At 66.4% G+C, this 56,159-nt stretch carries 56 protein-coding genes and 1 pseudogene (1 of these 57 running past the window's edge); 38 read left to right on the top strand and 19 right to left on the bottom strand.

Translation table 11 applies throughout. The features are described from left to right. Positions 1-136, top strand: the 3' end of a protein-coding gene (locus GO606_RS06265) for a hypothetical protein (RefSeq protein WP_169120181.1). 143 nt of this gene lie to the left of the window's left edge; 136 of the gene's 279 nt are visible here — the last part of the coding sequence; its start codon lies beyond the left edge, outside the window; its stop codon occupies positions 134-136. Positions 137-493: 357 nt separating this feature from the next. Here GO606_RS06265 and copK read toward each other — a convergent pair whose 3' ends face one another. Continuing rightward, on the bottom strand, positions 494-775 hold the full coding sequence (copK, locus tag GO606_RS06260; RefSeq protein WP_169120183.1) for a periplasmic Cu(I)/Cu(II)-binding protein CopK: 282 nt from the start codon (positions 773-775) through the stop codon (positions 494-496). 147 nt (positions 776-922) lie between these two features. Between copK and GO606_RS22080 the strand changes: the two genes are divergently transcribed. The 25 genes and pseudogenes from GO606_RS22080 to GO606_RS06140 all read left to right on the top strand — a co-directional run bounded on the left by GO606_RS22080 (position 923) and on the right by GO606_RS06140 (position 22,064). Beyond that, positions 923-1,237: a DUF2933 domain-containing protein gene (locus GO606_RS22080; RefSeq protein ID WP_425532200.1), complete on the top strand. Its 315-nt coding sequence runs from the start codon at positions 923-925 to the stop codon at positions 1,235-1,237. A gap of 50 nt (positions 1,238-1,287) precedes the next feature. Continuing rightward, positions 1,288-1,566 (top strand): annotated as a pseudogene (gene tnpA / locus GO606_RS06255) (IS200/IS605 family transposase); the annotation flags it as partial. A 368-nt stretch (positions 1,567-1,934) separates the two neighbouring features. Further along, the gene (locus tag GO606_RS06250; RefSeq protein ID WP_169120187.1) at positions 1,935-3,554 is read left to right on the top strand and encodes a S8 family serine peptidase; all 1,620 of its coding nucleotides are present in this window, start codon (positions 1,935-1,937) and stop codon (positions 3,552-3,554) included. A 192-nt stretch (positions 3,555-3,746) separates the two neighbouring features. Beyond that, a complete protein-coding gene (locus GO606_RS06245; protein ID WP_246979407.1) occupies positions 3,747-4,742 on the top strand; it encodes a DUF4351 domain-containing protein in 996 nt (331 codons plus the stop codon). A 59-nt stretch (positions 4,743-4,801) separates the two neighbouring features. Beyond that, positions 4,802-5,041: a DUF4351 domain-containing protein gene (locus tag GO606_RS06240; protein WP_169119186.1), complete on the top strand. Its 240-nt coding sequence runs from the start codon at positions 4,802-4,804 to the stop codon at positions 5,039-5,041. 169 nt (positions 5,042-5,210) lie between these two features. After that, entirely contained in the window at positions 5,211-5,468 is a 258-nt protein-coding gene (locus GO606_RS06235) for a toxin HicA (RefSeq protein ID WP_169119187.1), read from the top strand. Beyond that, positions 5,458-5,781 carry a type II toxin-antitoxin system HicB family antitoxin gene (locus GO606_RS06230; protein ID WP_169119188.1) on the top strand — a complete coding sequence of 108 codons (324 nt, stop codon included), beginning with the start codon at positions 5,458-5,460 and terminating at the stop codon, positions 5,779-5,781. Before GO606_RS06235 ends, GO606_RS06230 begins: the two co-directional genes overlap by 11 nt. Positions 5,782-5,814: 33 nt before the next feature. Next, the gene (locus GO606_RS06225) at positions 5,815-6,714 is read left to right on the top strand and encodes a DUF4351 domain-containing protein (protein WP_169119189.1); all 900 of its coding nucleotides are present in this window, start codon (positions 5,815-5,817) and stop codon (positions 6,712-6,714) included. Positions 6,715-6,991: 277 nt separating this feature from the next. After that, a complete protein-coding gene (locus GO606_RS06220) occupies positions 6,992-7,375 on the top strand; it encodes a response regulator (protein ID WP_169119190.1) in 384 nt (127 codons plus the stop codon). Between the two features lie 258 nt (positions 7,376-7,633). Next, positions 7,634-8,254, top strand: a complete 621-nt coding sequence (locus tag GO606_RS06215; protein ID WP_169119191.1) for a methyltransferase family protein — start codon at positions 7,634-7,636, stop codon at positions 8,252-8,254. A 361-nt stretch (positions 8,255-8,615) separates the two neighbouring features. After that, a complete protein-coding gene (locus GO606_RS06210) occupies positions 8,616-8,807 on the top strand; it encodes a Flp family type IVb pilin (RefSeq protein ID WP_169119192.1) in 192 nt (63 codons plus the stop codon). Between the two features lie 117 nt (positions 8,808-8,924). After that, positions 8,925-9,092, top strand: a complete 168-nt coding sequence (locus GO606_RS06205; protein ID WP_169119193.1) for a Flp family type IVb pilin — start codon at positions 8,925-8,927, stop codon at positions 9,090-9,092. A 103-nt stretch (positions 9,093-9,195) separates the two neighbouring features. Next, positions 9,196-9,759 carry an A24 family peptidase gene (locus GO606_RS06200; protein WP_169119194.1) on the top strand — a complete coding sequence of 188 codons (564 nt, stop codon included), beginning with the start codon at positions 9,196-9,198 and terminating at the stop codon, positions 9,757-9,759. Positions 9,760-9,781: 22 nt separating this feature from the next. Beyond that, positions 9,782-11,089, top strand: a complete 1,308-nt coding sequence (locus GO606_RS06195; RefSeq protein WP_169119195.1) for a P-loop NTPase family protein — start codon at positions 9,782-9,784, stop codon at positions 11,087-11,089. 130 nt (positions 11,090-11,219) lie between these two features. Continuing rightward, on the top strand, positions 11,220-12,065 hold the full coding sequence (cpaB, locus tag GO606_RS06190; protein WP_169119196.1) for a Flp pilus assembly protein CpaB: 846 nt from the start codon (positions 11,220-11,222) through the stop codon (positions 12,063-12,065). A 35-nt stretch (positions 12,066-12,100) separates the two neighbouring features. Next, entirely contained in the window at positions 12,101-13,798 is a 1,698-nt protein-coding gene (locus GO606_RS06185) for a type II and III secretion system protein family protein (RefSeq protein ID WP_169119197.1), read from the top strand. Positions 13,799-13,809: 11 nt separating this feature from the next. Further along, the gene (locus GO606_RS06180; protein ID WP_169119198.1) at positions 13,810-14,094 is read left to right on the top strand and encodes a pilus assembly protein; all 285 of its coding nucleotides are present in this window, start codon (positions 13,810-13,812) and stop codon (positions 14,092-14,094) included. 25 nt (positions 14,095-14,119) lie between these two features. After that, positions 14,120-15,442, top strand: a complete 1,323-nt coding sequence (locus GO606_RS06175; protein ID WP_246979405.1) for a pilus assembly protein TadG-related protein — start codon at positions 14,120-14,122, stop codon at positions 15,440-15,442. 11 nt (positions 15,443-15,453) lie between these two features. Continuing rightward, entirely contained in the window at positions 15,454-15,903 is a 450-nt protein-coding gene (locus GO606_RS06170; protein ID WP_169119200.1) for a TadE/TadG family type IV pilus assembly protein, read from the top strand. Continuing rightward, on the top strand, positions 15,900-16,343 hold the full coding sequence (locus GO606_RS06165; RefSeq protein WP_169119201.1) for a TadE family protein: 444 nt from the start codon (positions 15,900-15,902) through the stop codon (positions 16,341-16,343). The genes GO606_RS06170 and GO606_RS06165 overlap by 4 nt, the downstream gene beginning before the upstream one ends. A gap of 29 nt (positions 16,344-16,372) precedes the next feature. Continuing rightward, positions 16,373-17,527, top strand: a complete 1,155-nt coding sequence (locus GO606_RS06160) for a CpaE/TadZ family protein (RefSeq protein WP_169119202.1) — start codon at positions 16,373-16,375, stop codon at positions 17,525-17,527. 31 nt (positions 17,528-17,558) lie between these two features. Next, a complete protein-coding gene (locus GO606_RS06155) occupies positions 17,559-18,911 on the top strand; it encodes a TadA family conjugal transfer-associated ATPase (protein ID WP_169119203.1) in 1,353 nt (450 codons plus the stop codon). A 7-nt stretch (positions 18,912-18,918) separates the two neighbouring features. Continuing rightward, entirely contained in the window at positions 18,919-19,896 is a 978-nt protein-coding gene (locus GO606_RS06150) for a type II secretion system F family protein (protein ID WP_169119204.1), read from the top strand. A 28-nt stretch (positions 19,897-19,924) separates the two neighbouring features. Beyond that, complete coding sequence (locus tag GO606_RS06145) at positions 19,925-20,869, top strand: type II secretion system F family protein (RefSeq protein WP_169119205.1); 945 nt, start codon at positions 19,925-19,927, stop codon at positions 20,867-20,869. Positions 20,870-20,885: 16 nt separating this feature from the next. Beyond that, on the top strand, positions 20,886-22,064 hold the full coding sequence (locus tag GO606_RS06140) for a LytR C-terminal domain-containing protein (protein ID WP_169119206.1): 1,179 nt from the start codon (positions 20,886-20,888) through the stop codon (positions 22,062-22,064). A gap of 104 nt (positions 22,065-22,168) precedes the next feature. Here the strand turns inward: GO606_RS06140 and GO606_RS06135 are convergent, their stop codons facing one another. Then, positions 22,169-23,848: a cation acetate symporter gene (locus GO606_RS06135; protein ID WP_169119207.1), complete on the bottom strand. Its 1,680-nt coding sequence runs from the start codon at positions 23,846-23,848 to the stop codon at positions 22,169-22,171. Continuing rightward, positions 23,845-24,165 (bottom strand): DUF485 domain-containing protein, encoded by a 321-nt coding sequence (locus tag GO606_RS06130; RefSeq protein ID WP_425532192.1) that lies wholly within the window; start codon positions 24,163-24,165, stop codon positions 23,845-23,847. The genes GO606_RS06135 and GO606_RS06130 overlap by 4 nt, the downstream gene beginning before the upstream one ends. Positions 24,166-24,395: 230 nt before the next feature. Here GO606_RS06130 and GO606_RS06125 point away from each other — a divergent pair, with 230 nt between their 5' ends. Genes GO606_RS06125 through kdpE form a run of 3 tightly spaced genes read left to right on the top strand, consistent with a single transcriptional unit; the run spans position 24,396 to position 27,377 of the window. Then, positions 24,396-25,178 (top strand): enoyl-CoA hydratase/isomerase family protein, encoded by a 783-nt coding sequence (locus GO606_RS06125; RefSeq protein WP_169119208.1) that lies wholly within the window; start codon positions 24,396-24,398, stop codon positions 25,176-25,178. A 37-nt stretch (positions 25,179-25,215) separates the two neighbouring features. Beyond that, complete coding sequence (locus tag GO606_RS06120) at positions 25,216-26,679, top strand: DUF4118 domain-containing protein (protein WP_169119209.1); 1,464 nt, start codon at positions 25,216-25,218, stop codon at positions 26,677-26,679. A gap of 23 nt (positions 26,680-26,702) precedes the next feature. Further along, positions 26,703-27,377: a two-component system response regulator KdpE gene (kdpE, locus tag GO606_RS06115; protein WP_343316182.1), complete on the top strand. Its 675-nt coding sequence runs from the start codon at positions 26,703-26,705 to the stop codon at positions 27,375-27,377. A gap of 12 nt (positions 27,378-27,389) precedes the next feature. Here kdpE and GO606_RS06110 read toward each other — a convergent pair whose 3' ends face one another. Both GO606_RS06110 and GO606_RS06105 read right to left on the bottom strand, forming a co-directional pair. After that, positions 27,390-28,847, bottom strand: coding sequence for a TrkH family potassium uptake protein (locus tag GO606_RS06110; RefSeq protein ID WP_169119218.1), 1,458 nt, complete (start codon positions 28,845-28,847; stop codon positions 27,390-27,392). Positions 28,848-28,960: 113 nt separating this feature from the next. Then, positions 28,961-30,436, bottom strand: coding sequence for a cobyric acid synthase (locus tag GO606_RS06105; protein ID WP_169119211.1), 1,476 nt, complete (start codon positions 30,434-30,436; stop codon positions 28,961-28,963). 109 nt (positions 30,437-30,545) lie between these two features. On the opposite strand from GO606_RS06105, the gene GO606_RS06100 reads away from it, so the two are divergent. Further along, positions 30,546-31,439 carry a cobalamin-binding protein gene (locus tag GO606_RS06100; RefSeq protein WP_169119212.1) on the top strand — a complete coding sequence of 298 codons (894 nt, stop codon included), beginning with the start codon at positions 30,546-30,548 and terminating at the stop codon, positions 31,437-31,439. A gap of 10 nt (positions 31,440-31,449) precedes the next feature. Here the strand turns inward: GO606_RS06100 and GO606_RS06095 are convergent, their stop codons facing one another. Beyond that, complete coding sequence (locus GO606_RS06095) at positions 31,450-32,592, bottom strand: M48 family metallopeptidase (RefSeq protein ID WP_169119213.1); 1,143 nt, start codon at positions 32,590-32,592, stop codon at positions 31,450-31,452. A 275-nt stretch (positions 32,593-32,867) separates the two neighbouring features. Here GO606_RS06095 and GO606_RS06090 point away from each other — a divergent pair, with 275 nt between their 5' ends. Then, on the top strand, positions 32,868-34,454 hold the full coding sequence (locus tag GO606_RS06090; RefSeq protein ID WP_169119214.1) for a DEAD/DEAH box helicase: 1,587 nt from the start codon (positions 32,868-32,870) through the stop codon (positions 34,452-34,454). A 24-nt stretch (positions 34,455-34,478) separates the two neighbouring features. On the opposite strand, the gene rquA is transcribed toward GO606_RS06090, so the two are convergent. Further along, complete coding sequence (rquA, locus tag GO606_RS06085) at positions 34,479-35,207, bottom strand: rhodoquinone biosynthesis methyltransferase RquA (protein WP_246979404.1); 729 nt, start codon at positions 35,205-35,207, stop codon at positions 34,479-34,481. A 237-nt stretch (positions 35,208-35,444) separates the two neighbouring features. On the opposite strand from rquA, the gene GO606_RS06080 reads away from it, so the two are divergent. Beyond that, entirely contained in the window at positions 35,445-35,735 is a 291-nt protein-coding gene (locus tag GO606_RS06080; RefSeq protein ID WP_169119216.1) for a ComEA family DNA-binding protein, read from the top strand. Between the two features lie 88 nt (positions 35,736-35,823). On the opposite strand, the gene GO606_RS06075 is transcribed toward GO606_RS06080, so the two are convergent. Next, positions 35,824-36,441, bottom strand: a complete 618-nt coding sequence (locus GO606_RS06075; RefSeq protein WP_246979403.1) for a hypothetical protein — start codon at positions 36,439-36,441, stop codon at positions 35,824-35,826. Positions 36,442-36,576: 135 nt separating this feature from the next. Here GO606_RS06075 and GO606_RS06070 point away from each other — a divergent pair, with 135 nt between their 5' ends. Together GO606_RS06070 and GO606_RS06065 are read left to right on the top strand one after the other, a co-directional pair. After that, on the top strand, positions 36,577-37,302 hold the full coding sequence (locus tag GO606_RS06070) for a YebC/PmpR family DNA-binding transcriptional regulator (protein WP_169119746.1): 726 nt from the start codon (positions 36,577-36,579) through the stop codon (positions 37,300-37,302). Positions 37,303-37,435: 133 nt separating this feature from the next. Further along, positions 37,436-38,320 carry a DMT family transporter gene (locus GO606_RS06065; protein ID WP_169119745.1) on the top strand — a complete coding sequence of 295 codons (885 nt, stop codon included), beginning with the start codon at positions 37,436-37,438 and terminating at the stop codon, positions 38,318-38,320. A gap of 7 nt (positions 38,321-38,327) precedes the next feature. Here the strand turns inward: GO606_RS06065 and GO606_RS06060 are convergent, their stop codons facing one another. From GO606_RS06060 to GO606_RS06045, 4 genes are read right to left on the bottom strand one after another with little or no spacing between them, the layout of a single operon-like run. Then, positions 38,328-38,978 carry a hypothetical protein gene (locus tag GO606_RS06060; RefSeq protein WP_169119744.1) on the bottom strand — a complete coding sequence of 217 codons (651 nt, stop codon included), beginning with the start codon at positions 38,976-38,978 and terminating at the stop codon, positions 38,328-38,330. Beyond that, complete coding sequence (locus GO606_RS06055) at positions 38,975-39,589, bottom strand: SCO family protein (protein ID WP_169119743.1); 615 nt, start codon at positions 39,587-39,589, stop codon at positions 38,975-38,977. Before GO606_RS06055 ends, GO606_RS06060 begins: the two co-directional genes overlap by 4 nt. Positions 39,590-39,608: 19 nt before the next feature. Next, entirely contained in the window at positions 39,609-41,096 is a 1,488-nt protein-coding gene (locus tag GO606_RS06050) for a cbb3-type cytochrome c oxidase subunit I (protein WP_169119742.1), read from the bottom strand. Positions 41,097-41,110: 14 nt separating this feature from the next. Beyond that, complete coding sequence (locus GO606_RS06045) at positions 41,111-41,641, bottom strand: cupredoxin domain-containing protein (protein WP_169119741.1); 531 nt, start codon at positions 41,639-41,641, stop codon at positions 41,111-41,113. Positions 41,642-41,835: 194 nt separating this feature from the next. Between GO606_RS06045 and GO606_RS06040 the strand changes: the two genes are divergently transcribed. Beyond that, positions 41,836-43,182, top strand: coding sequence for a sigma-54 interaction domain-containing protein (locus GO606_RS06040; RefSeq protein ID WP_169119740.1), 1,347 nt, complete (start codon positions 41,836-41,838; stop codon positions 43,180-43,182). Positions 43,183-43,315: 133 nt separating this feature from the next. Here the strand turns inward: GO606_RS06040 and GO606_RS06035 are convergent, their stop codons facing one another. Continuing rightward, on the bottom strand, positions 43,316-43,492 hold the full coding sequence (locus GO606_RS06035) for a hypothetical protein (RefSeq protein ID WP_169119739.1): 177 nt from the start codon (positions 43,490-43,492) through the stop codon (positions 43,316-43,318). A gap of 124 nt (positions 43,493-43,616) precedes the next feature. After that, positions 43,617-45,479: an autotransporter domain-containing protein gene (locus tag GO606_RS06030; RefSeq protein WP_169119738.1), complete on the bottom strand. Its 1,863-nt coding sequence runs from the start codon at positions 45,477-45,479 to the stop codon at positions 43,617-43,619. 168 nt (positions 45,480-45,647) lie between these two features. On the opposite strand from GO606_RS06030, the gene ruvC reads away from it, so the two are divergent. Next, entirely contained in the window at positions 45,648-46,205 is a 558-nt protein-coding gene (ruvC, locus tag GO606_RS06025) for a crossover junction endodeoxyribonuclease RuvC (protein ID WP_169119737.1), read from the top strand. A gap of 60 nt (positions 46,206-46,265) precedes the next feature. Here the strand turns inward: ruvC and acuI are convergent, their stop codons facing one another. From acuI to GO606_RS06000, 5 genes are all read right to left on the bottom strand, one after another. Then, the gene (gene acuI, locus GO606_RS06020; RefSeq protein ID WP_169119736.1) at positions 46,266-47,258 is read right to left on the bottom strand and encodes an acrylyl-CoA reductase (NADPH); all 993 of its coding nucleotides are present in this window, start codon (positions 47,256-47,258) and stop codon (positions 46,266-46,268) included. A 226-nt stretch (positions 47,259-47,484) separates the two neighbouring features. After that, positions 47,485-48,012 carry a Gx transporter family protein gene (locus GO606_RS06015; protein ID WP_169119735.1) on the bottom strand — a complete coding sequence of 176 codons (528 nt, stop codon included), beginning with the start codon at positions 48,010-48,012 and terminating at the stop codon, positions 47,485-47,487. Positions 48,013-48,367: 355 nt separating this feature from the next. Continuing rightward, the gene (locus GO606_RS06010) at positions 48,368-49,399 is read right to left on the bottom strand and encodes a TRAP transporter substrate-binding protein (protein WP_169119734.1); all 1,032 of its coding nucleotides are present in this window, start codon (positions 49,397-49,399) and stop codon (positions 48,368-48,370) included. Positions 49,400-49,646: 247 nt separating this feature from the next. Next, entirely contained in the window at positions 49,647-51,755 is a 2,109-nt protein-coding gene (locus GO606_RS06005; protein ID WP_246979402.1) for a CoA-binding protein, read from the bottom strand. Between the two features lie 335 nt (positions 51,756-52,090). After that, entirely contained in the window at positions 52,091-52,510 is a 420-nt protein-coding gene (locus tag GO606_RS06000; protein ID WP_169119733.1) for a MarR family winged helix-turn-helix transcriptional regulator, read from the bottom strand. 307 nt (positions 52,511-52,817) lie between these two features. Here GO606_RS06000 and fdhD point away from each other — a divergent pair, with 307 nt between their 5' ends. Continuing rightward, complete coding sequence (gene fdhD, locus GO606_RS05995) at positions 52,818-53,648, top strand: formate dehydrogenase accessory sulfurtransferase FdhD (RefSeq protein ID WP_169119732.1); 831 nt, start codon at positions 52,818-52,820, stop codon at positions 53,646-53,648. A gap of 13 nt (positions 53,649-53,661) precedes the next feature. Further along, positions 53,662-56,159, top strand: a 2,498-nt coding sequence (locus tag GO606_RS05990; RefSeq protein ID WP_246979401.1) for a molybdopterin-dependent oxidoreductase, incomplete at its 3' end; no start/stop codon positions are given.

The raw sequence follows: 56,159 nt of genomic DNA, 5'->3' as shown, positions 1-56,159 counted from the left end.
GGTGAAACCGCGCCACAGCCATGTCGCCGAAAAGCTCGGCGTGCCCGCCAGGCAAGCGGCGCCCTCGGGCGAAAGATCCGTGCACGAGGACAAGACGCCGGACAAGCGGCACGATCACCAGCGCGACATGAAGTAACGCGATGTCCCGCCCTTTCATGCATTTCAAATCCGGGCAGACCCACGGCGAGCGCTGCGTCTGCCACCTTCTCGCAGCCGCCGCGGGCTGTTCCGGGAACGCCGTGAGCTACCGTTATTGCGCCGTCGTGCTGCGCAGGCGCTGGATCGTCGAATGCGATCATGGCTGCATCGGAATGCCCGGGACTGAAAACCGTTCAGGCAAGTGACGCGACATCGGACCGATCCGGTCGCGTCAAACAGAGTCTGATCAGCAACGAATAGGTCCGGCGTACCCACTCACGCGAAAATGGCGATGGCCCCATGTCTGCGGGCAAGGGGGGCCATCCGGAACCTGGCGCGGCCGCGCGCCTTCTCTTCAGTTGCCGCGACGATCGTGATTCAGCGCATCGTCGAGACGCCAGACCTCGTTGCCCTTCATCATGATCTTCTGGCCATCCTTCGTCTCCATCGCGTGGCCCTCCTTCATCGAGACAACCTGGCCGGCCTTGTTTTCCATGGCCATCTTGCCGTCCTTGAACACATACACCGTGGAACCGTCCTTCAGTTCGTAGAACTTGGCGACGTTGACCTTGTCGGCGGCGAAAACCGAGGTGGCGATCAGTACGGACGCGGCGGCGGCGGCGATTTTCATCAACATGATTTACTCCTTGTGAGCTGTGTTACTTCGGATCAAACCGGGCGGGTAACGCCGTGTTCGAATCAGGCGCTCGCGTTCGAGCAACCCTGGACACATGCTAGGCGGACGCCACTGACCACAAGATGACCTGAGCATTACTTTTGGTTCATCTTCCGGTCATCTCCCGGACAGGCGGGGCTCCCGCTGATGCATCTGTTCATGCATGGCGGGCATGGCGGTCACCGCGGCCGGGCACGAGGCAGACTCATCGTCGATGCATCGTCGCTCCACCGCCCGGTTGTTTTGTCCTGCCGAATCCACCGCCCGGTCGTTTTGTCCTGCCGAATCCGGGCATCTCTTACCATAGGCCGCTTACCGCGTTCGCGGTACCTTGCGATCATCCGCGGCCTTTGCCGCATGCGTGGATCACGCCGCCATGCTTATTGTTTCGGCCCCTCCGATCGAAGTCCTGCTCGTCGATGACCAGCGGGCGATCCTGGCCGGCGTGACCGCGCTGATCGAGAGCGAGGCGCCGCGTATGCGCTGACTTCGAGGCGCAACTGATCGAAATGGATGGCGAGGACGATCATGTTCACCTGTGGGTGGAATATCCGCCGAAGGTGGCCGTCTCCCACCTCGTCAACAGCCTCAAGGGCGTGTCCAGCCGCTTGCTGCGCAAGGAGCGGCCCGACATCGAGAAACGCTACTGGAAAGGCGTGCTGTGGTCGCCTTCCTACTTCGCCTCATCCTGCGGCGGGGCGCCGATTTCCATCGTGCGCCAGTACATCGAACAACAGCAGAGCCCACACTGAAACCACCAGGACGGCTACGCCGCCCGCGCTATCCTTCCCCGGCCTGAAGGCCGGGGCTTGCCGCGCACCGGGTCAGACTCGCCTGCGGTTTGTCCATGCCGTGCAACCCACTGCCCCCACGGCGGCCCAGCCCGCTAGTCGAATTGTCATAGGCGCGACGGGCATCTCCTCCCGCGCGCGCAGCGTCCGCCGCGCACTAAAGTGGATGTGTCCGGCGGGTTCGGCAAGCCATTGCGCGAGCTCCTCGGCAGGTCGGGCGACCGGCACGGCGGGCCGCAATCCGCAATCCGCAATCCGCAGGCCGCCGCAGCGTCGTGCCGGGTTTTCCCGTTCCCGAGACGTCAGCCGTTACCCCGGAGGACAAGATCATGCGTCATACCACCTTCGTCGCACCGCTCGTCGGCGCCTTGTTCCTGCTCGCCGCGCCACTCGCCGATGCCGGCGGCCTCCCAGCGGGCGTCACGCCACCGCCGCGCTTCGCGCCGGACCGGGTCCTGGTCGCCTTCCGGCCCGGCACGCCAGGCGCCGACATCGCGCAGGCGCATGCCGCCGCCGGGGCGCAACTGGTGCGGCGCTTCGCGGCGATCGGCGTGCAGGTGCTCGCGGTGCCGCCGGGGACGGTCGAGGACGCGATTGCGCTCTATCAGCGCAATCCCAATGTCCGCTATGCCGAACCGAACCATTACCGGCTGCTGGTCCTGCCCACCGAGGGTGCGGACCCGTCGCCGCCGGTGGGGCTCGGCATCGATTACTTTCCCGAACAGTGGGGGCTCGACAACACCGCCCAGCCGCTGTACGAACCGGATACCGGCGCCAACGTGACGGGCACGCTGAATGCGGATATCGACGCGCCGCAGGCCTGGGATCTCTCGCGTGGCAGCGACACCGTCAGGATCGCGATCCTCGATGCCGGCGTCGAATGTACCCACGTCGATCTGCTCGGCAAATGTGTCGAGCAGAAGAACTTCACGATCAGCAGCACGCCCGGCGACCTGATCGGACACGGCACGCACGTCGCGGGCATTGCCGCCGCCAACACCGACAACGGCAGGGGCACCGCCGGCGTGGGGTGGAGCGCGAAAATCGGCTCGCTGAAAGTGTGCCGCGAATACCCGTCGGAGTCCTTTCCGCTGCTCGGCATGTGCGACGTCGCGGACTCGGTCGAAGGCATCCTCTATGCCGCCGATCAGGGCTACAAGGTCATCAACATGAGCTACGGCAGCGACCCCAATCCCTATTCACCGTCGCAGGCCGAAGCGGATGCGATCACGTACGCCTGGAACAAGGGCGTGGTGCTGGTCGCCGCGGCGGGTAACGACTATGCGGCGACCCGCCACTACCCGGCCGCCTTCCCCGAAGTCATCTCCGTCGCGGCAACCGACCGGCACGACAACCTCGCGTATTTCTCGAGCTTCGGTTCCGCCTGGGTGTCGGTCGCCGCGCCCGGCCACAACATTCTCTCCGCCTATCCGAACGCCGCCTGCGGCTTGCCCGCGAACGACCCCGACGGCTGCTACACCTGGCTGTCGGGCACTTCGATGGCGTCGCCGCACGTCGCCGGCGTCGCCGCGCTGGTCTGGGCGCACTATCCCGGCATCACGAATGCGCAAGTGCGCAGCCACATCGAAGACGGCGCCGACGCACAGGGCGCGCTCGGCCAGAACTTCCGCGCCTGGGTGAAATACGGCCGGGTGAATGCCTACCAGGCCCTGACCGCCGACGATCCCGCCCCGCCCCCCGCCAACATCAGCCTGACCGCCACCGGCTACAAGGTCAAAGGCCTGCAGAAGGCCAATCTGCAATGGACCGGCGCAACATCCACCTTCGTCGACGTCTGGCGCAACGGCAGCGTCGTGTCCACCCCTCCCGAGAGCAACGACGGGGCCTACACCGACCCCATCAACAAGAACGGCGGCGGCGCCTACACCTACAAGCTGTGCGAAGCGGGAACGGCCACCTGCTCGAACGAGGCCGTCGTCGTTTTCTAGCGCTTCGCACATCCGCAGCCTTCGGGCGGGTTAGCCGCAGGCGCGCCCCGCCGCCCACCCGCGCGGCGCGCGCCGCGCATCAGCGCCCTGCCCACCGTGCGAGGCCCGACGCCCGCGCGCGCTGCATGCTGGACGCGTGGAAGCAATGCCAATATCATTACGCGCTTCGTCCTCTGAAAGACGGATCGCGCCATGACATCAACAACGGAAGCGGATCAATACGACAGCCCGTGGAAGGAAGCGCTCGAAGAAGCCTTCCCCGAATTCATCGCCTTCTACTTTCCCGACGCCCATCGCCAGATCGACTGGACGCACGAACATGTCTTTCTCGACCAGGAACTCCGCCAGGTCGTGCGCGATGCCGAGCTCGGCCGGCGCTTCGTCGATAAGCTGGTGCGGGTCACGCGCCTCGGCGGCGGCGAAGGATGGGTGTACGTCCATGTCGAGGTGCAGGGCAGCCGCGAAGCGGACTTTGCCAGGCGCATGTTCGTCTACAACTACCGCCTCTTCGACCGCTACGACCGCCCGGTGGCGAGCCTCGCCGTGCTCGCGGATGAAGAGGCCGGGTGGCGACCCGACCAGTTCCACGTCGAAGCATTCGGCTGCGAGACCGGCATCCGCTTCCCGGTCGCCAAACTGACGGACCACGCCGAGCGGCTCGACGCCCTGCTCGCGGACACGAACCCGTTCGCGCTCATAACCGCGGCCCACCTGCTCACCCGCCAGACCCGCCAGGATCCCGCCACCCGCTTCCAGGCCAAACGCCGGCTCGTTCGCCTGCTCTACGAACGCGACTGGAACAAGCGCCGCATCCTGCGCCTGTTCTCGGTGCTCGACTGGATGATGCAGCTGCCGAAGGCCCTCGAGGCCAAACTGTGGCAGGATATCGAAGACATTGAAGGAGAACGGAAAGTGCGATACGTGACCAGCGTCGAACGGCTCGCGACTGAGCGCGGCATGCAACAGGGCATGGAAAAAGGCATGGAGAAAGGCATGGAGAAAGGCATGGAGAAAGGCCGTATCGAAGGCGAAGGCACCATCCTGCGCCGCCTGCTCACCCGCCGCTTCGGTCCGCTTCCGCAGAACGTCCTCGACCGCCTTGCCCGTGCCGACTCCGAGCAACTGGAAACCTGGGCGGACCGGGTGATCGACGCCGCGAGCCTCGACGAAGTCTTCGCAGAGGACTGACTCGGCCGGCACGTCGTCGGCAAACTGGTGCAGTCGCAGACATTGAAGGAGAACGGAAAGTGCGATACGTGACCAGCGTCGAACGGCTCGCAATCGAGCGCGGCATGGAAAAGGGCCTGGAGCAAGGCATAGTGAAGGGCGAAGGCACCATCCTGCGCCGCCAGCTCACCCGCCGCTTCGGCCCGCTTCCGCAGGACGTGCTCGACCGCCTCGCCCGCGCCGAGTCCGCGCAACTGGAAACCTGGGCCGACCGCGTGATCGACGCCACGAACCTCGACGAAGTCTTCGCCGAGGACTGACCATCGCGAGAGTCCGGCTCGCGGAACTGCCTCGACGACACATTGCAGGAGCGGCTTCAGCCGCGAACCGGCCCATTCGCGGCTGAGCACGGCTACGGCCGGGATTTTTTTGTATCGGAAGTCGCGATCAGCTTGAAAATGTGGTGCCACTATTGATACCATTTTCCACATGGCGGCTTCGAAGAAGATCCTTGATCAGATGCGACATGAACCGGCTAATGTCCGGTTCGGTGACCTCAAGAAAGTCTGCGAGGAATACTTCGGCAAGCCACGCCAGATTGGCACCAGTCACGCGATTTTCAAGACACCTTGGGCTGGCGATCCTCGAATCAACATTCAGGACGACAAGGGAAAAGCCAAGGCATATCAGGTTCGGCAGGTGCTTCTCGCAATCGCGAAGTTGGAGGAAATGCACCGTGAGCGTTGATCACTATACCTACCGCGTTACGTGGTCGCCGGAGGATGGCGAACATGTGGGCCTGTGCGCGGAATTTCCGTCGCTGTCGTGGCTGGCTGAAACGCCGGAAGCGGCCTTGAAAGGCATCCGCCAAGTGGTAGCGGATGTTGTGGCCGAGATGCAGACCGCTGGCGAGAAGATCCCGTCACCGATTGCTGAAAAACACTACAGCGGCGAATTCCGGGTTCGCATTCCGCCTGAGGTCCATCGCGCCTTGGCGATGCAGGCTGCCGAACAAGGAGTCAGCCTGAACCGTCTCGCGAGCGCCAAGCTGGCTGCTTGATCGGCTACGGCCACCACGGATCATCGAGTTTGGTTGCGGCCGCTGCCTTTTCCCGACGCCCATCGCCAGATCGACTGGACGCACGAACACGTCTTTCTCGACCAGGAACTGCGCCAGGTCGTGCGCGACGCCGAGCTCGGCCGGCGCTTTGTCGATAAGCTGGTGCGGGTCACGCGCCTCGGCGGCGGCGAAGGATGGGTGTACGTCCATGTCGAGGTGCAGGGCAGCCGCGAAGCGGACTTCGCCAGGCGCATGTTCGTCTACAACTACCGCCTCTTCGACCGCTACGACCGCCCGGTGGCGAGCCTCGCCGTGCTCGCGGATGAAGAGGCCGGGTGGCGACCCGACCAGTTCCACGTCGAAGCATTCGGCTGCGAGACCGGCATCCGCTTTCCGGTCGCCAAACTGACGGACCACGCCGAGCGGCTCGACGCCCTGCTCGCGGACACGAACCCGTTCGCGCTCATAACCGCGGCCCACCTGCTCACGCGCCAGACCCGCCAGGATCCCGCCACCCGCTTCCAGGCCAAACGCCGGCTCGTTCGCCTGCTCTACGAACGCGACTGGAACAAGCGCCGCATCCTGCGCCTGTTCTCGGTGCTCGACTGGATGATGCAGCTGCCGAAGGCCCTCGAGGCCAAACTGTGGCAGGATATCGAAGACATTGAAGGAGAACGGAAAGTGCGATACGTGACCAGCGTCGAACGGCTCGCAATCGAGCGCGGTATGCAAAAAGGCATGGAAAAAGGCCTGGAGCAAGGCATAGTGAAAGGCGAAGGCACCATCCTGCGCCGCCTGCTCACCCGCCGCTTCGGCCCGCTTCCGCAGAACGTGCTCGACCGCCTTGCCCGTGCCGACTCCGAGCAACTGGAAACCTGGGCCGACCGGGTGATCGACGCCGCGAGCCTCGACGAAGTCTTCGCCGACGACTGATTCGGCCGGCGCGGCAGCCGGCGCATTCCGGCAGGTCGCCTCCTGCTCGACCACATCGCTGCACCCGCTCGCGGGTCGCCGTCAGCCGCACTCCGAACGCAGCCTGCATCCTCACCGCGGCGGCCAGGCACGAGGAAGCCTCATCGTCCATGCATCGTCGCTCCCCCGGTCGTTTTGTCCTGCCGAATCCGGGCATCTCTTACTATGGGCCGCTTACGGTGTTCGCTGTACCTTGCGATCATCCGCGGCCTTCGCCGCATGCGTGGAGCACGCCACCGTGTCGAGCGTTTCCGCCTCGCCGATCGAAGTTCTCCTGGTCGACGACCAGCGGGCGATTCTGGCCGGCGTGACCGCGCTGATCGAAAGCGAGGCGCCGCGTATGCGGGTCGCGGGTCACGCCCGCGGCGGCCGCCAGGCGCTCGAACTCGCCCGCAGCGTCCGGCCCCACGTCATCGTGCTCGATGCCGACCTCGGCGGCGAGGATGGGCTCGACCTCATTCCGCTGCTTCTCGACTGCTGCAGCGCCGCGATCGTCGTCTTCACCTGCCTCGCCGAACCCGGCGTACGCCTGCGGGCGCTACGCCTCGGCGCGGTCGGCTTCATTGCGAAAACCGCACCGGGCGAAGAACTGATCGCGGCGATCCGCAGGGCGACCGGCTGAAGGGAAAGTTGAAGGTGACAATTGTCACGGACCGGACGGGCAAACGAGACCACCCCGGCTAGTCGCATCGGCCGATGCCGAACCGGCGCCGCCGGATCACCATGAAAATCGGAATCCGATAGACCGAATCGTCGCGGGAAAGCAGCACCCGCCGGCAGCGTTCGAGACAAACCCCGCTGGAATGACACGCGCGCCGTCCGAAAAGGTATTGACGGCGGGATTGCTGCCCGGTGGGAACAAAGCGTGGAGATATGTCAAATGGCCCGTACCGCACACATCCTGGGTTCAGCGCAAACACAGTCGCTGACCGGTGCAGCCCTCTCGGTGTTGTGGCTGCTTTTCGCGGTCGCGCATCTTTTCGGCTTCGCGCAAACCGGAAAAACAAGTCTCTTGGTATTCGCCATAGCCGAAACGCTCGTCGCGGTATTTTTCCTGCTGCGCACGCCGCCGAAAACGCTCACGACAAAACCTTCCGAGTGGGTCGTGGCCGTCGCGGGAACGTTTCTTCCGCTGCTTCTCCGCCCCACGGCGGATAGCCCGGTGCCGATCGCCGAATGGGGTCTGATGCTCGGTTCGGCGCTGCAAATCGCCGGCGTGCTGTCGCTGAACCGCAGCTTGGCCATTGTTCCGGCGCTGCGCGAACTCAAGACCCGTGGCATGTATTCGCTCGTCCGACATCCGATCTACACCAGCTATCTGGTCACATTTTCGTTCTACCTCGCGGCCAATTTTTCGACCCGGAATCTGCTGATCGTGACGGCCAGCCTGAGCCTGCTGCTGGCGCGCGTGCATTTCGAGGAAAGACATCTCGGACAGACACCCGAGTACCAGGCCTATCGCAGCCGCGTCAGGTGGCGGCTCATCCCGTTCGTGTTCTGATACGCAAGCCTCGACAAATGCGCCGCGGCCTCCCGCTCAACGGGACGCCGCGGCGCTTTGCGCTTCCTGCCCGCCTATTTTCCCGTCGCCCGTCCACCAACGCGACCTGCGCTGCGTGCGATCGTTTCTGCCGGAGCCGCTGCTGTGTTGCTCAAGCACAAGCGCCCAGGCACAAGCACTCTGCGGCACGAAGCACCCGGATCGCCCCGCGCAGGCCATACGCCGGGTTAATGCCAGCCGTGACAACTGTCACCCATGTCCCTCGTTGCATATGACTAGCCGGATTGGGCGCAATTGCCGATGTCGCGAAAAAGCGGGGAGCCTAATCTGAACTCAAGACGCACAGGACGGGACGACGGAAATGAAGACCGTGCAGATCATGACAATGCTCAACGCATTCCGGGCGGAACAGGACGGCGTCACCGCTATTGAGTACGCACTGCTGGCGGCCCTGATCTTCGGCGTCATTGTTGGTTCGGTCGGCCTGGTCGGGGACAACCTCAAGGTGCTCTATGACGACGTTGCCGCAAAGGTGACGGACGCGGTGTCCTGAAGGGGTAGAGGTTTTACTGCGAGGGGCAAAAGCGACTCGCAGCGGTTTCCCGGAACGGGCCTCCCGCTCCGGTTTGGCAGCCGGAGGTCCGGCGTTTTCTTGATGAAGGAGAGAATCATGTTGGAAATGATGAAGCAGTTCATTCGGGATGAAGAAGGCGTGACGGCGATTGAGTACGGGCTGATTGCGGCGCTGATTGCAGTCGTGATCATCGCAGCTGTAGGTGAGGTCGGGGACAACCTCAAACTTGTCTTCGAAAAAATCCGGGACGAACTGAAACTCTGAGTTGGTCAATTGACGAGAGGTTTCGGATGGGATTGCTGTATCCGGGATCTCTCCTTCAAGTCCCTGTTCCACTCAAATGCTTACAGTAGCGTTGGAGGCAGCTATGACTGCGATCCTCTTGTGCGCGCTTCTTGCGATCGCTGTGGTCACGGATATTCGCCGGCGCCGGATTCCGAACGCCCTTGTCCTGATCGGTTTGGTGCTTGGCTCGCTGCTTCAACTCTTGCCTCCTTCGGGTCTGGGTCCGCTGCATCCAGAGGGTGGCGTCATTGGCTTGTTGTCCGCCCTTCCCGGCGTCGCCGTTGGCTTCGCAGCGCTGTTTCCCCTCTATCTGCTACGCGCGATGGGCGCCGGCGACGTCAAGCTGATGATGATGGTCGGCGCCTTCCTCGGTCCGCTGCAGACTTTCGGCGTGGTCGTGCTGACGTTCCTCGCCGGCGGCGTGCTCGCGCTCGGCATGGCGCTGTGGCAACGCTCGTTCCGGCAACTCGCGGCGAACCTGCGCTTCATGCTGACCACCAGCGCAGTACGCGCCGCGGGCGGCGAAAGCCCGCGCTTCGAACCGCTCGCGCAGACCGCCGGGCGCATGCCTTACGCGGTGGCGATCGCCGCCGGCACCTTGTTGCAACTGATACTGGTCCGCTCCGGCGGCTGGGCACTGAGCTGAACGGATTTTGCGGAGCTTCGCCATGAACGCCTCTTCCAGCGCCCGAGTGATCCCCTTCGACGAACCGTCCGGCTTCCCGCGCGCGCCGCGCACGCTCGAAGAAACCGGGCTGCCGCTGCTGTTCCTCGTCGAACTCGCGGCGAAGCTGCTGTTCGTGCGCGGCCAGCTGCGCCTCACCGAGCTGTCGCAGCAGCTGCGCCTGCCAGCGAACGTGCTCGAAAGCCTGCTCGCGTTCATGCGCGCGGAGCGGATCTGTGAAGTCATGCGCCGCGGCGAGACGGACGGCGACATCCTGTATGAACTCACCGACGCAGGCCGCGCGCGCGCCGCCGAATTCCTCGGCCGCTGCAAATACGCCGGCGCCGCGCCGGTCGGCCTCGCGGCGTATGTCGCCCAGGTCGAGCGCCAGTCGGTGACGAAGATGTGCGTGACCCGCGAGGGCGTGAACGAAGCGTTTCGCGGTCTGATCATCAAGCCGGAAGTGTGCGACCAGCTCGGCGCCGCGATGGGTTCGGGACGTGCGCTGTTCCTCTACGGCCCCGCGGGCGCCGGCAAGACCTACCTCGCCGAACGGCTCGCGCTGCTGCTCGATGGCGACGTCGCAGTGCCGCACGCGATCCTCGTCGACGGCGAGATCATTCAGGTGTTCGACCCGCTGATCCATGCGCCGGTCGAGGACGACCATCGTCCCGCGGTGCTCGACAACCTGCTGCGGCCGGACCTGCGCTGGGTGCGCTGCCGGCGGCCGGTCGCGATCACCGGCGGCGAACTGACGCTGCGCATGCTCGACCTCGACTACGACGCGGGCACCGGCTTCTACCAGGCGCCGCCGCACGTCAAGGCGAATGGCGGGCTGTTCGTCGTCGATGACCTCGGCCGGCAGCTCGTCACGCCGGAGCAGCTGATGAACCGCTGGATCGTGCCGATGGACCGGCGTCACGACTACCTCGCGCTGCACAGCGGCACGAAGTTCACGCTGCCGTTCGACGTCGTGCTGGTGTTCTCGACGAACCTGATGCCGTCCGACGTCGCCGACCCGGCCTTCCTGCGCCGCCTCGGCTACAAGATCCATATCGGGCCGATGGACGAAGACGAATACAGGAACATATTCACGTGCGTTTGCGAAGAAAGCGGCGTACCGTTTGATGACGCCGTGTTTCAGACGCTGCTGAATGACTACCACGCGGTGCATGGGCAGCCGCTGCTGGCGTGCTTCCCGCGCGACATCGTGAACCAGATCGCCGACCTCGCCCGCTACCTCGGCGAACCGGCACAGCTGACGCCCGACGCGCTGCACTGGGCCTGGCACAACTACTTCGCGACCCGCTAGGGCCGCGCATCGAAGGGAGGGGCCGGCGGCGCACCGATGGCCGCCGGCACTGGCACCGGAACGCCCGCCACGGCGGGCATTTGCAGGACCGCGAGGCAGACTCTGACGGTCCGGAAACAAGGGGGCTCACATGAAGGCCAAAGGTCTCGTCTTTCTTCTGGTCGCGATGCTCGCCGGCCTTGCCGCCGTCGCCCTCGGGACACGCTGGCTGCAGGCGAAGACCGGCGGCGACGGCAACCGCATCGCCGTCGCGGCAGTCGAGCTGCAACTCGGCGGCCGAATCGGGCCGGAGGCGATCCGCCTCGTGGAGTGGCCATCCAGCAGCATTCCCAGCGGCGCCTTCACCGATCTCGCCGCGCTCGACGGCCGCGTCGCGATCACCGGCATCCAGCCCGGCGAACCGATCCTTGAATCCCGCCTCGCCCCGGTCGGCACCAAAGGGGGGCTTTCCGCAGTCGTGCCCGACGGCAAGCGCGCGATCACCGTGCGCGTCAATGACGTCGTTGGCGTCGCCGGCTTCACGCTGCCCGGCAACTATGTCGACATCATGGTGAATACCGAGGACGCGGGAGCGAAACAGAACAACGAGGACCGGATGATCTCGAAGATCGTGCTCGAGCGCATCCTCGTGCTCGCCGTCGCGCAGGAAGCGAACCGCGACGAGACGAAGCCCCGCGTCGTCAATGCCGTCACGCTCGAAGTCACCCCCGAGCAGGCCGAGCGGCTCGACCTCGCGCGCAGCGTCGGCAACCTGTCGCTGGTGCTGCGCAACCAGATCGATTCGAGCCCCACCGAGACCGCCGGCATTACCAAGGCGATGCTGCTGCGCACCTCGGTCGAGGTGCCGCCCCCGGCCCCGGTCAAGGTGGCGGCCCCGCGCCGCGCCGCCGCCAAGCCGCGCCCTGCGCCCGCCCCCGGCGCACAGGTCTGCGTCGAGGTGATCCGCGGCGTCAGCAAGGTCAACGAATGCTTCTAGCCAAATCGAACCGATCACGGATCGCAGGGGACATCATGACCACGAACAAGAACAGCAGCAGTCGCAGGCTCGCGGGGGTTGGCACGACAGCGTTCATCGCGCTGATGCTGTCCGGCGCGGCACAGGCGGCCGTCACCGGCACGCCGGCGAAAAAACCCGCCGCCGCCGTCGCTGGCGGCGGCTCGCCCTGCGGGCGTGTCGAAATCGCGCCGATGGTGACGATCCCGGTCGGCAAGTCGTCGGTGATCCGGCCGCAGGTTCCCGTCACGCGCATCCTGCTCGGCAACCCGGAAAACGCCCAGGCCGCGCGCCCGAGCACCGAACCCGCGAAGGACGACAAGGGCGCCCCGCAAACGAAGCAGGCCGACGGCCGCCCCGGCGTCGCCCAGGTCGACGTGCTGCTGCTGAGCCCGAACGAGATCTACCTGCTCGGCAAGACCGTCGGCTCGACGAACGTCGTGCTCGTCGACCGCTCCGGCGGCTGCACCGCGCTCGACGTGGTTGTGGCAATGGACGTGACCTCGGTGCAGGGCGCCCTCGCAACCCTGCTTCCAAACGAGACCGGTATCAAGGTGAGCTCGGCGTACGACTCGCTGGTGCTCACCGGCACCGTCAGCGACGCGACGAAGGTCGATCGCGCCGTCGAGATCGCCTCGGCGTACGTTCGGGACGGCGGCGGAGAGGACGGACGCAACGTGCGGGTGCTGAACATGCTCAACGTCGGGGCGCCGCAACAGGTGATGCTGGAAGTGAAGGTCGCGGAGGTGTCGAAAGCAGTGCTCGACCGCTTCGGCATCGACTTCACCCGCGCCTATGCCGCCGGCGACGGCTCGATGATCCGCTTCCTGTCCGGCGTCTTCGGCGGACGCGGCGCCGTCGGCGGCCAGGTGTCGGGCACGGTCGGCGCCCGCGTCGGCGGCGGCATCGTCGACGCCCTCAGCAACAGCAGCGCGACCAGCGCGATCACCGCGCCGATCGGCGAAGCGACGATCGGCAGCGACGTAACCAAGATCCCGCTGATCTCCGGCAGCAACAGCACGATGCTCAGCGTCGATGCATTGAAGAGCGACGGCCTGATCAAGATCCTCGCCGAGCCGACGGTGATGGCGATCAGCGGCCAGGAAGGCAGCTTCCTCGCCGGCGGCAAGATTTTCATTCCGGTATCGCAGAACGACGGGGGCGGGAGAACGATCACGCTGGAGGAAAAGGAGTTCGGCGTTTCGGTGAAATTCACGCCCACCGTGCTGGAAGGCGGGCGCATCAACCTCGCGGTGCGGCCTGAGGTATCCGAACTGAACCGCGAGGGTGTCGGCCTCACTGCACCGGGCATCAATGGCCTGGCGATCCTGCCATCCTTCACGACGCGCCGGGCCTTCACCACCGTCCAGCTGCACGATGGCCAGAGCTTCGCGATCGGCGGCCTGATCAAGAACAACACGACGACCAACATCAAGGCCTTCCCCTTCCTCGGCGAGATCCCGGTGCTCGGCGCGCTGTTCCGCAGCACCGAATTCCAGACCGACCGCTCCGAGCTGGTGTTCGTCATCACGCCGCGCCTGGTGAAGCCGCTGCCGCCGGACTACGCACTGCCGACCGACAACTACGTCGAGCCGAACCGCGCCGACGTGATTCTGCGCGGCAAGGTCGAAGGCGATGGACCCGCTCCAGCCGACAGGATGGAAACGATGCCCGGCATCACCGAGCCCGCCCGCGGCGGCTTCGAACCCAAGTGAGGAGGCGGATCATGAACAAATTCGCGAACCTGACCGGCGCCCTGGTGATCCTGGGCCTGACCGGCTGCATGTCCACCTCGCCCCACTGGGACGCCCGTTTCGGCGAAGCCGCGCGAACCGTCGCCGCGCAGCAGGTGATCGCCCCCGACGCCTCACACAACGCCGACCCGGTCGCGGGAATCGACGGCAAGGCGGCGCAGGGGGCGATGGGCGAATATGCCAAGAGCTATACGCAACCCCAGCCCCAACCCAACGTGTTCACCATCGGCGTGGGCAGCGGCGGTTCGGGGCGCTGACACCATGCGCGCGAGGAGAGCAGACATGCCAAAGGCTTTCAGCATACGTTCCCGGCAGCGCGGTACGGTCGCGATCATCACCGGGCTGTCGCTGGTGGTGCTGATGGGATTCGCCGGCCTCGCACTCGATGGTGGTCATCTCTATCTGACCAAGACCGAGTTGCAGAACGCGGCCGATGCCTGTGCGCTGGCTGCGTCCTACGAGCTGACCGGCTCGCCGATTCCGGCGGAAAACTTCACGCGGGCCGAAAATGCAGGCAAGACGGTCGGAGCGGAGAACCGCGTCGATTTTCAGGGCGGCGCCATCCAGGTCGCGGACATCGATGTGACGTTCTCGACTTCGCTCGCCGGTTCGTGGCTGTCCGCAGGGGGGGCGACCGGCAACTCGAAGTACGTGCGCTGCACGATTACCGAAAGCGGAATAGCGCCGTGGTTCATGCAGGTCATGGGCTTCGACGATCAAACGGTGAGCGCCCTTGCCACCGCCACCCTATCCCCGTCGCAGAACAACTGCGCGATTCCCATGGGCCTATGCACCACCCCCGGCAGCTCGGCACCGCACTTCGGCTACGTCAAGGGCAACTGGTACTCGATGAACTTCAAGGAAAGCGGCGGCGGTACGATGGAAAACCTGACGGGCGATTTCCGCTGGGTGGACTTCGATCCGAGCACGACTACGCCCAATTGCTCCGGCAAGGGCGCGCAGGAACTCTCCTGCCTGTTCGAGGGAGCGGGACAGTGCAATCTGCCGCCGAACGGCCCGCCCACCTGTCCTACCTCTGGCAATTCGACCCCAACACCGGGCTGTGTCGGCGACGCCGGCCAGAAGACTAGTATCGGCAAGGCGTTCAACACGCGCTTCGGGATCTGTCAGGGGGGAGCGTCGTGTACGGACGACGAACTGAAGAGCGCCCCGCCCGACTTCACCGGCCTCGCCTACAACACGACGAACTGGTCATTGGGCCGTGACGCGTACAAGGGCTCCGTTGTCGAAGGCACGCCGAACTTCGTCGCGGCGCGCACTTCGCACCTCCAGGTACAAAGTTCCGAACTGCCCAACGGAACAACCCGGGCCAGCACTGCGCAGATGATCTCGTTCGGCGCAGACCGACGCCTGGTCACCGTACCCTTCCTGCAGTGCGACTCTTTCGCCGGCGGACAGCACGCACCAATCCGCGGCTATGCCTGCATCCTGATGCTGGAACCATACAAGAAGGCTGGCAGCGACGTCACCGTCAGCGCCGAGTATCTCGGCGCATCGAATGAACCGGGCAGCCCCTGCGCCACCTCGGGCGCGGTCGGCAGCTCAACCTCGGTCGGGCCGCTGGTGCCCGCCCTGGTCCAGTGAGGATTCGAGCCATGCGTCGCCACATGCGCGGTGTCGCCGCCGTCGAATTCGGGATTCTGCTTATCCCGCTGGTGATGCTGGGCTTCGGCATCACCGAGTTCGGCCGCGCGATCTACTCGTACAACACCCTGGGCAAGGCGGTGCGCGACGCCGCCCGCCATCTGACATCGAAAACGCCGGGGGATCCTGTCGAGCACGCGATCGCCAAGTGTCTGGCGGTGCATGGCAGCCCGGATTGCAGCGGCGCGGCGCTGGCGCCAGGCCTGAAAACAGGCATGGTGCAGACCTGTGACACGATCCTCAGCTGCACCGGCGTCGAGAACACCGTGACGACCGGAACCGGGACGATCAACACGGTGACGGTGCGGATCAGCGGCTATCCGTACAACTCCGTCGTCGAGTACGTGATGCCGGACATCACCTTCAACAACATCGCGGTCACGATGAGGTCGCAGCTATGAACTCGCGAATCACAAACGACAGGAAGCGGCAGTGCGGTGTCGCCGCGGTTGAATTCGCGGTGGTCGCAGCGCTGTTCTTCACCTTGCTGATCGGCATCATGGAGTTCGGACGGATGCTGTGGACCTGGAACGCCGCAGCGGAAGCCACCCGGCTCGGCGCGCGCCTTGCGGTCGTCTGCGACAAGGATGCCTCGATCATCGAGACCCGCATGCGACAGATGCTGCCGTCGTTCGCGGCGGCGACGATCACAATCGACTATCTCGATCCCCCCAACGCCTCTTGTGACGTCGCGACCTGCAAGTCGGTGCGGGTACGCCTGTCGAACTACACGCACCAGACGGTGATTCCGTTCGTTCCCCTTGCCGTGCCGCTGCCCGCGTTCCAGACGACGCTGCCGCGCGAAAGCATGAGCAGTTCCGGCAATCCCGTGTGCAGTTGACCGCACCGCTACCGCGTTGAGAGGACGCCATGAAAATCAGAATTCTTTCCGACAGCCATGACAACGCCGAGCGCCTGCGCACAACGCTGGTTCAGGCGGGCCAGGCGATGGACGTCGCAGTCGGACACGCGACGTCGAACGATCCGATCGGCGCCGTCAACGGCACGGTGCCCGATATCGTCGTACTCGATGCCTTCGAGCCGAGCGGCCTCGACGCACTCGAGCGGCTGACGCAGCGCTATCCCACGATCGACCCGATCGTCATCACTGCCGACACCTCGACCGCCTTCCAGCTGCAGGTCTTTCGCGCCGGCGGACGCGAAGTGCTGTCGAGCGCGCCGGGCGTCGAGGCCCTCAAGGCGGCGCTCGCACGCATTGTCCGCAAGCGCGGCGGCGCCGCGGCCGACGGCAAGATCCTCGCGATGACCTCGTGCAAGGGCGGCAGCGGCGCGACCTTTCTCGCGACGAACCTCGCGTGGGTGCTCGCCACCACCCATGCCAAACGGGTCGCGCTGATCGATCTGAACCTGCAGTTCGGCGACGCGGCAATGTTCGTCACCGACCAGAAGCCGGCGAGCAACCTCGCGCTGGTGTGCCAGCAGATCCATCGCCTCGATGCCGCCTTCCTCGCGTCGGCGATGATCGAGGTCGCGCCCGGTTTCCACCTCCTCGCGGCACCGGAGGACCCGGCACACGCGACTGACGTCAAGCCCGAGCACGTCGAGGCGATCCTCAAGGTGGCGCGCGCGAACTACGACTTCGTCATCGTCGATGTCGGCCGCTCGCTCGACGCGGTGAGCCTGCGACCGTTCGACATGGCGGACAGGATCTTTCCGGTGGTGCAGCTCACGTTGCCGTTCATCCGCGAAGCCAAGCGCCTGGTCGAGGTGTTCGTGTCGCTGGGTTACCCGATGTCGAAAGTCGGGCTGATCGTCAATCGCCACCAGAAGAACAGCGACATCGGGCTGCAGGACCTGGAACGCACGGTCAATGCGAAGGTGTTCAAGACGGTGCCGAATTGTTACGAGGCGGTCGCCGCGTCGGTAAATCAGGGCGAGCCGATCGCACGGCTGGCGAAGAGCAGCCCGGTGACGAAGGCCTTGCGCGAGATCGCCGAATCGCTTGCCGCCGAGCCGGAGAAGACTGGCAAGGGCTGGCTCGGGCGCCTGTTCGCGACGCACTGAAGCCGACTGCCAACAACTGAGGGAGCATGAAATGAGTCTGCGCCAGCGTCTCGAATCGGTCTCGCCGGAAAACGCCCTGCGCTCGCAGGCGGCTTCCGACTCCAGCGCGAGCAGGGCCTACCAGAGCCTGAAATTGCACATCCACCAGTTGCTGCTGTCGCGCATCGATCTCGAGGCGATGGAGAACCTCGCCCCCGAGCGGCTGCGGGACGAGCTGCGGCTGATGGTCGAGCGCCTGCTCGCCGAGGAAAACGTCGTCATCAACACGAACGAACGACGCGATTTGGTGCGCGACATCCAGTACGAGATGCTCGGCCTCGGGCCGATCGAGCCGCTGCTCGCCGACCCGACCGTGTCGGACATCCTGATCAACGGCTCGCAGCAGATCTACGTCGAGCGCCACGGCAAGATCGAGCATACGAACATCACGTTCAGCGACGACGCGCACCTGATGAAGATCATCGACAAGATCGTGTCGCGGGTCGGACGGCGTGTCGATGAGTCGAGCCCGATGGTGGATGCGCGCCTGCCGGACGGCTCGCGGGTCAACGCGATCATTCCGCCGCTGGCGCTCGACGGACCGGTCGTGTCGATCCGCCGCTTCGCCGCGATTCCGCTGACGATCGACAAACTGATCGACTTCAAGGCCCTGACGCCGGGGATGGCCGAGCTGCTCGCCGGACTCGTCCGGGCGAAGGTGAACATCCTCATTTCCGGCGGTACCGGCAGCGGCAAGACGACGCTGCTGAACATCCTGTCGCACAACATCCCCGAGGACGAACGCATCGTCACGATCGAGGACGCCGCCGAACTGCAGCTGCAGCAGCCGCACGTGGTGCGGCTCGAAACCCGCCCGCCGAACATCGAGGGCAAGGGCGAGGTGACGCAGCGCGCGCTGGTGAGGAATGCGCTGCGCATGCGCCCCGACCGCATCATCCTCGGCGAGACGCGCGGCGCCGAAGCTTTCGACGTGCTGCAGGCGATGAACACCGGCCACGAAGGTTCGATGACGACGGTGCATGCAAACACGCCGCGCGATGCGCTCGGCCGCATGGAGAACATGATCGGCATGTCCGGCGCGAATCTGCCGCAGAAGGTCGCGCGGGCGCAGATCGCCAGCGCGATCGGCGTCATCGTCCAGGCGAGCCGCCTCACCGACGGCAAGCGCAAGCTGGTGAGCATCCAGGAAATCACCGGCATGGAAGGCGACATGATCACGATGCAGGAGATCTTCACGTTCCGGCAGCAGGGCATCTCGGACAGCGGCGTGGTGCAGGGCCAGTTTGCCGCGACCGGCGTGCGCCCGCATTTCGCCGAGCGCCTGCGCTCCTTCGGCATCCGGCTGCCGGAGGAGATGTTCGACCCGACGCGACGCTTCGAGTGAGGCTGACATGGACATCCTGACGCTGCTGTTTGCACTGGCGACCTTCATCGCCGTGGTGCTGTTTCTCGAGGGCGGCTACCTGTGGTGGGCTTCGACGCGCAGCACGGAAGTGAAACGCCTCAACCGGCGTCTCGAAGAGGTGGCGAGCGGCGTGCAGGGCGCATGGGCAAAATCGTCGCTGTTCAAGGAACAAAGCGCCACGGGCTCGGCTGCAGGCGACCGGCTGCTTGCGGCGATCCCGCACCTGCACGGACTGAACCGGCTGATCGTCCAGTCGCGCCTGAAGCTGACGCTGGCCCAGTTCGTCGGCTGGACGGTGGCGCTCGGCGCGCTCGGCTATGCGGCTCCGGTGCTGCTGAACCGGCCGGTGCTCATCGGCCTGGTCGTCGGCGGCGTGCTGGCCGCGCTGCCGACGCTGTACGTGCTGCGCGCGCGCAACCGGCACATGCAGCGCTTCGAGCAGCAGCTGCCGGAGGCCCTCGACCTGATGAGCCGGGCGCTGCGCGCGGGCCACGCGTTCCCGACCGCGATCAAGATGGTCGGCGAGGAGATGAAGGACCCGGTCGGTGGCGAGTTCCGCATCCTGTTCGACGAGACGAACTACGGCGTGCCGCAACAGACCGCGCTGCTGAACCTCGCGTCACGCACCGACAGCACGGACCTGAACTACTTCGTCATCGCGGTGCTGATCCAGCGCGACTCCGGCGGCAATCTCGCCGAGCTGCTCGACAACATCAGCGCGATCATCCGCGCGCGCCTCAAGCTGTATGGGCAGATCCGCACGCTGTCGGCCGAGGGACGGCTGTCGGCGTGGATTCTCGGCGGCCTGCCGTTCGCGACCGCGGCAATGATCAACCTCGTGAACCCGGGCTTCATGAAGGTGCTGTGGGAGGACCCCGCGGGCATCAATTTCATCTATGGCGCGCTGGTGATGATGGTTCTCGGCGTGGTGTGGATGCGCAAGATCATCCGCATCCGCGTCTAGCCGCGGCGGCAATGGGGAGAAGGCGAACATGAACTATCCGCAAATTGCATTTCTCGGGCTGCTGTTCGTCGCGGTGTCGGCCGGCGCGTTCTTCGTCATCAGCCTGTTTTCGCGCTCGCCGACGGCGGACCGCCTGGACGCACTCGGCGCCGGCAAGGCCTCGTCCGCGCCGGGGGCGGAGGCGTGGATCGAGCGCACCGTCCAATTGACCCGCCCGTTCGCGAAACTGTCGACTCCCGAGGACAGCGAGCACATGTCGGCGCTGCGCACGCGCTTTCTCAATGCCGGCATCCGTCACGCGTCCGCCCCGCTCGCCTACTTCGGCATCAAGACCGTCCTCGCCCTCGGGCTGCCGCTGCTGGTGTATTTCACGGTCCTGATCACGGCGCCGGAACTGCAGTTCCAGGGCACGCTGTTCGTCGTGCTGGTCGCGGCAGCATTCGGCTACTACCTGCCGAACCTCGTGCTGAACCGGCTGATCTTCGTGCGCCAGCGCGAGATCTTCGAGACTTTCCCCGACGCGCTCGACCTGATGACGGTGTGCGTCGAAGCCGGGCTCGGCGTCGAAGCAGCGCTCGTTCGCGTCGCCGACGAGATGCAGCACAAGAGCGAGGCGCTCGCCGAGGAACTCCACCTCGTGACGCTGGAACTGCGCGCCGGGCTCGAACGCGCACGCGCGCTGCGCAACCTCGCCACGCGCACCGGCGTCGACGAGGTCGATGGCTTCGTCGCGATGATCATCCAGGCCGAGCGCTTCGGCACCAGCATCGCCGCGTCGCTGCGCATCCATTCGGACATGCTGCGCACCCGCCGCCGCCAGCGCGCCGAGGAAGCCGCGGCGAAGATCGCGCTGAAGCTGCTGTTCCCGCTGATCTTCTTCATCTTCCCGTCGCTGATGCTGGTGCTGCTTGGGCCGGCGATGATCCAGATCTACCGCATCCTGCTGCCGACGATGGCCGGCACCGGCGGCTGACACGAGGGAGAACGGAATGAACAAGCTCGCGCCCACTTTGACACCCGTGTTCGCCGCGCTCGTGCTCGCTGCCTGCAGCACGAGCCCGACGATGCCGGAAAACGCCTGGAAAGTCGCGCCGGTGCAGACCGTGCGCCATGGGGGCGCAAGCGCCGCCGCGGGTTATTTCGCGCTCGGGCGTTACCGGGAGGGGCGGGGCGCCGATGAAGAAGCGATCGCCGCGTACCGCCAGGCCCTGAACGCCGACCCCGGGCACGCCGCAGCATGGAACGCGCTCGGCTCGCTGCAGGCCGCGCTGGGCAGATTCGATGACGGTGTGCGGGCACTCGAACAGGCGGTGAGTCTCGCCCCGGCGGCGAGCCACCTGTACAACAATCTCGGCTACGCGCTGCTGCTCGCGGGACGGCCTGACGCCGCCGCGACGTCGCTGCGCCGCGCCGTCGAACTCGACGGCAACAACCGCCGCGCGTGGACCAATCTGGCAACGGCTTATCGGCGCCTGGGCGTGCAGGACAAGGCGGAGTTCGCCGCCGCGCCAGGGCGCGCGCCAGCGGTGACCTCGCCGGCCATGGCGGTTGCCGGACCTGCGGTCAGCACCACGCCGAGCGCAAGGCTCGTGAAAGTTGCCGAAAACGTCTTCGAACTGCTCAATGCACCGGTAAGGCGTGATACGGCGGTCGTCGAGGCAGCCGCGATCATCACGGCCGTCGCCCGCCCCTCTGCCCTCGCCCGGCCGGCCGAGGCGTTTGTCGTTCGCGCCGCCACCCCGAGCGTCGCAGAGGGACTGCCTCCGGCTGCTGCGCCCCTTCCGCCAGCGTCCCGGCCGGTGCGCTACGAGATCTCGAACGGTCATGGGGGCGAAGGCCTCGCCCGGCGACTCGCCGGATTGCTCGGACAGCAAGGGGGGGCGCGCCCGCGACTGACGAACAGCCGACCGTTCGACCAGGCCGCCTCCTTCGTCGAATACCGCGACGGCTACCGCGAAGCGGCCACCGCGTTCGCCGCCGGCCTGCCGTTCCGGCCGGCAATCCGGGCCACGGCATCAAACGATCTCGCCGTCGACGTGCGGCTGATGCTGGGGCGCGACCTCACCAGCAGCGACGCCTGCGCCGTATTGGGGCTGTGCGCCCGGATCGCCCGCAGTCCCGCCGGGCAGCTTGCAGCGGTGCACCCCGCTGCCGCTTCCGGCCAGTGAGCGGGCACTGCGCCGCGCACATAAAAACGACCCCCGCCGGACGGTAGCCCTGGCGGGGGTCGTGCCGCCGTGCCGAAGCACGACGGTGTCTCTTGTAGCTGGGCTCAGTGGCTGGAGGCGGTCGCCGCTCCGACGCCGGTCTGCGCGCGCACGTACTGGTCTTCGAAGGCTTCGATCTCGCGCTTGGCCCGCGCGCTCATGTCGAGCTTCGACACGATGATCGTCAGCAGGAACGCGATCGGCATCGAGAACAGCGCCGGCTGCGTGTAGGGGAAGATCGCCGAGGCATTGCCGAGCACGTCCACCCACACCGACTTCGACAGCACGACGAACATCACCGCGCTGACGAGGCCCGAGTAGCCGCCCCACAACGCGCCGCGTGTCGTCAGGCCCCTCCAGTACATCGACAGGATCAGCACCGGGAAGTTGGCCGACGCGGCGACGCCGAAAGCCAGCGCGACCATGAACGCGATGTTCATCTTCTCGAACGCGATGCCGAGCAGCACCGCGACGACGCCGAGGCCGATCGTCGCGAACTTCGACACTTTCAGCTCGGTCGATTCCGAAGCCTTGCCTTTCATGATCACGCGCGAGTAGATGTCGTGCGAGATCGCCGACGCACCGGCCAGCGCGAGGCCGGCGACGACCGCGAGGATCGTCGCGAACGCGACCGCCGACAGGAAGCCGAGCAGCAGGTTGCCCCCGACGGCGCTCGCGAGGTGCATCGCGATCATGTTGCCGCCGCCGATGACTTTGCCGCCGAGCTCGCCGCCTTCGAAGAACGCCGGGTTCGTGCCGACGATCAGGATCGCGCACAGACCCATGATCGCGATGACGTTGAAGAAGTACGCGACGATGCCCGAAGCGTAGAGCACCGACTTGCGCGCTTCCTTGGCGTCGGTGACGGTGAAGAAGCGCATCAGGATGTGCGGCAGGCCGGCCGTGCCGAACATCAGCCCGAGGCCGAGCGAGATCGCGGTGACCGGATCGGCGAGCAGGCTCCCCGGCGCGAGCAGCTTGTCGCCGAGCTTGTGCATTTCCATCGCGCGCGTCGTCAGCTCGTCGAAGCTGAAACCGAACTGGCTGAACGCCAGCAGCATCACCGTCGTGCCGCCGATCAGCAGCATGCAGGCCTTGATGATCTGCACCCAGGTCGTCGCGACCATGCCGCCGAACGTGACGTACACCATCATCAGCGCGCCGACGACGAACAGCGCATAGACGTAGTCGAGGCCGAACAGCAGCTTGATCAGCTGGCCGGCGCCGACCATCTGAGCGACGAGGTAGAAGCACACCACGGTCAGGGAACTGACCGCCGCCATCGTGCGCACCTTGCCCTGGTCGAGGCGGTACGACGTGATGTCGGCGAACGTGAACTTGCCGAGGTTGCGCAGGCGCTCAGCCATCAGGAACAGGATGATCGGCCAGCCGACGAAGAACGCGATCATGTAGATGTACGCATCGACGCCCTGCGTGTACATCATCGCGGTCAGGCCGAGCAGCGTCGCCGCCGACATGTAGTCACCGGCAATCGCCAGCCCGTTCTGCCAGCCGGTGATGCCGCCGCCGGCGGTGTAAAAATCGGCCGTCGACTTGGTGCGGCTCGCCGCCCAGTAGGTGATGCCGAGCGTCATCAGCACGAAGGCGAAGAACATGCCGATCGCGGTGAGATTGACGCCCTGCTTCTCGGTGGCTTCGATCGCGTCACCGCCGAACGCCGAAGCAGCGAATCCCAGCGGCAGCAGGCCGCCCGCGAGGCGCGACAGGAAGGATGATTTCCTCATTTTTCGTCCTTCCATGCGGCACGCACGATTTCATTGTTGATGTCGTCGAACTCGCCGTTGGCGCGGCGCACGTAGACCAGGGTCAGCACCCAGAAGAAGATGAACTGGAACAGGCCGGCGGCGACGCCGAACGTCAGGTTGCTGGTACCGGACAGGCGCGAGCCGATCAGATCGGGCGCGAACGCCACGAGCAGCACGAAGCCGTAGAAAATCGTCAGCACGATGGCCGACAGAATCGTCGCAAAGCGCGTGCGCTTCGAAACGAGTTCCGTAAAACGCGGATTGCGCCTGATATGCGCATACATGGAACTGGACACTTTCACCTCTCCCAAAGTAAGAAAGCAACGAAAACACGGCTGCCCCCGCCTTCCCCTTCATTTTTCCGCCCGACCGTCTGACGCGGTCGTGGCATGGGGCGGATGATATATCATCCAAACCGCTCCATACCGTGGAGTATGGAAGTTTTTTTGTAACGCATAAAAAGAATTTTTATTACATAAAACACAAGCGAAAACAGCATGTTGAAGACTACCCACGGCAACGCTCGATGAAAGGCCGGATCGTTTTTTCGTCCGCTGACGGTGTCGCGACCCTCGTGTTGTCGAACCCCGGCAAGCTCAACGCGATCGACTCGGCGATGTGGATCGCGCTGCACGAAACGTTCGAACGGATCGCGGCCGACAACAACCTGCGCTGCGTGATCCTGCGCGGCGACGGCGACAAGGCCTTCGCGGCGGGCGGCGACATCGAGGAATTCCTTACCGTGCGCGCGACGGTCGAGGACGCTTTGCACTACCACGACGAACTCGTCGCGGCCGCGCTCGACGCGATCCGTGCATGTCCGGTTCCGACCGTTGCCGCGATCCAGGGCGCGTGCATCGGCGGCGGCCTCGAGATCGCGGGCTGCTGCGACCTGCGCATCGCCGGCGAATCGGCGCGCTTCGGCGCACCGATCAACCGCCTCGGCTTCTCGATGTATCCGGGCGAGATGGCCGGACTGCTCGACCTCGTCGGCCCGGCGGTGCTGCTCGAGATCCTGCTCGAAGGCCGCATCCTGAGCGCGCGTGAAGCGCTGCAGAAAGGCCTGCTGACACGCATCGTCGACGACGAGAAAGTGATCGACGAAGCGCAGGCGAGCGCCGCCCGCATCGCCGCGGGGGCGCCGCTCGTCGCGCGCTGGCACAAGCAGTGGGTGCGCCGGCTGATGCGGGACGAACCGCTGAGCGCGGACGAAAAGCGCGCCGCCTTCGCCTTCCTCGACACCGCGGACTACCGCGAAGGGCTCGAAACCTTCTTCGCCAAGCGCCCGCCGCGCTTCACCGGACGATAGCGCGCGGGCCCGCGTGCGGGCAGGTTAGAGTTCACCGATGCCCACGCCGGCCCGCAAACTCTTCGCACCGCTCACCGACCGCCCTGTCGGCTGGCGCGCGTACGCCGTCGCGACGGCGGTCGTATGCAGCCTTGCGGCGACCAGCGCGCTGCTGCTGCGCCATGTCGATCCGGTCAACATCGTCATGCTGTTTCCGCTCGCGGTACTGTTCGCGGCGGTGCGACTGGGACGCGGCCCGGCGGTCCTGGCGGCCTTCCTGTCGGTGGGGCTGTTCGATTTCTTCTTCGTCGCTCCGCACCTGACGCTCGCCGTCAGCGATCTGCAGTATCTCGTGACTTTCGCCGTGATGCTCGCGGTGGCATTGATCACGGCGGAGTTGGCGACAGGCCTGCGTGCGCAACGCGATGCGGCCGAGGAACGCGAAAAGCGGACGCGCGCGCTCTACGAAATGGGGCGCGAACTGTCGGGCGCACTGACGACGGAACAGATCGCCGAAATCACCGAACGCTTCGTGCATGACGGTTTTGGCGCCCATGCCGCATTGCTGCAGGCGGACACCGGCGACGACTCACCCGCGGCGAATGCACACTACCCGGCAAACAATTCGCGCCTGGTGCTCCCCCTGCAGGCGCCCACGCGCGGGCGCGAGACGCTGGCGATCGTTTGTCCCGGCGACAGTCCGGGCTTCACGGCCGAACAGCGCCAGCTGCTGGAAACCTTCGCCACGCTGATTGCGATTGCCCTCGAACGCGTGCATTACGTCGCTGTCGCACACGCGGCCCAGCTCGAAATGGCCTCGGAGCGCTTGCGTAACTCGCTGCTCGGAGCACTCTCGCACGACTTGCGCACGCCGCTCACGGCCCTGGTCGGACTCGCCGACACCCTGCAGCTGAGCACGCCGCCGCTTTCGGCTGAGCAAGCCGATCTGGTGCAGGCGATCCGCGACGATGCCCTGCGTACCAGCGCGCAGGTCAATAACCTGCTCGACATGGCACGCCTGCAGTCCGGTCAGATCCGGTTGCGGCGCGAATGGCAGCCGCTCGAAGAGGTCGTCGGCGCCGCCCTGCAGGCCCGCGCGCGGCAACTTGCACACCACCGCCTGAGCTTCGATCTGCCCGCCGAGTTGCCGCTGATCGAGGTGGACGCGGTGCTGATGGAACGCGCCCTGTGCAACCTGCTGGAAAACGCGGCGAAATACACGCCGCCCGGCAGCACGATCGAGATTGCCGCGCAGGCGCACGACACTCATGTCGACATCATCATCGCCGACGACGGGCCGGGGCTGCCGCCGGGCCGCGAACGCGCGCTGTTCGACAAGTTCAGTCGCGGGCAGGGCGAATCCGGCATCCCCGGTGTCGGCTTGGGATTGTCAATCGTGCAGGCGGTGGCCGAAGCGCACGCGGGCAGCGTACACGCGGAAAATCGCCCGGGCGGCGGCGCTCGCTTCGTCATCGAACTGCCGCGCGGCGAGCCGCCCGCAGTGCCGGAGCGTCACGCATGAAGGACGCAAGAATTCCCGCCCCCGTGGCGGTCATTGTCGAGGATGAACCGCACATCCGCCATTTCCTGCGCCGCGCACTCGAATCCGAGCAGTGGCAGGTCAGCGAGGCGGGCACCGCGGAACGCGGGCTGATCGAGGCGGGCTCGCGCAAACCGGATCTGGTGCTGGTCGATCTCGGCCTGCCCGACGGCGACGGTGTGGAGATGATCGCGCAACTGCGCGGCTGGTCGTCGGTGCCGGTGCTGGTATTGTCGGCCCGCAGCGACGAGGCCGACAAGGTGGCTGCGCTGGATGCCGGCGCCGACGATTACCTGACCAAGCCCTTCGGCGTGGCGGAGTTGCTGGCACGGGTGCGTGCACTGCTGCGGCGGGTGACGCGCCCACAGACGGATGGCTCGTCGCTGGTGCAGTTCGGTGAGGTCGAGGTGGATCTGGCGCATCGCGCCGTCACGCGCAAGGGCGAGCCGGTGCATCTGACGCCGATCGAATACAAACTGCTCGGCCACCTGATCGCCAACGCCGGGCGCGTGCTCACGCATCGGCAGCTTCTGGCGCAGATCTGGGGGCCCAACCATGTCGAACACACGCATTACCTGCGTGTTTACATGGCGGGCCTGCGACGCAAGCTGGAGCCCAATCCCGGTTTCCCCGCGCACATCCTGACCGAATCGGGAATCGGCTACCGGCTGCTGCTGTAGCGCGCCCTGTGTTCAGCGGCGCCAGAACACCGGGGTCATCACCACCAGCAGCGTGAATATCTCGAGGCGACCGAGGATCATCGTGAATGACAGCACCCAGATCTGGAAGTCGTTGAGTCCCTGGTAGTTCGCAGCCGGACCAACCGCACCAAGCCCCGGTCCGGCGTTGTTGAGGCAGGCCACGACCGCCGAAAACGCGCTGATGATATCGAGCCCGCTCGCCGAAAGCACGAGCGTCAGCACCACATTCGTCACCATGTACATGAAGCTGAAGGCAAGCACCGCGTGCAGGACATTGTCCGACACGGGCACATTCCCCAGGCGTACCGGCGCCACCGCGTTCGGGTGCAGTGAGCGGATCACCTCGCGGTAGGTTTGCTTGTACAGGATGATGGCGCGCATCATTTTGATACCACCACCGGTCGAACCCGAGCAGGCCGCGAAGCTGCACAGGAACAGGATCCACAGTTGCGCGAACATCGGCCATGCGGTGTAGTCGTAGGTGGCCAGCCCCAGCGAAGTGGCGAGCGAAATCGCGTGGAAGGCGACGTAGCGCAGCGTCTGGGCGACGTCTTCGTGCGCATTGAACGAAAGCAGGTAGGCCGTCAGGCAGACGATGCTGACTGCCAGCACAGCGAGGAACCACGGGATTTCCGGGTCCTGCGCGTAGGGCACCAGGCTCCGGTGGGCGAAGGCGAGGTAGTGTGTCGCGTAGTTGAAGCCTGCGAGCAGCGCAAACAACATTGTGACCAGTTCCACCGGTACGCTGTCGAAGAAGCCGAGGCTCGCATCCTTGCTCGAAAATCCGCCCAGGCCGGTAATCGAGAAGGCATGGATCAATGCCTCCCAAGGCGGCATCCCGGCAAGGTAAAGACCCAGCCCGCACGCGATGGTCAGCAGCAGGTACACCGTCCATAAGCCCTTCGCGGTTTCCGCGATGCGCGGCGTGAGGCTGGACTCTTTCATCGGCCCGGGCGCCTCGGCCTTGAATATCTGGCGTCCGCCGATACCGAGCAGGGGCAGGATCGCGACCATCAGCACGATGACGCCCATGCCGCCGACCCAGTGCATGAAGGTACGCCACAGATGGATCGAGATCGCCATGCCGTCGAGCCCGGTCAATACCGTCGCGCCGGTCGTGGTGAGTCCTGATGCGGCTTCGAAATAGGCATCGGTGAACGACAGTTGCGGCAGATAGAACATCAGCGGCAGACCGCCGAAAATGGGCACGACCGTCCAGGTCGCAGCCACCATCAGGAAGCCGTCGGGCACGCGCAGGTCGCGCCGCGCGCCGCGGGTGAGCCCCCACAACAGCGCGCCGGGCACGAAGGTCGCGAGGATCGCCATGTCGTAGGCTTCGGTCGCGCCGTCGTCGATGATGAACGACACCGCGAGGGGGAACGCCATCAGCAGGCCGAAGATCATGATGATCAGGCCGAGCGTGTTCAGCACCGGGAAATAGACGCGCAGAGCGCCATTGACCCGCGACAGCCTGACGACGCCGAGGGCGTTTGCGAGAATATTCATAGCGCCCGGATTCTGGCGCCGGGCGGGTTAAGAAATCGTAAAAATTGGACCCGAGTTCAGCCGCCCGCCGCGCCCCAGGCGGCCGGGAACAGCGTTGAGAGATCGAGGTGGCGCTCGATCGCGTCGGCAAGCCGGTCGAGGTCCGCTTCGCGCCGTGCGGCAAGATCGACGCTTTCGACTTCGCCGGCGCCCGCCCAGGCGAGCAGCGCTGATAACGCGGCGGGGGTGTCGAAGAGGCCGTGCAGATACGTGCCGAGGATCTGGCCGTCGCCCGACAGTGCGCCATCGCCGCGCCCATCGGCAAAACGCAGCGCCGGGCGGTCCAGGGCCGGGCCGCGGCTCACGCCCATGTGGATCTCGTAACCGGATACCGCCGCGCCGCCCGGCAACGACAGCGTGCCGCGAGCATTCTCGAGCCGCTTTTCCGCTTCGAGCACGGTATCCATGTCGAGCAGACCGAGGCCCGCGGCCGTCGTCGCCACACCTTCGAGCCCGAGCGGGTCGGCCAGCGTTGCGCCGAGCATCTGGAAACCGCCGCAGATGCCGACCAGCTTGCCGCCATAGCGCAGATGGCGCCGGATCGCCGCGTCCCAGCCCTGCGCGCGCAGCCACGCGAGATCGGCCTGCACGCTCTTCGAACCGGGCAGCACGATCAGATCCGCAGGCGGCATCGCCTGCCCTGGTCCGACCCAGCGGAAATCGACCTGCGGGTGCAGGCGCAGCGCGTCGAGATCGGTGTGGTTCGAGATGCGCGGATAGACTGGCGCGACGACCGTGAGGCGCGTCTCGCCTTTTTCCGCGCGCGCGTCGGCGAGCGCATCCTCGGCGTCGAGAAAGAGCCCGTGCAGGTACGGCAGCACGCCCAGCACCGGGCGGCCGGTGCGCGCTTCGAGCCAGTCGAGCCCCGGCTGCAGCAGCCCGATGTCGCCGCGAAAGCGGTTGATGACGAAGCCCTTGACGCGCGCCTGCTCGGACGGCGACAGCAGTTCGAGCGTGCCGACCAGATGCGCGAACACTCCGCCACGGTCGATGTCCGCGACGAGGATCACCGGCACGTCGGCGGCTTCCGCGAACCCCATGTTCGCGATGTCGCGGTCGCGCAGGTTGATTTCCGCGGGACTGCCCGCCCCTTCGACGAGCACGCACTCGTAGGCCGTGACGAGGCGATCCCACGACGCCATCACTGCCGCCATCGCCGTCGGCTTGTACGCATGGTAGTCGCGCGCCGACAGGCTCAAAGCGACCCGGCCGTGGATGACGACCTGCGCGCCGACGTCGGTCGAGGGCTTCAGCAGCACCGGATTGAAATCGCTATGCGGTTCGAGCCCTGCGGCCAGCGCCTGCAGCGCCTGGGCGCGGCCGATCTCGCCGCCGTCGACAGTCACCGCGGAATTCAACGCCATGTTCTGCGGCTTGAACGGCGCGATGCGCACGCCGCGGCGAAACAGCACCCGGGCGAGACCGGCAACCAGCGTGCTTTTCCCGGCGTCCGACGTCGTCCCCTGAACCATCAGCGCAACGGCATGTGGCATCGCGTAAAATCCCGCTTCGTTCAAAGCGGCGGATTATCGCCGATTAGATAAGCTCCCGCCGACGATTTCCAGGCTGATCGAGCCTGGCGCCGGCTTCACGGTACCTCCGATGACCCCGCTTCGCATCGCCCCGACACTTTGCCTTTGCCTCCTGCTCGCCGCTCCGCTGCGAGCGGAACTCGTCGTGGAGGACGACACCGGACGCCGCGTGCAGCTCGCGCAGCCCGCACGTCGCATCGTCAGCCTCGCGCCGCACGTCACCGAACTGCTGTTCGCGGCGGGCGCCGGGGCGCGGCTCGTCGGCGTGGTCGCGTACAGCGACTTCCCCGAGGCGGCGAAGGCGCTGCCGCGCGTCGGCGGCTACAGCAACGTGGATATGGAGGCGGTCGCGGCGTTGCGGCCGGATCTCGTGATCGCCTGGCGCAGCGGCAATCGCAACGCGCATCTCGACAAGCTCGCCGCGCTCGGGATCCCGGTGTTCCTCAATGAACCGCGCAGCCTCGACGACGTCGCGCGCAGCCTCGAGACCTTTGGCCGCCTCGCCGGCAGCGAACAGGCCGGCCATGCCGCGGCGGAGTCGTTTCGCGCCCGCAGGACGGAGCTTGCGCGGCGTTACGGCAAGCGGCCGCCGGTGCCGATGTTCTACCAGATCTGGGACGATCCGCTGATGACGATCAATGACGAGCACCTGATTTCGGACGTCATACGCCTGTGCGGCGGCAGGAACGTGTTCGGCACGCTGGCGCAGCTTGCGCCGTCGATCGGCGTCGAAAGCGTGCTCGCGGCCGATCCGGAAGTGATCGTCGCCAGCGGCATGGGCGAGGCGCGCCCGGAATGGCTCGATCGATGGAAACGCTGGCCGGGGCTGGCGGCGAGCCGGGCCGGGAACCTCTACTTCGTGCCGCCCGAACTCATCCAGCGCCACACGCCGCGGATTCTCGACGGCGCCGCGCAGCTGTGCGAATTTCTCGACGCGGCGCGCGCGAAGCGCGCCGTGCGCTGATCATCGCAACTCAAACCGGCCGCGACAACTGGTAACAGCCCCGCCACGCGAGGCGCGAGTCCTCCCACCACGCCCGGTCGAAGACCCACGCCAGCGTCGGCAGCAGCGGGGCGAGGCAGGCGTCCGCCACCGACATGCGCTCGCCGTGCGACACCGCGGCGCGCACGCGCAGCGCACGCAAGCGCTCGGCGACCGTCGGGTGAAAGCTGGCGCCCCGAACATACTCTTCGTCACCCGCCATCCAGCGCCTCAGATCGAGCAATCCCGGCATCGGCCGCCTGAAGCCCGCCATCATCCCGAGCCCCATGTCCCGGTACGGGCGAATCGACGGTTCCGGCTGCAGCCGGCTCTGCGCCATGACCTTGCGCCAGTAATCCTTGCTGAGAAAACGCTCCTTCAGCGCCACTTCGACCAGCGCTTCGCCGACCAGCCGTGCGCCGACGACGCGGGCGGCGACGGCATCCGCTTCGAACTCTTCGAGGCGCGACAGGCGCAGCGCGTCGCGCAGATCGCCCGCAAACCCCCGTTCGAGCCCGCGCCCGAGCAGCGGAATGCCGTCGATGCAGCGATCCAGCACGCGGAACCACCACGCGCGCAAGTGCCCCCCCCACGCGCCGAGCCGCTGCCGCTGGCACGCGAGATGGGCGAATTCGTGAGCGAGGATCGCGCAGAACTGGCGCTGCGAGACGCTGTGGGCAAGCGGCAGGCCGATGATCAGATGCGTCTCGATCGGTCCGGCCCAGCCCCAGCGCGGCCGTTGCAGGATCGCCGCGTTCATGTCGCCGCCGATCCATACCGCGTCGACGGGAATCCCGCCGAAGCGCTGGCTCATCTGGTCGATCATCGCATGGAGGGAGCGTGCCGCCTCGCGCGGCAGACGGACACCGCCGGGGCAGGCAGCCGGCGCGATCAGCCACCCGAGGACGCGCCAGGCCAGCGCGAACGCGACCATCGACACGGCTGCGGAAGTCGTTGCCACGGCCACTTTCCCATCGACGAGAAAACTCCAGGTCGCGAACGCGACGCGGCCGGCGATGGCGCCGAACGCGAGGACCATGCAGCCAACCAGCACCAGGCCGGCCAGCGCCTTCAAGCCGAGCCGCCGCGCCAGACGCGACCGGAGGCGTGACAAACGCGGGCAGGAAGCTTGCATCGACCGGCACCTGTAGACCATGGACAGAACGGGGACTATAACCGCCAATCGGCCGCCGAAACATCGTACAGAAGTGGTAGCGTGGCGCATCGTCCACACTTTGCGCAAGAATTTCGCTGCAGTGCCGCAAAAGCCCGTACAATCCATTTCTTAGCGTGCGCCCAGCCAATCGGCGACGCTCTTCCACAACGACCTTTTCCGGTCTCATTCCCCCGCCCGCCTCGATTGGTGTCACTCAGCTTGAGCGACAGGCCGTCGCTGGAGCAATTTTCTCGATGACATCAGAAGTAAACTTTGCCGGTCTCGGACTGGCCGAGCCGCTGCTGCGCGCAATTTCCGAATCCGGCTACACGACGCCAACGCCGATCCAGGCCCAGGCGATCCCGCTCGTGCTCGCCGGCGGCGACCTGCTCGCCGCCGCACAGACTGGCACCGGCAAGACGGCCGGCTTCACGCTGCCGGTGCTGCACCGCCTCTGCGCCGCCCCGGCCGCGAACCCGAAGGCGGGCCGACCGCGTTGCCTGATCCTGACCCCGACGCGCGAACTCGCGGCACAGGTCGAGGAATCCGTCCGGACCTACGGCAAGCACCTGCCGACGACCTCGCTGGTGATGTTCGGCGGAGTCGGCATCAACCCGCAGATCCAGGCGCTGAAAAAACGCGTCGACATCCTCGTAGCGACCCCCGGCCGGCTGCTCGACCACGTCGGCCAGAAGACGCTCGACCTGTCGGGCGTCGAGATCCTGATCCTCGACGAAGCGGATCGCATGCTCGACATGGGCTTCATCCGCGACATCCGCAAGATCCTCGCGCTGCTGCCGAAGCAGCGCCAGAACCTGCTGTTTTCGGCGACCTTCTCGGACGAGATCCGCAGCCTCGCCAACGGCCTGCTGCACAATCCGGGTTGCGTCGAGGTCGCGCGGCGCAACACCGCGTCGGAACTCGTGCAGCAGTCGGTCTATTCCGTGGCGCAGAAGCAGAAGCGCGATCTGCTGGTGCACCTCGTCAAGCAGAACGACTGGCACCAGGTGCTCGTCTTCACGCGCACCAAGCACGGCGCCAACAAGCTCGCGGAATACCTCGCCAAGCACGGCATCCCGTCGGCCGCGATCCACGGCAACAAGAGCCAGTCGGCGCGGACCCGCGCGCTGGCCGAATTCAAGGACGGGTCGCTGCCGGTGCTGGTCGCGACCGACATCGCCGCGCGCGGACTGGACATCGACCAGCTGCCGCACGTCGTGAACTTCGAACTGCCGAACGTTCCCGAAGACTACGTCCACCGCATCGGCCGCACCGGCCGCGCCGGTTCGAGCGGCGCAGCGGTGTCGTTCGTCGACTCGGAAGAGCGCCAGCACCTGACGGCCATCGAGCGGCTGATCAAGCGCACGATCGACCGCGAAGCGCTGCCGGCCTTCGCGATCGCGCCGGTTGACCCGAACGAGAGCGACGCCCGTCCTCCGCGGCCCCAGTCCCGTCAGCCGTCGCGACACAACGACGCGAACGCGCCGCGCCAGGCACGAACGGACCGCCCCGCCGGCCGACAGGCGGCCCACCCGTCGCCGGCCCGTGCTCCCGCCCGGCCGCGCGACGCCGACAATTTCGGCAATCGCGCCCCGCGCAGCGAGATCGAGGCCAACCGCGCACGTCCCGACGCGGACGGCAACCGGGCGCCGCGCAGCGAGATCGAGGCCAACCGCGCACGTCCCGACGCGGACGGCAACCGGGCGCCGCGCAACGCCGGGCCGAACGGCGCGCCACGCGGCGGTGACAGCGCCCGCCCGGCACCACGACCCGACGGCAACCGTCGCCCGCAACCGCGCCCGGCACTCTTCACCGCCAAGACGGGCGACCGCAACCGCTGACGCAATGAGCGCGGCGCCGGCCTTTCAGCCTCGCCGCGTGCCGACCAGCTTTTGATAAAGACCACCGAAGCAGGTGGTCTTTGTCCATTCGAAGCCGGCCGAACGCGCCGAGCGCGACTCGATGGCGGCGCCGAAAAGCGACTGCGCATAAGGCTCGAAGCTGCGGAATACCAACGACATCACCGGGCGCAGCGGGTGCCAGCCGTGCGCCCGGTGGTAATCGACGAACACGATCCTGCCGCCGGGCCGCACGGCCGCGAGCAGGTTGTCGACGATTCGGCAGCGCTCGGCCTCCGGCACCTCGTGCAGCAGGAAGAAACAGCACACCCCGTCGTACCCGTCGTCAACGACGCAGCCGGACACGGAAAGATCCGCCTGCCATACCCTCGCCTGCCGGAAACCCGCGAGCTTGCGGCGTGCGTTCGCGACCTGCAACGCGGCCACGTCGACGACATCGAGCGCGCCGCGTGCACCGACGCGCTGCGCGAGCAGCACCGAAAATCCGCCATACACGCAGGCCGCCTGCAGCACGCGCTGTCCGGGCGCGAACTCGGCGACCGCGTCGCGCATCAGCCGATCCGCGTTCCCCCACAGAATCGCCGAGACGACGCCGGGCCGATCGAGCCAGCGCAGCGTGCGCGGGTCGAGATAAGCCCAGGAGTAGGCATGGCGAAGATAGGCGGGTATCGCAACGTCACGGGCCGCGAGAGGCCCCGGGACGTGCAGCGCGGGGTCGGCGGGATTCGGTTCCATGCCCGCAAGCATAATCGAAGCCTGCCTGTTCACCGTTACCAACCACCCGCCGGCGGATTAAACACCCCGGCCCCCTGGCGCGCCGCCGCCCGGCATGAGCGCACGCTGCTCCATGCAGCAAAACCGCTGCTGCCCGCGAATCGTCAGGGCGGGCCCTGGCAAAATGTCATTGACATCGTCCGCGGCGACTCGTAAATTGCATTTGCCATATGGCATGAACCCGCCTGGAGGTACCACGTGAACAAACTGCTCCGTTCGCTGCTCTTCGCCCTCGCCTTGTCACCGCTGACGGTGTTCGCCGAAGGACCGGTCGACGTCAACACGGCCGATGCCGCCGCTCTCGAGACGGTCAAGGGAATCGGGCCGGCGAGGGCCAAGGCGATCATCGAATACCGCAAGGCGAACGGGGCCTTCGCGAGCGTCGACGATCTGACGAAAGTGCCTGGAATCGGGGATAAATCGATCGCCCAGTTGCGCGACCAGTTCACCGTGGGCAGCGCGAAAAAGCAGGTCGCGAAGTCGAAATAGCCTTTGCGCACCTTCGGCCGGCAGCGTCCGACGCAGCCGGCCGTTCAACTCCGGAGCTGGCGCGCATTGCCTAAAAAACAGGCCCGGCTCACCACAACGAGCGCGTGTCGAGCCACACCACTTGCGCGCCGCGGCGCCTGGCTTCACGGTACAGGTGCGCAGTGCCGCCGGCCCCGTCCGCCCCGCCGCCGTTCCACAGGCACAGGAAGCGCAGCCTCTGCGCCCCCCAATGGAGGGCGATGTCGAGCGACCACAGATTGCAGCGCTCGCAGGGGCCGGCGCCTTCGGGAACCGCGAGGTGAGCAAGCGTTATCGGCCGCGCCGGCATGATCAGCGGCGGCGAAGCGAGGCCGGCCTTCAATGCCTGGTAGCGCTCCCGCCAGCGCTCGCCGTCGATCGACGGCAGGATCTTGCATTCGACGAACTGCGCCTCGTCGAGCGGCAGCAGCATCTGCAGGTGCAGGCCGCGGGCGCGGCACGCTTCGAGAAACAGGATGTCGCCGCCGCTCGCCCCCTGTGCCAGCGCCAGATCGCCCGCGCCGGCCTGCCACGCGTCGAGCGCCTCCGCCATGCATCGTGCCGCAACGGCTTCCTGGCCGGCCGGGAAACGTGGCGTACGCCGGCCGGGCGTGTCGATGCGGTGGCCGCTGAACAGAAAAACCCGGCGCGGCACGAAAGGCAACGCAAGGGGAGAACTGGCCGTCACTTCAATTTCCTCGACGTCGCTGACAGAACGGCGACAATCTACCAGACCTCGCGAACGAGCGCTGCGGGGCACGGCCGGCGTGCGCCTGTATAATGGCCGCCATTTTCAATCGCAATCGGCAGTATCGGGGATTTTATGGCGGGTCATTCCAAGTGGGCCAACATCCAGCACCGCAAGGGTCGTCAGGACGCCAAGCGGGGCAAGGTATTCACCAAGCTGATCAAGGAGATCACCGTCGCCGCGCGCATGGGCGGGGGCGATCCGAACTTCAACCCGCGCCTGCGCCTGGCGGTCGACAAGGCGAAGGCCGAGAACATGCCGGGCGAGAACATCGACCGTGCGATCAAGCGCGGCACCGGCGAGCTCGACGGCGTCAGCTACGAGGAAGCCCGCTACGAGGGCTACGGCATCGCCGGCGCCGCGGTGATGGTCGATTGCCTCACCGACAACAAGACGCGCACCGTCGCCGACGTGCGCCACGCGTTCTCGAAATACGGCGGCAACATGGGCACCGATGGCTGCGTCGCGTTCCAGTTCAAGCACTGCGGCCAGCTGATGTTCGCGCCCGGCACGAACGAGGACGCGCTGATGGAAGCCGCGCTCGAGGCCGGCGCCGAGGACGTCGTCACCAACGACGACGGCTCGATCGAAGTCGTCACGGCGCCGTACGAGTACTCGAACGTCAAGGATGCGCTCGAGAAGGCCGGCTTCAGGGCGGAATTCGGCGAAGTCACGATGAAGCCGCAGAACGAGACCGAACTCTCCGGCGACGATGCCGAGCGGATGCAGAAACTGCTCGATGCGCTGGAATCGCTCGACGACGTCCAGGAAGTGTATACGTCTGCCGTACTGGACGAATAACGCGCCGCACCACCCGCAACAAACCGCCCGCCGGGCGGTTTTTTTCATCAATGTTTGAACTCAAACAAATTGATGAACGGTAAGATTGCGTGCTTCTGCCATTTTCCATCTTGCGCGAGCCGCCTGCTGACCGATGCCGACCCTGCCGCCCTCCCTCACCGCCGCCGCCCCGCTGCTGTTCGTGCTCCTGTGGAGCACCGGCTTCATCGGCGCGAAGTTCGGTCTGCCCTATGCCGAGCCGCTGACCTTTCTTTCCGCCCGCTACGGGCTGGTGATCGCGCTGATGGCGGTGCTGGCACTCGCTACCCGCGCGCGCTGGCCGAGCAACTGGCGCCAGGCGGTGCATATCGGCGTTGCCGGCCTGCTGGTGCATGCCACCTATCTCGGCGGCGTCTTCATGACGCTGCACCGCGGGCTGCCGACCGGGGTCGCGGCGCTCGTCGTCGGCATGCAGCCGCTGCTCACCGCGCTCGGCGCCGGCTGGCTGCTCGGCGAACGCGTCAGCGCCCGGCAATGGGCAGGACTCGCGCTCGGCTTCATCGGCGTCACGCTGGTCGTCAGCAACAAGGTCGCGTTCGGCAACGGGTCGTCCGCAGAGCTCGGCTGGATGCTCGCCCCGGCGCTGGCCGCCCTCGCCGGCATCACCGCCGGCACGCTGTACCAGAAGCGCTTCTGCCCATCCTTCGACCTGCGCACCGGCTCGGTCATCCAGTTCGTGCCGTGCCTGCTCGTCACCGCGTACTTCGCGAGCCGCACCGAGACGATGCAGATCGACTGGAGCGGCGAGTTCGTGTTTGCGATGCTGTGGCTGGTGCTGGTGCTGTCGCTCGGCGCGATCAGCCTGCTGAACCTACTGATCCGCAGCGGCAGCGCGGTCAACGTCGCGAGCCTGTTCTACCTCACGCCGCCGACGACCGCGCTGATGGCCTGGCTGCTGTTCGGCGAGACGCTGACCGGGTTCGCGCTCGCCGGCATGGTGATCGCCGTGTCGGGCGTGTGGCTCGCGCGCAAGGTCTGAACACGGTTCAATCGCGCTCCGGACCGCAGTCGCGGCTCTGCGCCGACCGGGGCGCAACATGCTCCGCGGCGGACAGCGCGGGACTTCCGCCCCCGCCGACGAACAGGCTGCCGAGCCAGCCGGCGAACAGCAGCAGCGCGAGCTTCACCATCAGCCAGCCGGCGCTCTCCTGCTGGTCGACGAGGTAGCTGTTGCACACCCGCAGCGGCGCGGCGATGTACAGCCAGCCGAGCACCGCGAGCATGCTGATGAAGTTGGTCCAGACGAAGCCGCGGCCGATCGGTCCGAGCCGGCGCCACGCAAGCGCGAGCGGCAGCCCGACGAGCGCCGGCAGGCTGACGAACTTCGCCGCCTCGACAGTCGGGCTCACGAGCGCATCGTCGAGCGCACGCGGCAACATCCACCAGGTCGATGCGAAGACCGCCAGCACGACGTACGGCACCGCACCGCCGCCCGCGGCGAGCAGGCGCTCCTGCCGCTGTTCCGGCAGCAGGCGGCAGGCGACGAAGCCGATCGCGGCGAGAAGCGGAATCTGCACCAGCATGTGGCCGCTCATCGTCGCTTCGAGCGATGTCCGCAGCGGCGGCGCCGCGAGCAGCAGGTACAGCGCGCCGAGCACGCGGAGCCCGACTTGCGGACGGGCGAGCGCGGCGATCACAGCGCCTCCGCGAGCTTCTGGGCAAACTGGAGCGGCGCCTCGAGATCGCTGATTTCGACGAGCCGCCCGTCGCGGGCGACGAGGTGGATCGCGGCGTTGTGCTCGAACCCGCCGAAGCGGTCCGCGATCACGACGACGCCGAAGGCCTTCAGCAGCGCCTGCAGCTGCGCTGCATCACGCACTCGCGCGATGCGCCAGTGCTCGCCGTCGGCGCCATGACCGCTGCCGTAGGCTTTGAGGCTCGCCGGATCGTCGCGCTCGGGGTCGAAGCTGATGCTCAGCAGCGCGACCTCACGCCCGAGGGCGTCAGGCGGCACGCGGTCGCGGATCTGTTTGAACGCCATGCCGAGGCTGCGGCAGATCGTCGTGCAGCGCGTGTAGATGAACTCGACCGCGAGCAAGCGCCCGCGGTAATCGTCGAGCCGGAAGACACGGCCGTCCTGGTCTTCGAGGACCGCCGCGGGCAGCGGCCGCGGCGCGCGCAGGATGTCGGCGCGGCGGGCGGTTTCAGCGGTAAAAGCGCTGAAACCGTTGGTCCCCCACCAGAAGGCGCCGGTGCCGAGAACGGTCACCAGCACCGTCAGGACGACGCTGCGCGCGGCCGCACTCATCGACCCGGACTCATGCCACTCATGCCACGGCGCTGCGCGCGACCGGAGCGCGCTGGTAGTCGTGGCGCGCGAGCCCGATGCGGGCGAAGAAACGCCCGATGAACACCAGCGACGAGGCGATCACGAGCACCGCGAACACCGACGCGATGCGGTCGTACGGCACCCATTCGGGCAGGTGGGCAGCGTAGCGGCGCGCGACGCTTTCCTTGCCGGAATACAGGAAGCTCATCGTGAAGCCGAGCACTGACGACGTGAAGAGCCAGAACGCGATGCGGTCGATCAGGTGATCGTCGTGTTCGTGGCTCGGCTTGCCGAGGTAGTACATGAAGCCGAACACCATCGTCACCATGCCGAGCAGCAGGTAGGTGTGGAAGTGGCCGGGCACCCACAGCGTATTGTGCATCACGTAATTGACCGTGATCGTGCCGTCGATGAACGCCGGCATCGCGCCCGCCGCCCAGCCGAACAGCGACAGGAACAGCAGCTTCGACGCCATGTCCCAGCGGATGCCCGAGCGATACACGATCATCAGCGCGCCGTAGCCGGTGACGACGAGGATCGGCACGGTGTTCAGGTAGCCGATGATGTGGCCCATGATCAGCATCCACTTCGGGAACGCGAAGTCCATCAGCAGGTGGTGCGGGAAGATGAACATCACCATCAGCGTCGAGGCCGTCCACGACGCGAGGAACACCTTGTTCGACTTCCACGGCCGCTGCGTGTAGCGCGGCAGGATCTCGTAGACCCCGATCACCGCCATGTAGATGGTCGCGTTGATGAAGATGTGGCCGAAGAAATAGATCATGCCTTTCGCGAGCAACGGATCGATGTCGAACTCGGGCACGTAGAGGTTCACCAGCATCATCGCCAGGATGCTCGCACCGACGACCAGGCCGATGACATTGACAACGGTGACCATCGCGCTCGCGACCACCGTCGGCGGCGGGGCCTTGCCGTCATCCTCGCCGAAGAGCTGCGGCCAGCCGAGCGCACGCGAGAAATTGCCGTAGCGCGCGACGAGCGCACGCGCGATGTCGAGGTGCAGCAGCAGGAAGCCGACGCCGATGACGAGCAGCCCGCCCATGAAGAGCGCTGCCGCGCCGGGGCTCCACAAGCCCATCGACTTGCCGGGCAGCGGGTACAGGAACGTCCACGCGCCGTGGAAATGCCCGAGCAGCACGCTGCCGAGGATCATCACGACGCCGACGAGGAACAGCACGAGGTTCGCGATGAAGATGCGCGACGACAGCTCGACGTACTGGCGCAGGAAGTGCCACATGATCGACGCGCCGGCGATCGCCGCGATGCCGACCATGCCGGCGCCGTGCAAGGTCATCAGTTCGTAAAAGCGGATCGCGCCGATCGAGATCCACTGCGCCTGCTCAAGCCGCATCAGCAGGCCGAAGACCATCATCAGCAGCAGCACGACGGCCGATGTCGCGAGGTAGGCCAGCACGCCGACTTTCGCTCCCTGGTCGGGAATATGTTCGTAAGTGTAGGTCGCCACGTTCGTCTCCTCCGTTACTGAGCGCCGACCCGGATTTCGGTCAACATGTTGTGGTGCGCGAGGCCGCAGTACTCCATGCACAGGATCTTGTACGTCCCCTCCTCGCTGAAAGTGTGGCGCAGCGTGTTGATGTAGCCGGGCATCGCCTGCGTTTGTGCGACCAGGTGCAGGTTCGCATCGTAGATGCCGAAGCCGTGATTGACATCGGCGCTGGTAACGCGGAACTCGACCGGCTGGCCGACGGCGACGCGATCCTGGCTGAGCTCCCAGCGCCACTGGTAACCTGTCGCCTCGACGACCTGCACCGGCCCCGCCCCGGCGTTCGCGCGCGCCGCATCGTACGGCAGCTCGAGCAGCGTGTAGATCATCGCCGGGCCGAACACCAGCACCAGGCCCCAGAAAAGGCGCGTGCGCAGGCGATAGGCGCTTTTTTGCAGCGGCGTGTAGTCTTCCTGACGCCGGCCGGAATTGATGGCGACAAAGGCAAAGCCGAACGCGACGAGCGCCATCAGCACGAGCGATATTTGCCAAGCGATTGGTTGCACGGTGGATTCTCCTGTCATGCGATCGTCTTCGGGACAAGCCGTCCCCCTTGCATTCTCTTAGCCAGCACTGTGCCACATCTGGCAAATCATTGATCACAATCATTTTTCGCGCAGCGCTTAGCTGCTGGAATGTCGTGGAGGAGAAACTGAACGTTCGCTCTGGACGTTCAGTCTGGACAAAAAGGAGGATTCAGATGCCGAGTCTGGCAACCCTGCGAGTATTTCTCGACAGCCTCGAAGAAGGCGTGCTGTTTCTTGACCGGGCGCGCCGCGTCCTCGAGATGAACAGCGCAGCGGCGCGGATGATCGGGCACGACGACCGGCGCCTCGTCGACGAACTGTGTCCGACGCTGTTCCGGGGCACCGAGTGTGCCCGGGCCTGCGAAGCGCGCGGAGAATGTTCGCTGACCCCGGCGAAGGGCGAGGACGACAAGGTCCAGGACATCATCGTGCGCTCGCCCACGGGCGTCGACATTCCGCTGCGCATGTGGGCGATGCTGCTGCCGCCGAACGATTCCGGGCTGTACTGCGCGATCGTGCTGCGCGACCGCTCGCGCGAAGTCGAACTCGAAGCCGAGGTGCGCGACCGCTGGCAGCTCGGCGGCCTGACCGGGCGCAGCCGCGCGATGCAGGACCTCTACCAGAAAGTGCTGCGCATCGCGGCGAGCGAAGCCAACGTGCTGATCACCGGCGAAAGCGGCGTCGGCAAGGAACTGGTTGCGCGCGCGCTGCACGACAACTCGGCGCGCGCGAAAGGCCCCTACGTCGCCGTGCATTGCGCGTCGCTGCCGGAAAACCTGCAGGAATCGGAACTCTTCGGCCACGCCAAAGGCTCGTTTTCCGGCGCAACCGGAGCGCGCCTGGGCCGCTTCGAAGCCGCCAACGGCGGCACGCTGCTGCTCGACGAGATCGGCGAGATTTCTCCGGCAACACAGACCCGGTTGCTGCGCGTGCTGCAGGAGCGCGAGATCGTGCGCGTCGGCGAGAACCATCCGCGCAAGGTCGATGTGCGCGTCGTCGCCGCGACGCACCGCGACATCGCCGCAATGGTCGGCCGCGGCGAGTTCCGCGAGGATCTGTATTACCGCTTGCACGTGCTGCCGCTGCACGTGCCGGCGCTGCGCGAGCGCCGCGAGGACATCGCGCTGCTCGCGAGCCGGCTGCTCGGCGAGCTCGGCGAACGCTACCGCCGGCCCGATCTGCGGCTGTCGCCGGAGGCGATCGTGGCGATGGAGTCCTACAGTTGGCCGGGCAACGTGCGGCAACTGTTCAACGCGCTCGAATATGCCGTCGTCAATTCCGGCGGTGCGACGATCCTGCCGCAGCACCTGCTGCCCGAAGTCGTGGCCCCCGTCGAGTCGACGCACGAGGTGCCACTGCCACTGCCGCTGACGCGCTACTACGCGACGCAGGTGACGCCCGACGAGGAGCAGGCGCAGATCCGGCGCATGCTCGAGCAGTGCGGCGGCAACCGGGCGGAAGCCGCGCGCCGGCTCGGCATGTCGCGCACGACCTTGTGGAAGCGGCTCAACCGGAGCTGAGCGGCGACCACCGGCACCGCGTGCGGGCTCATCGAGTGCGGGTCATTGAATGCCGCCTATCGACAGGCGGCAGGACGGGCGAATACCGAATACGGAATACGGAAAAGCATCTGCGGCGGTGCTTCCGGCCGGTTCACGCCTCCGCGACGATCTCCCAGACGTACATCAGGCTCGCCTCGGAGAACGTGCGCCCGGTCTCCTCGTCGCGCCACCATGCCGTTTCGCGGCGATCCAGCCCGAGAAAACGCCAGTGCCGCAACTCGCCGCTGCACAGCTCGATCACATACACCCGGTCCACTTGCGGCGTCATCGTTCCTTGTTCCTCATCCCGGCTGACCGCCGCACGACCACCGAAGTTCATGGCAGCCCGCCACCGTCCCCCGCGCGACTGGCACTTGCTCGGCGGCAAGCGCCTCGGCCATATTCGCCCGTATTCAGAAGCCGACGCTCAGCCCGACGTGCAGCGCGTACGCCCGGACGTCATCCTGATCGAGGCGCGCCGTCAGCGCTACATTCCCGGCCAGCGCCGGCGAGAACCTGGCGCCGACGCCGAGCGTGGCCGTGCCATAGGTACGTCCGGCTTCGAACGCGGGCAGGCCGAAGCTGTTGGCGGGCAGCGACGCGAGCCGCGCGCGCACGTCGCGGTCCGCATCCTCGAAGTCGTGGTCGAGCGTCACGCGCGCATACGGCAGGTAGCGGCCGAGATCGTACGCCGCCTGATAGCCGACGCTGCCGAGCTGCGATTCACGCTCCTGGCTGCGAAAAATCATCGCGGTCGAAGCGAGGCCGCGCTCGGCAAAGCCATCGACACGGACACGCTGCAAATGCAGGCTCGCGATCGGGCCGTGCATCAGTGCGCCGACAGCGAAATCGTAGCCGGCGAGCACGCCGAGCGACACGCTGGAGCCGGAAGTCGAACCGTTCATTGCGCGCCGCTGGCTGCCGAGCGTGACGACCCGCTTGATGTCGTAATCCAGATCGCCGGCCGCCCCGACGAGCATCGCATGCGCGCCGCCGTTGCGGTAGCCGGCGTAGAGCGCGAGGGTCTGCTCATCCTGCTCGTAACCGCCGCGGTTGTGCGAGAAGTCCGCGTCGAGCGTGGCGAGGCCGAGCGCGGCGCCAACGACGACGTTCGACGACACTCGCCAGTCGACACCCAGCGCGAAATCGTATGGATCGCCGCTCGCGCCCGGCGATGCGGCCCCCGACGAGAACCTCAATTGTCCGCCGCCGGCTCTGGCCCACACTTTCGCCCCCGCGTGCCGCGCCCGGGCGCCGAGCAACGTCTGGTCCTGGATCGTCGCGAACAGCGCCGCGCGCGAATGCAGCGGCGACTCGGCGAGCAGCGAAATCGCGTGCGGTGCGGACAGGACGCCGAGCGCATAGTCGCTGATGACGCGGTGGCCGGCCGTCGTCGGATGCACACCGTCGGCAAACAGGAAGCTCTGCTCAGCGCCGGGAACGACGAAATGCGCCGCGGTGCAAACGAGCGACGCGGTCGCACCGCAGGCCGGCGCGCTCGCGTTGGCGAATCCGTAGGCCGCCGGATCCGCGCCGACTTCCTGCAGCAGCGTGAAGATGTCGAGCGGAATCACTTCGATACCTTGCACAGAGATTTGCAGCGCAGGGATCACGGTGAATCCACCGCCGGCGAGGGTGCCGAACAGCGTCTGGTTAAAGGCGCCGGCCAGCGCGGTGATGCTCGTCGCATTGGCCGGGCCGACCGAGGCGCCGAACGGCGTCGCGCCGATGTCGGGGAGCGTCGCGACGAGGATGTAACGAGCCCCCGCCGCCTTCAGGCGCGCGATCTCGCCGGCGAGCTGCGTCGCGCTCGCGACGAGGTAGGCGAGCGGATTCGCCGATTCCGGCTTCGTCGGGTCGATCGCGCGAAACAGGTCGTTGGCCCCGGCCCACACCGAATACAGAGCGTCCGGGTCCGCGCTCCCGGCGCCGGCGAGGAACGCCGACACCTGGTCACGGACCGGAACAGCCGCGGCAGTCAGCGGATTCGTGTCGGGGACGCCCGGCTGCAGGGCCACACGCGCTCCGCCTTGCGCGAAGTTGCTGCCGCCGGCCGTCGCGGGCGTCGCGTTGGCGCCGAGCTCGGCGGCAAGGTTCTCGGTCCACACCGGCCCCGGGTTCGTCGTGAATCGCCCGCTGCCCGGGGGCAGGAGCGGGGCGAAGCTGCCGGCGTCACTGAGACTGTCGCCGAAGAAAACGGTGCCGCTGAAGTCGGCAGCGGCCGCGACGCTGAACAGCGTCGCGGCCACCGAGCCAAGCAGGGTGCGTGCGAGCATGAGGCTTCTCCTGGTCATGGAATTCAAGCATAGGACATGCTTTTCGCGTAGCCGGAAAAGAAGCCATGCCCGAGCGGGTCGCCCCGCGCGGCGTCCGCGTTGCGACCCGTTCGCGTCCGCCCATCGCCGGTCGAGCGCCGAGTCGGGATGGCCCGTAGAATGCAGGGCATGAAAAGCGCTTCCACCGTCGTTGCCACCCGCATTCTCGGACTCGATCCGGGGCTGCGCATCACCGGCTTCGGCGTCATCGACAAGCTCGGCAACCAGCTGCGCTACGTCGCGAGCGGCTGCATCCGGACCCGCGACGGCGAACTGCCCGGACGGCTGAAGACGCTGCTCGACGGCGTGCGCGAAGTCGTCGCGGCCTACACGCCCGACCAGGTCGCGGTCGAGAAAGTGTTCGTCAACGTCAATCCGCAATCGACGCTGCTGCTGGGCCAGGCGCGCGGCGCGGTGATCTGCGGCGCCGTGTCGTGCGACCTGCCGGTGCATGAATACACCGCGCTGCAGGTCAAGCAGGCGGTCGTCGGCTACGGCAAGGCAGCCAAGGAACAGGTCCAGCACATGGTGCAGCGGCTGCTCGCGCTCGACGGCAGCCCGAGCCCGGACGCTGCCGACGCCCTCGCATGCGCGATCTGTCACGCGCACGGCGGCCAGGGCACGCCGGACGGGTTCGTCGGGCGGCGTCGCGCCGGGCGCATCCTCGTCGCGCCGGACCTCGGCTGACGCACCCCATCCCCCCGCTCGGCCGGCTCGTCGCGACGCGCCTCGTCGGGGCGGGCCCGCTCAACGGTTGACGTCGACGATCAGCCGCCCGCGCACCTGGCCGGCGAGCAGTTCGCCGGAAAGGCGGATCACGTCGGCGAGACCCACTTCCTGCGAGATCAGGTCGAGATGGGCCAAATCGAGATCGCGAGCGAGCCGCTGCCACGCTTCCAGGCGCTCCGGCCGCGGACAATAGACGCTGTCGACGCCGGCGAGCGTGACGCCGCGCAGGATGAACGGCGCAACCGTCGCAGGGAAGTCCATGCCCTGCGCGAGGCCGCACGCGGCAACGACGCCGCGGTACTTCATGCTGGCGCAGACGTTGGCGAGCGTGTGGCTGCCGACCGTGTCGACGGCGCCGGCCCAGCGTTCCTTCGCCAACGGCTTGCCCGGCATCGAGAACTGCGCGCGGTCGATGATCTCGGCGGCGCCGAGGGTCTTCAGGTACTCGACTTCGTTCGGCCGGCCGGTCGAGGCGACGACGCGGTAGCCGAGCGTCGACAACAGCGACACCGCGACGCTGCCGACGCTGCCGACGCCGCCGTTCGCGCCGGTGACGAGCACTTCGCCTTGGTCCGGCGTCACGCCGTGCCGTTCGAGCGCCATCACGCACAGCATCGCGGTGTAGCCGGCGGTGCCGATCGCCATCGCCTGCTTCGGCGAGAACGCTGCCGGCAGCGGCACCAGCCAGTCGCCGGCAAGCCGCGCCTTCTCCGCGAGCCCGCCCCAGTGGCCTTCGCCGACGCCCCAGCCGTTGAGCACGATCAGATCGCCGGCCCGGTAGTCCGGGTGCGAGCTGTGCTCGACGGTGCCGGCGAGGTCGATGCCGGGGACCATCGGGAACTTGCGCACGACCGGCCCCTTGCCGGTGATCGCGAGCGCGTCCTTGTAGTTCAGCGTCGAATAGGCGACCCGCACCGTCACGTCGCCATCGGGCAGGCGCGCGTCATCGACATCGGTCAGCGTCGCCCGGTAGCCGGCGTCGTCCTTCTCGATCAGTACCGCCTTGAACATGATGCCTCCTCTCGATGGAAATCCGCCCAGGAATTGAGCGCCCCCAGGAAACGGCTTTGCCGTTTCCGCCCCCCGAGGGGGACAAGAAAACTTGGGGGCGGCCCGGCGTTTTCTTGAGCGCCCCCAGGAAACGGCTTTGCCGTTTCCGCCCCCCCGAGGGGGACAAGAATACTTGGGGCGGCCCAGCGTTTTCTTGAGCGAGCAAAATTGCGGCCAGCCCCGCCCGCTACCGCTCGTTTGCGCCCGCCGCCGCGCCAATGCGGTCCCGCAACAGACGCGCCGCGACCAGCCCGTTGATCAGGCCGAACAGCGTCGCCGCCGCGGCGAACACCGGCACGAGATAGAACACCCCGTCGTGCGGCACGAGCCACGCGCGGGCGAGCGCAAGCTGCCCGCCGATGTGCGCGAACGCGGCGAACACGCTGAGGCTCACCGGCCCGAACCAGCGCCGCGGCAGGTGCTTCGCCACCCCCAGCGTCGCGAGGCTCGTCAGCGAGCCGGCGAGGCTGAGGAAAAATCCCGGCGCGAACAGCTGCCCGAGCAGCAGGCTGCTCGCGAACACGCGCAACAGCGCAACCCACACCGCATCGCGCCAGCCCCAGCGCAGCAGCACGATCAGGATCACGATGTTCCCGAGCCCCGGCTTGACTCCCGGCAGCGGCAGCGGAATCGCGGCTTCGGCGACCGTCAGCACGATCGCCGCGGTCGCCAGCCGCGCGATGCGCCGGTCGTCCGCAGTGGGATGAATCTCCATGGTTGAAGGTGCCGGATGCGCCAAAGCCTTCGCTCCTGAAGGAAATCGGATGGACCGGATATTCGATGACGTGCTGGTGCTGCGACAAGTGCCCGAACGCCTGCGCCGGGCCCGGCCAGCCGGTGGCTGCCAATCTTCTTGTGATGCAGCGCGCCCGCAATATAGAGGAAATCATCGAAGGTGCTGAAGTCTTCGGCCACCATCCTCCCGGTCGTTTCCGACCACCGAGAGGTCCAGAACTCGACGTCTTCGGGCGCCGGGGGCGAGACACGATCGCCTCGTGTGGAGCCAGCCACACGTTGGGTCACGGTGAAAAATCCCCGGCACGGGCGCCGGGGAGCGAAACATTCGGCCGTCAGTTGGCCAGCAGCGCCCGTGCTTCGATCAATAGCTTGTTGCCGTCATAGCCTTTGGCGCTGACTTCCTTGACCCACTCGGTCGCAACCGATTCGGAGGCCTTCTGCCAGCCTTTCAGTTCGTCCGCGGGGACCGTATAGAAGACGTTCTTGTGGTCGACACCGGACTGCCGCCCGGTATGCGTCGCATCGTCCCAGACCTTGCCGGCCCACGCCGACACGTCGGCGCCGCTGTTCGCGTCGATGACCTTCTTCAGCTCCGGCGGCAGGCTGTCGTATTTGGCCGGGTTCATCGCCAGCACGAAGGTGGTCGTCGACAGCAGTGGCAAGCTCGGATCGGTCTCGGTGTGGTACTTGACGATTTCCTGCGCCTTCATCGTCGGCACCACCTCCCAGGGCATCATCGCCCCGTCAATGACACCCTTGGCGAGACTCTCTGCAACGAGCGGCATCGGCATCGGCACCGGGGTCGCCCCGAGCGCGGCGACCATCTTGGTCGCAAGCCGGGTCGGCGCGCGCAGCTTCATGCCGCTGAGATCCGCCATGGTCTTGATCTGCTTCTTCGTCGTATGCAGCGCCATGCCGGAGATCACATGGAAGATCAGCGGCCGCACGCCCTTGTATTCGTCGGTCGCGTTTTTCGTCGCGTAGGTCCACAACGCCCGGCTCGATTTCTCGCCGGAGATGCCCATGAACGGCAGTTCGAACACTTCCGACACGAGGAAGCGGCCAGCCTGGTAGCCGGGAACGGTCCACACGATGTCGGCGACGCCGTCCTTGGCCTGGTCGAAGAGCTGCGGCGGCGTGCCGCCCATCTGCATCGCCGGATAGATCTGGCATTTCAGCCGGCCCGCGGATTCCGCGCTGAGCTTCGCGCACCATGGTTCGAGGAACTTCACCTGCGTATTCGACGATGGCGGCAGGAAATGATGCACGCGCAGCGTGACGACGTTGTCTGCCTGAGCCTGGGCTGCGCCGAACGTCATCAGGACGGAAGCGAAAAGCGGGGTGAGCAGATTGCGGGTTTTCATCGGTTTTCCTTTCTACAGGTCGAATGAACGGGTCTGGTTGGCCGCCGAAGGTGCGTACCGGGTACAGCGAGAGGACAGGCAAAAACAGCAGCAACACGATGTGGACCAAGTCTGAAGCGAGAAACGGCATTACCTCTTTGAACGTCTTGGTGAGTGAAACCTCCGCCGCGGCCTTGTTAATGATGCAGGAGAATGCACAGGCCGCCGCGCTGAGCGAGACGGCCCCAGGTCGTTTTCGCCCACCCGGTTAGCGGTTCCGGTCCCTGATCGCCTCGGCGCTGCGCCGCGCCTCGGCGTAGCGCACCAGCGCCCGCGTACCGCGCGCGCAGTCCCGGAACACGCAGACGCCCTGATCCATCAGGCGTTCCGCCATCGCGTCGTAGAGACTCCCGCCATCGACGATGCCGACGATCGGTTTGTCGTTGCGCTCGACGATCGCCGGCATCAGGTGCACTGTGCCCTTCGGATCGCCCAGGTCGAAACCGGGGCGCAACGCGCTCGTCTCCAGTCCGCGTACCGATGGCGCGGTCGGGTCGAGTCCGACGACGACGGCATCGACGTTCGGGTCCTGGGCCAGCGCCTCGGCGATCTGCAGGTGCGCTTCGTCGTCGGCGCCAGGGTTGATGTCGATCGGGTTGCGGATCTCGACCAGCGCGTCGAGGCGCTTGGCGGCAAGAATCTCCCCCAGGCGCGTGACGGTGGTCCCGTCGAGCTCGGCCATTTCCATCGAGAAGGTGTCCGACCCGGTCGCGTCGGCGATCGCCACGGCGCCGGAGCCGGCCCCGCTCAGACCGGCCAGCCGGTGGCCGCCGATCTTCTTGTGGTGCAGCGCGCCCGCCATGTAGAGGAGATCGTCGAAGGTGCTGAAGTCTTCGGCCACCATCGCCCCGGCGTGCCGGACCACCGACTCGAACAGGACCGGATCGCCTGCGACCGATGCGGTATGACCCATCACGCCCGCCATGCCGGCCGCAGTCTTGCCGGATTTGTAGACGACGACCTGCTTGCCGTTCAACACTGCGCGGCGTACCGCCCGGGCGAAATCCAGGCCGTCCAGTTCCTTGAACCCTTCCACATAAATACCGATCGTCTCGATCTCCGGGCGTCCGGCAAAATAGCTCAGCATGTCGCCGTGCGTGAGGTCGGTCTGGTTGCCGAGCGCCACCATGTAGCGCGGGTCCAGCCACGGATTCATCGTCAGGCGGATGACCATGAACGCGCCGCTCTGACTGATCAGCACCGACGTCCGTTCGGCCGTGTTGCGCGGCTTCGGCATGCGCTCCTTCGGGATGAACCAGGAATCGTACGATCCGGGATGCGACACGACGCCGAGACAGTTGGCGCCAACGAAGATCGGACCACCGTCGGCGCGCGCATGGGCGGCGTTGATCCGCGCCGCGAGGGCCGCGGCCGGCTCCCGGCTCTTCTTCGTTTCGCCGAGGTCACCCGGAATCAGCATCACCGATTCGACCGCGCCGGTCTCGATGATCTCGTCGACGAGGTCGTACACCGCGCTCGCGGCGACTGCGACGATCAGCAGGTCGAGCTTGTGATCGAGCGCCTTGAGGCTTTCGACGCAACGCACCCCGTCGATCTCGGTCTCGCCCGGCCGGATGATCGTCACGCGCGCCGGGCTGCAGCCGCTCTTGAGCAGGTTGCCGAGAATCAGCCGGCCGAAGTTCATGCCGCTGGCCGACACGCCGATGATGCCGATCGATTCGGGATGGACCAACTTGTCGATCTTGTGGATCGGTCGGGGGTTGCGTCGGACCGACGGCGCGGCGAGTTCGCAGCGCGCCGAGCGGGCCACCAGCCGCTCGCCGACGTGCAGCGGATCGAGTTCGAGGCGGTTCACGACGACGCTCGCCTCCGGAGCACCGGGTGCAAAGCGGTCGGCCAGCGCCAGCAAGCGCGCGAAGCAGGCTCTCAACTGGACGTCCGGGAGCGGTTGGCCGCTGCGCGCGGCGAGCACGGCGAGCTTCTGATAGACGATGGTCCGCTGGAACAGCGCGAGAAAATCATCGGCGTCGGTCAGCTCCGCGATTGCCGACACGGCGGCACTATCTTTCCTGAAATTGGCCTGGTCGAGCTCGGCGTCCAGCCCGCCGAAGCCGGCGCGAATGACGATGCCGAATTCGGCAGTGTTGTACAAACCGAGGCGCAGTTCGACGTTGGCCGGGCCGGCCGCGGTGCCGTCCGCATCCAGTTGTACGTCGAGGTCCGAGAGCAGGATGCCCAGTTCGGTAGCGTCTAGCGCGTGGCGCCCGTCGGCGAGCACGTGCAGGAACATCGCCCTCGTCTCCGGATTCACCAGGGCTCCGTCGCGGCGTGATTTCGATTCAATGTACATGTGCATGTAATGACTCCTTGTCGTTTCGATCAATCACGTGGCGCGGAAATCGCGGACCTGCCGGATGTCCCAGCGACCTGACAGCTTTGAGAGCTGGCACCACCATCACTGGGCGGCGTCGCATGAATCGACATGAATGATCATCCACTCACAAAAATACGTCAACAACAATTGACGAGATCTGTAAATGCGACTTGACCAACAACGACTGTGGCGCAGCGCCGCAGAAAACCTGGTATCGAAGGGAAAATGCGACGAGTTGCCCGCGACCTCCCTGCAGGCGTCGGATCCGCTCCCGAGGTCCGGGGCGGGACGGCCGGCCGCCGTCGGGCAAGAACGACCTACCAGGTCTTCTCGAGGATGCGCAGCAGCGACTCGACGTCCTTCTTGCCGATGCGCGCCTCCAGCTCCTCCTGAACGCGATCCATCGTCGCGTCCGCGGCCGCCAGCATCTGCATGCCGGCATCGGTGAATTTGACGAGCTTCAGCCGCCGGTCGAACGAACACTCCTCGAACTCGACCACGCCATGCCGCATCGCCTCGTGGATCGTCACATGCACTGCCTGCCGGGATATCGACAGTCGGCGGGCGAGTTCGGGAATGCTCACCGCCCGGCGTCCCATATGGGCGAAAAGCCGGACCATCGCAGGCGTTATGAAGCCGTAGCCCTTCTCACTGGCACCTTGGTACACGCGATCTTCGAACCATTCGGATCGCATCAGCAGCAGTTGCCGCAGGTCCCTCCCTCTTTTCGACTCCATGACCTTCCACCGTGACCTATCGATTGACGCGCTGCGCGGGATTGAGCTTGCGCAACGGCTGGATTCGGCGCCGACCATACTGGACCCGTACCCCGGCCGTCAATGAACGTCGCGAACCCGGCGCCGCCTGCCGCTGCGCTGGCACATCGCCGCTAAACACAGGATTTTTCCGTCAACACTGGTTGACGTTATACGCTGTTTCGGCGAGTATTACTGAACGAACATTCATTCGTGTATTTCGAGCACGACCTGGCGCAGCTGTGGCGGTGGGCAGGTCCGGTATCGAGCATTACTGGAGCATCTGGACATGGTTTTTCTGCGGCCGAATGCACATTGGCCGGCCCACGAGACGCCGCATGGGAACTATCGCGTCGAGCGCCGGGTGGATGGAGTCACGATCAGCACTCACGATTGCATCGCCGAGGAGACTCCGGTTGCGTTGGTGTACAACGGCGTCGCGCACACGGTGATGATGGCCACACCGCTGGATATCGAGGATTTCGCCGCCGGCTTCAGCCTCAGCGAAGGCATCGTTGCGCGTGCTCGGGAGGTCTACGATCTCGAGGTGATCGCGCGCGACAACGGCATGGAAGCCCGACTTGAAATTGCCACGGAGCGCGCCCTCCTGCTGCGCGCGCAACATCGCGCGATGGCCGGGCGCACCGGCTGCGGGCTGTGCGGCGTCGAGAGCCTCGAACGGTTCCGCGCCCCCGTCCCCGCTGTCCGCTCTACCGTCGGACTGGCCGCTGGCGCCCTGTCCGTCGCCCATTCGCAGCTCGTCGGCATGCAACCCCTGTTCCACCTGACCGGCGCAGTGCACGCGGCCGCGTGGTGCGGACTGGACGGCGCGGTCGCGCTCGTGCGCGAGGACGTCGGCCGGCACAACGCGCTCGACAAGCTGATCGGCGCGGTCGCCACCAACGGCAGCGCGTTCGGCGACGGCTTCGTGCTGATGACGAGCCGCGCGAGCTACGAGATCGTGCAGAAAGCCGCTGCCGTGGGCATCGCGGTCGTCGCCGCGGTGTCGGCGCCGACCGGCATGGCGGTGCGCCTGGCCGAAGCGGCCGGGGTCACATTGATCGGGTTTGCACGCGGCGCGCGCCACAGCGTGTATTCGCACCCGCAACGCATTCATTGAGGTGAGGAACACCATGACGCTTGCCCCCAAGCCGCAGTCGGTCGCCAAGGTCCCGAGCTACTGCTACAACTGCGTCGCCGGCCCGGACTTCATGACGGTGAAAGTCGTCGACGGCGTGGCGACCGAGATCGAACCGAACTTCGCCGCCGAGGACGTGCATCCGGCGCGCGGGCGCGTGTGCGTGAAAGCCTACGGGCTGGTGCAAAAGACCTACAATCCGCACCGCGTGCTGCAGCCGATGAAGCGCACGAACCCGAAGAAGGGGCGCCACGAGGATCCGGGCTTCGTGCCGGTGTCGTGGGACGAGGCGCTCGATCTGGTCACCGAAAAACTGAAGGCGACGCGCGCGAAAGGGCTGACCGACGAGGCCGGGCTGCCGCGCCTCGCAGCAAGCTTCGGCCACGGCGGCACACCCGGCATGTACATGGGCACGCTTCCCGCGTTCCTCGCCGCGTGGGGACCGATCGACTACAGCTTCGGCTCGGGACAAGGAGTGAAATGCACCCACTCCGAGCACCTGTACGGCGAGTTCTGGCACCGCGCGTTCACGGTCGCGGCCGACACGCCGCTCGCCGACTACGTGATCTCGATCGGCTCGAACGTTGAAGCCTCCGGCGGCCCCTGTGCGGTGACGCGCCACGCCGGGGCGCGCGTGCGCGGCTACAAGCGCGTGCAGGTCGAGCCGCATCTGTCGGTGACCGGCGCGTGTTCGGCCGAATGGGTGCCGATCCGGCCGAAGACCGACCCGGCGTTCATGTTCGCGCTGATCCACGTGCTGGTATGCGAACAGGGGCTCGCCAAGCTCGACGTGCCGTTCCTGCGTGATCGCACCTCGTCGCCGTACCTCGTCGGCCCCGACGGGCTGTATCTGCGCGATGCCACCACCGGGAAGCCGCTGATCTACGATACAGCCTGCAGGCGTGCCGTGCCGTTCGACACCGCGAGCGCGATTCCGGCACTGACGGGCCGCTTCGTGGTCATCGACGCGATCACGATCGACGCCGACGACGAGCGTCAGGAGTTCGGCGACGTCGAAGGCACGACCGCGTACACGATGCTCGTCGAGCACATCAAGAAATACACGCCGGAGTGGGCCGCGGACGTCTGCGACGTGCCCGCGACGACGATCCGGCGCATCGCGAACGAGTACCTCGACGCGGCGTCGATCGGTGCGACGATCGAGATCGACGGTCAGGTGCTGCCCTTGCGGCCCGTCGCGGTCACGCTCGGCAAGTCGGTGAACAACGGCTGGGGCGCGTTCGAATGCTGCTGGGCGAGGACGCTCCTGGCGACCCTCGTCGGCGCGCTCGAGAACCCCGGCGGCACGCTCGGCACGACGGTGCGGCTGAACCGTCCCAATGACGATCGGCTCGCGAGCGTCAAGCCGGGGGACGACGGTTTCATGACCCAAAACCTGAATCCCACCGACAAGGCAAACTGGATCGGCCAGCCCACGGGCCGTAATGCACATCGGACCCTGGTCCCGATCGTTGGTCATTCGGCCTGGAGCCAGGCGCTCGGCCCGACGCAACTGGCGTGGATGCACCTGCGCGAAGTGCCCGACGACTGGTCGATGCCGGTGCCGACGCTGCCCGACGTATGGTTCGTCTATCGTTCGAACCCGGCGATCTCGTTCTGGGACACGCCGACGCTGGTCGACACGATCGCGACCTTCCCCTTCACGGTGTGCTTCGCCTACACGGTCGATGAAACGAACTGGATGGCCGACGTGCTGCTGCCCGAGGCAACCGACCTCGAGTCGCTGCAGATGATCAAGGTCGGCGGCACGAAGTTCGTCGAGCAGTTCTGGGAGCACCGCGGCGTCGTGCTGCGCCAGCCCGCGGTCGCACCGCAGGGCGAGGCGCGCGACTTCACGTGGATCAGCACGGAGCTCGCGAAACGCACCGGGCTCCTCGAAGGCTACAACACGGCGCTCAACCGCGGCGCCGGCGGCGGGGCGCCGTTGAAAGGCGAGCAGTACGACCACAGCCTCGACACGACGCAGGAGCACGGCGTCGAGGCGATCTGGGACGCGATCTGCAAGGCCTCTTCGGCGAGCCTGTCGAATGGCGCCGAGACGCACGACCTCGAATGGTTCAAGGCGCACGGCTTCTATACCGTGCCGATGTCCAAACTCGACTGGTACCTCACGCCGACGCTGGAGAAACAGGGTCTGCGCTACGAGATGCCGTACCAGGAGCGCCTCTTGCGGATCGGGCGGGAACTGGGCAACCGGCTGCACGAGCAGAAGATGCACTGGTGGGACGCGCAGCTCTCCGAATACACGGCGCTGCCCGAGTGGCACGACGTGCCCGGGCGCTGGACCGAGCAGCTCAAGAATGCCGGCGCGCGCCCCGAAGACTTTCCGCTGTGGCTGCTCGCGACCAAGAGCATGCAGTACCACACCGGCGGCAACGTCTCGATCGCCTTGATGCGCGAAGTCGCGCAGAACGTGCGCGGCCACACCGGCGTGATCATCAACGCGGGCACCGCCAAGCGCCTCGGCATCGC

The organism is Aromatoleum anaerobium (assembly GCF_012910705.2).
Lineage (GTDB): Bacteria > Pseudomonadota > Gammaproteobacteria > Burkholderiales > Rhodocyclaceae > Aromatoleum > Aromatoleum anaerobium.
The sequence above is the reverse complement of the archived record's forward strand: the minus strand, read 5'-3'. Positions and strand labels throughout refer to the sequence as shown.

What these genes read in the sequence shown, in the direction of transcription:
- GO606_RS06070 (WP_169119746.1), top strand. Translation starts at nt 36,577, where the DNA reads ATGGCGGGTCATTCCAAGTGGGCCAACATCCAGCACCGCAAGGGTCGT.
- GO606_RS06120 (WP_169119209.1), top strand. Translation starts at nt 25,216, where the DNA reads ATGCCCACGCCGGCCCGCAAACTCTTCGCACCGCTCACCGACCGCCCT.
- GO606_RS06185 (WP_169119197.1), top strand. Translation starts at nt 12,101, where the DNA reads ATGACCACGAACAAGAACAGCAGCAGTCGCAGGCTCGCGGGGGTTGGC.
- GO606_RS06030 (WP_169119738.1), bottom strand. Translation starts at nt 45,479, where the DNA reads ATGCTCGCACGCACCCTGCTTGGCTCGGTGGCCGCGACGCTGTTCAGC.
- GO606_RS06180 (WP_169119198.1), top strand. Translation starts at nt 13,810, where the DNA reads ATGAACAAATTCGCGAACCTGACCGGCGCCCTGGTGATCCTGGGCCTG.
- GO606_RS06135 (WP_169119207.1), bottom strand. Translation starts at nt 23,848, where the DNA reads ATGAGGAAATCATCCTTCCTGTCGCGCCTCGCGGGCGGCCTGCTGCCG.
- GO606_RS06105 (WP_169119211.1), bottom strand. Translation starts at nt 30,436, where the DNA reads ATGCCACATGCCGTTGCGCTGATGGTTCAGGGGACGACGTCGGACGCC.
- GO606_RS06040 (WP_169119740.1), top strand. Translation starts at nt 41,836, where the DNA reads ATGCCGAGTCTGGCAACCCTGCGAGTATTTCTCGACAGCCTCGAAGAA.
- GO606_RS06095 (WP_169119213.1), bottom strand. Translation starts at nt 32,592, where the DNA reads ATGCAAGCTTCCTGCCCGCGTTTGTCACGCCTCCGGTCGCGTCTGGCG.
- GO606_RS06250 (WP_169120187.1), top strand. Translation starts at nt 1,935, where the DNA reads ATGCGTCATACCACCTTCGTCGCACCGCTCGTCGGCGCCTTGTTCCTG.
- ruvC (WP_169119737.1), top strand. Translation starts at nt 45,648, where the DNA reads ATGAAAAGCGCTTCCACCGTCGTTGCCACCCGCATTCTCGGACTCGAT.
- GO606_RS06210 (WP_169119192.1), top strand. Translation starts at nt 8,616, where the DNA reads ATGAAGACCGTGCAGATCATGACAATGCTCAACGCATTCCGGGCGGAA.
- GO606_RS06235 (WP_169119187.1), top strand. Translation starts at nt 5,211, where the DNA reads ATGGCGGCTTCGAAGAAGATCCTTGATCAGATGCGACATGAACCGGCT.
- GO606_RS06215 (WP_169119191.1), top strand. Translation starts at nt 7,634, where the DNA reads ATGGCCCGTACCGCACACATCCTGGGTTCAGCGCAAACACAGTCGCTG.
- GO606_RS06155 (WP_169119203.1), top strand. Translation starts at nt 17,559, where the DNA reads ATGAGTCTGCGCCAGCGTCTCGAATCGGTCTCGCCGGAAAACGCCCTG.
- acuI (WP_169119736.1), bottom strand. Translation starts at nt 47,258, where the DNA reads ATGTTCAAGGCGGTACTGATCGAGAAGGACGACGCCGGCTACCGGGCG.
- GO606_RS06090 (WP_169119214.1), top strand. Translation starts at nt 32,868, where the DNA reads ATGACATCAGAAGTAAACTTTGCCGGTCTCGGACTGGCCGAGCCGCTG.
- rquA (WP_246979404.1), bottom strand. Translation starts at nt 35,207, where the DNA reads ATGGAACCGAATCCCGCCGACCCCGCGCTGCACGTCCCGGGGCCTCTC.
- GO606_RS06000 (WP_169119733.1), bottom strand. Translation starts at nt 52,510, where the DNA reads ATGGAGTCGAAAAGAGGGAGGGACCTGCGGCAACTGCTGCTGATGCGA.
- copK (WP_169120183.1), bottom strand. Translation starts at nt 775, where the DNA reads ATGTTGATGAAAATCGCCGCCGCCGCCGCGTCCGTACTGATCGCCACC.
- GO606_RS06170 (WP_169119200.1), top strand. Translation starts at nt 15,454, where the DNA reads ATGCGTCGCCACATGCGCGGTGTCGCCGCCGTCGAATTCGGGATTCTG.
- GO606_RS06100 (WP_169119212.1), top strand. Translation starts at nt 30,546, where the DNA reads ATGACCCCGCTTCGCATCGCCCCGACACTTTGCCTTTGCCTCCTGCTC.
- GO606_RS06175 (WP_246979405.1), top strand. Translation starts at nt 14,120, where the DNA reads ATGCCAAAGGCTTTCAGCATACGTTCCCGGCAGCGCGGTACGGTCGCG.
- GO606_RS06015 (WP_169119735.1), bottom strand. Translation starts at nt 48,012, where the DNA reads ATGGAGATTCATCCCACTGCGGACGACCGGCGCATCGCGCGGCTGGCG.
- GO606_RS06010 (WP_169119734.1), bottom strand. Translation starts at nt 49,399, where the DNA reads ATGAAAACCCGCAATCTGCTCACCCCGCTTTTCGCTTCCGTCCTGATG.
- fdhD (WP_169119732.1), top strand. Translation starts at nt 52,818, where the DNA reads ATGGTTTTTCTGCGGCCGAATGCACATTGGCCGGCCCACGAGACGCCG.
- GO606_RS06165 (WP_169119201.1), top strand. Translation starts at nt 15,900, where the DNA reads ATGAACTCGCGAATCACAAACGACAGGAAGCGGCAGTGCGGTGTCGCC.
- GO606_RS06160 (WP_169119202.1), top strand. Translation starts at nt 16,373, where the DNA reads ATGAAAATCAGAATTCTTTCCGACAGCCATGACAACGCCGAGCGCCTG.
- GO606_RS06140 (WP_169119206.1), top strand. Translation starts at nt 20,886, where the DNA reads ATGAACAAGCTCGCGCCCACTTTGACACCCGTGTTCGCCGCGCTCGTG.
- GO606_RS06065 (WP_169119745.1), top strand. Translation starts at nt 37,436, where the DNA reads ATGCCGACCCTGCCGCCCTCCCTCACCGCCGCCGCCCCGCTGCTGTTC.
- GO606_RS06145 (WP_169119205.1), top strand. Translation starts at nt 19,925, where the DNA reads ATGAACTATCCGCAAATTGCATTTCTCGGGCTGCTGTTCGTCGCGGTG.
- GO606_RS06125 (WP_169119208.1), top strand. Translation starts at nt 24,396, where the DNA reads ATGAAAGGCCGGATCGTTTTTTCGTCCGCTGACGGTGTCGCGACCCTC.
- GO606_RS06055 (WP_169119743.1), bottom strand. Translation starts at nt 39,589, where the DNA reads ATGAGTGCGGCCGCGCGCAGCGTCGTCCTGACGGTGCTGGTGACCGTT.
- GO606_RS06205 (WP_169119193.1), top strand. Translation starts at nt 8,925, where the DNA reads ATGTTGGAAATGATGAAGCAGTTCATTCGGGATGAAGAAGGCGTGACG.
- GO606_RS06005 (WP_246979402.1), bottom strand. Translation starts at nt 51,755, where the DNA reads ATGCACATGTACATTGAATCGAAATCACGCCGCGACGGAGCCCTGGTG.
- GO606_RS06200 (WP_169119194.1), top strand. Translation starts at nt 9,196, where the DNA reads ATGACTGCGATCCTCTTGTGCGCGCTTCTTGCGATCGCTGTGGTCACG.
- GO606_RS06195 (WP_169119195.1), top strand. Translation starts at nt 9,782, where the DNA reads ATGAACGCCTCTTCCAGCGCCCGAGTGATCCCCTTCGACGAACCGTCC.
- GO606_RS06150 (WP_169119204.1), top strand. Translation starts at nt 18,919, where the DNA reads ATGGACATCCTGACGCTGCTGTTTGCACTGGCGACCTTCATCGCCGTG.
- GO606_RS06245 (WP_246979407.1), top strand. Translation starts at nt 3,747, where the DNA reads ATGACATCAACAACGGAAGCGGATCAATACGACAGCCCGTGGAAGGAA.
- GO606_RS06035 (WP_169119739.1), bottom strand. Translation starts at nt 43,492, where the DNA reads ATGACGCCGCAAGTGGACCGGGTGTATGTGATCGAGCTGTGCAGCGGC.
- cpaB (WP_169119196.1), top strand. Translation starts at nt 11,220, where the DNA reads ATGAAGGCCAAAGGTCTCGTCTTTCTTCTGGTCGCGATGCTCGCCGGC.